This is a genomic window from Bradyrhizobium sp. T-12, assembly GCF_058314695.1.
In genome coordinates, this window is sequence record NZ_CM177756.1 from 3,726,763 (window position 1) to 3,782,883 (window position 56,121).

Below are 56,121 nucleotides of genomic sequence, written 5' to 3' on the forward strand. Positions count from 1 at the left end.
CTCTCGAAGCCGGCATGGTGATCTCAATCGAGACCACGATGAAGCATCCAAAGCGCGGCTTCATCAAGCTTGAGGATACGGTTGCTGTGACGGATAGCGGCCACCAGATTTTCGGCGAAGATGGACGCGGGTGGAATTTGGGCCGGAACGCCGCCGCCTAGACGGCGCAGCGAAACCCGCCGTAAGCGGCGGGCTGCCTTTAATTCATCGCGAGCGATCGCAGCCAGGCCAGTCGCGAGATCGCGCGTTCGGCGAGCTGCTGCAAACGTTCGAGATCGGCAGCGTCGTTCGACCGCTCGGCGCCTTCGAGATAACCATCGACGAGCGCCTCGGCGACCTCCAATGGGCCTTTGTTCCCCATCGACGCTGGAAAGCTCCCGAGGCCGGTGGCGGCGTCGGCCATCCCGATGGCCTGTTGGCGGATGTCCCGTATGCGGATTGCCTCTGGTCCGCTCAGGCTTTGTTCCATCTCGGCGAGCTGCGCGACCAGGCGCAGCTCGAGTTCTCGCGCATCAATTTGCCGCACCGGCGCTGACGATGCCTCGGCACCGCTGCGGTCGTGTTCGTGATGATAAGCGCGGCGTCTCTCCTTGCGGAGGGTGGCGACATGGCCCAGTTCCTCCCGGGCCATCGCCTCGGACGCCTTCTTGACCTCTGGATCATGCGAATAGGCTGCCAGATATGACCAGAAAGCGAAGGCCCGCTCCTCGTTGCGGACCGCCATGGCAAGTGCGCGGTACGGCGTCATCAGCCGCGATGTCTTCATCTCGGCTGCAGCTTCCGGGGCCAGCGCTTCCGGCGCCTCCCAGCGCACCAAGGCGGGATCCGGGCGCTTGCCTCGGCGCGATTGCGACCACTGCGTCACACTGTTCACGTGCTCGCGCTCGGCGGCGGCGAGCCGCGTGAACACTTCCGCCAGATCATCTTTGCCCTGCTCGCGCATCTCTTGGGCAAGGGAATCGTATTTTTTGGCCGCTTCCTGCTCCATTGCATGACCTAGCGCAAAGAGCTCGTCGATCGACTCCAATACACCCGCGGGCTCAGCACTGAGCAATGAAGTGCGCAGGAATGGCATGGCGAGGGTTTCCCGATGCAAATGTGTGACTTGGTTGTGCGAATGCGCAATCATTCTACTTTAGCTTGACAGATGCAGTCGCGCACGACGACTGTGGCACGTCAGCGGCGACAAATCATCGACGAAGAGTCTCAAGGCACGCGCGACCCGGTTGGTCGCGCAGATGGCATTTGACCGACATGTCGAAGCGACCGCATGAAGAGTCCACCTTCGCAAGGCGTGCAGCGCTGGCGCTCGCAGGCTTGCTGCTGGTGTGTCTGACTTATATTTCGCCCGCCTGCGCTGCGGCCGACTTACCGACATACCTGCCGAAGATCGCGCCTGCGGACTTTTTCCCCGGCGCGGATCGTTTCGGACCGCCCCAAGGTGATCCGCCGATCGTACCTGTCTACCGGGGCGATCAGCTGCAGGGATTTGTGTTCCTCAACTCCGATTTCGCGAATTCCGTCGGGTATTCCGGCAAGCCGATTCACCTGCTGGCCGGCATCGATCCCAAGGGTGTCATCACCGGCATCAAGCTGGTCGATCACAAGGAGCCGATCGTGCTGGTCGGCATTCCGGAAGCGCGGATCGTCGCGGCCGTGAATGGGCTGATCGGCAAGGACATGAAGCCTGTCGCAAGTGGCGCCGAGAAGCCGCCGCAGGTCGACATCGTGAGCGGCGCAACCGTCACCGTGCTGGTGATGGGCGACAGTATCGTTCGCGCGGCGTCCAAGCTCATCCGAAGCGGTCGCGTGGGCGGCGGCGACGGCGCGGCGGCTTCGGCAGCCCTGCCCCCCGTCATCAAGACGCTCGATCTCGAACGCAGTGAGGTGCGCGACTGGGAAAGCCTCGTCGGCGACGGCTCGATACGCCGGCTTCATCTTGGCATCGGCGACATCAACGATGCCTTTGCAAAATCCGGCAGCGCGGCGGCGAGCCAGTATCCCGAGCCAGGTGACGCCGGCGACACCTTCATCGACCTCTACGTCGCGCTCGTGAGCGCGCCCACGATCGGCCGCAGCCTGCTCGGCGATGACGGCTATCGGCGGCTGAAGGACGGCCTGAAGCCCGGACAGCAGGCGATTGTCGTCGCAGGCAACGGTCCCTACTCCTTCAAGGGCTCGGCCTACGTCCGCGGCGGCATCTTCGATCGCATCGAGATTCTGCAGGACGGCAACAGCACCCGCTTTCGCGACCGTAACCACACCCGTCTTGGCGCATTGGAGGCGGTCGGCACGCCCGAGTTCAAGGAAATCGGCCTGTTCGTCACCCCGCCCGAGTTCACCTTGGATCCCACCCAGCCGTGGCAGCTTCAGCTGCTCGTGCAGCGGAGCCTCGGCGGCCGCGACAAGGCATTCCTGACCTTCGACCTCGGCTACGCCCTACCCGATAGCTACATTCGCCGCGAGCAACGCACGGTGACGGTGCCGGAGAGCGCGGCGCCTCCGGTCTCGCAGGCAAAAGCTGCGGCCACACCGCCGGCGGAGGAAGACGAGCCCCTCTGGATGCGGATCTGGCGGTCGAGCACCGTGTCGATCGGCATCACCGCATTCATGCTGGCCGCCCTCACCGGCATCTTCTTCTTTCAGAACCTGCTCGTGCGTCGGCCGGTATTCTACACCTGGGTGCGACGAGGCTATCTCGCTTTCGTCCTGGTCTGGCTTGGCTGGTACGCCAACGCGCAGCTGTCCGTCGTCAACGTCGTCACCTTCAGCAATGCGCTGGTGACGGGCTTCCGCTGGGAATTCTTCCTCGCCGCTCCCCTGATCTTCATCCTGTGGGCCGCGACGGCCGGCGGGCTTCTGTTCTGGGGCCGCGGCCCGTTCTGCGGCTGGCTTTGTCCCTTCGGCGCGCTCCAGGAGCTCACCAACACGGCCGCGAAATGGCTGAAGGTGCCGCAAATCACCGTGCCGTGGGGACTCCACGAGCGGCTGTGGCCGATCAAGTACATCATCTTCCTCGGACTGTTCGGCCTGTCGCTCTATTCGGTCGACATGGCCGAACGGTTCGCCGAGGTCGAACCGTTCAAGACCGCGATCATCCTGAAGTTTTCGCGGAGCTGGCCGTTCGTCGCCTATGCCGTCGCCCTGCTCGTCATCGGCCTCTTCATCGAGCGCTTCTTCTGCCGCTACCTCTGCCCGCTCGGCGCTGCGCTTGCCATTCCCGGCCGCATCCGGACCTTCGAATGGCTGCGCCGCTGGGAAGAGTGCGGCTCGCCCTGTCAGCGCTGCGCCAAGGAATGCCCGGTGCAATCGATCCATCCCGAGGGTCACATCAACGTCAATGAGTGCATCTACTGCATGCACTGTCAGGAACTCTATTACGACGACCACCGCTGCCCGCACATGATCCAGGTGCGGCTCAAGCGCGAGAAGTTCGCGGCGATGTCCTCGCCCACGATGCGCTCTGGCGGCAAGGGTCCCGCGACCGTCATCACCGCCGGCGGCAAGACTGTCGGCGCGTCACCCGCCATCTCTCCACCACCGAACTGAACCGAAAGCCGAGGAGGCAATCATGAGCGAGAACGATAAGGCAAAGGGCGTCAGCCGACGAACAGTGCTGGGAACGACGGCGGCCGCAGCGGGCGTGGGCCTTGCCGGCGGAGTAGCGCTGACGGACGGCGGCTTCGTCTCCTCCGCGGACGCGCAGACCAAGAATGCCGCGACGAAAGCGCCGGCGGCGAGGCCGGCCGTGCAGAAGACCGAGGTCGCGCCCGGCGAGCTCGACGAATATTATGTGTTCTTCTCGAGCGGACAGTCCGGCGAGATGCGCATCATCGGCCTTCCGTCGATGCGCGAGCTGATGCGCGTTCCGGTCTTCAACCGTTGCAGCGCGACCGGCTGGGGCCAGACCAACGAGAGCATCAAGGTCCTGACCGAGGGGCTGCAGCCCGCGACCCGCGAATTCCTGAAGAATCGCGGCGGCACGTTCCTGAACGGCGATCTCCATCACCCCCACATTTCGTTCACGGACGGCACCTATGACGGCCGCTACGCCTTCATGAACGACAAGGCCAACAGCCGCGTCGCACGGGTGCGGCTCGACATCATGAAATGCGACAAGATCGTCGAGCTGCCGAACCAGCACACGGTCCACGGCCTGCGGGTGCAGAAATACCCGCGCACGGGGTATGTGTTTGCCAATGGCGAGGATGGCGTGCCTCTGCCCAATGACGGCAAGGTCCTCGACGATGCCAAGCAGTATCGCTCCATCTTCAGCGCGATTGACGGCGACACGATGAAGGTGGCCTGGCAGGTGATCGTCAGCGGCAACCTCGACAACGTCGATGCCGACTATCAGGGCAAATACTGCTTCGCGACCTGCTACAACGGCGAGGAAGGCGTCACGCTCGCTGAGATGACTGCCAGCGAACAGGACTGGGTCGTCATCTTCAACATCAAGCGGATCGAGGAAGCCCTGAAGAAGGGCGACTTCAAGGAAATGAACGGCGTGCCCGTCATCGACGGCCGCAAGGGCTCGGCCTACACCCGCTACGTTCCGGTCTCGAACAATCCGCACGGCATGAACACGGCGCCGGACGGCATTCACATCGTGGCGGCCGGAAAGCTCTCGCCCACCGTGACCGTGATGGACGTCCGCAAATTCGACGATCTGTTCGACGACAAGATCAAGCCGCGCGACGTCGTGGTCGCGGAGCCCGAGCTCGGCCTCGGCCCGCTGCATACCGCCTACGACGGCAAGGGCAACGCCTACACGACGCTGTTCCTCGACAGCCAGGTCTGCAAGTGGAGCATCGATCTCGCCAAGCGGGCGTTCAAGGGCGAGAAGGTCAATCCCATCCTTCAGAAGATCGACGTGCACTATCAACCGGGTCACAACCATTCTTCGATGGGCCAGACCAAGGAGGCGGATGGAAAATGGCTCATCTCGCTGAACAAGTTCTCGAAGGACCGTTTCTTGAACGTCGGCCCGCTCAAGCCCGAGAACGATCAGCTGATCGACATCTCCGGCGATCAGATGAAGCTGGTGCATGACGGCCCGAGCTTCGCCGAGCCGCATGACGCGACCATCGTTCACCGCTCCAAGATCAACCCGATCTCGATCTACGACCGCGCGGATCCGATGTTTGCGGACGCGGTCAAGCAGGCCAAGGCCGACGGCATCAACCTCGAGGCGGATTCGAAGGTCATTCGCGACGGCAACAAGGTGCGCGTCTACATGACGTCCACCGCCCCAGCCTTTGGTCTCGAGCAGTTCCAGGTCAAGCAAGGTGACGAAGTGACGGTATTCGTCACCAATATCGATGCGGTGGAAGACCTGACGCACGGGTTCTGCATCGTGAACTACGGCATCCAGATGGAGATCGGGCCGATGGCGACGGCGTCCGTGAGTTTCACGGCCGACAGGCCGGGTGTCTACTGGTACTATTGCTCCTGGTTCTGCCACGCCATGCACATGGAGATGAAGGGCCGGATGTTCGTCGAGCCGAAATCGGTCTGATCGGAGCGACCTCGTGGGTCCATTGTTACGCATGTTTCCGGCGGCGCTTGTCGCCGCCGGATTGTCCGGCTTCGCCGGTGCGGAGACGTTGACGGCTGCGCCTGGCCAGTCGCTGCAAGCAGTGCTGGATGGTGCGCGCGCCGGCGACGTCGTCGCGCTTGCGGCCGGCGAATATCACGGCGCGATCCGCATCGACCGTCCTTTACAGCTGGTCGGCAACCGCGAGGCCGTGCTCGATGGCGACGGCGACGGCAACGTCATCACCGTCAGCGCACCCGACGTCACTGTCCGCGGCTTGACCATCCGGGGATCGGGCCGCGATCTTCAGGCGATGAATTCCGGGATCTTCCTGCAGAAGACGGCCGAGCGCGCGACGATCGAGGACAACCGGCTGGTGGGAAACCTGTTCGGCGTCTATGTGCATGGAGCCAGGGGCTCCCGCGTCGTCCGCAACGAGATCGAGGGACTGCGCGGAGGACGTCTCAGCGAGGCCGGCAACGGCGTTTCGCTTTGGAATGCGCCCGACGTCACCATCGCCAACAACAATTTCCGTTACGGCCGCGACGGCATCTTCTCGATCTCCAGCAACAAGGACCGTTTCCTCGACAATCGCTTCGAGCAGGTTCGCTTCGCCGTCCACTACATGTACACCAACGACAGCGAGATCAGCGGCAACGTTTCAGTTGGCAACCATGTCGGCTACGCCATCATGTATTCGAACCGTCTCGTGATCCGCGGCAATTCCTCCGATCGCGATCGCGACTATGGCATGCTCTTCAACTACGCGAACCATGCCCAGATCGAAGACAATCGGGTCATCGGTGGCCCGATCGGCTCGACTGTACAGAAAGCGGACGAAGGTCCCGACGACGAGCGAGGCATGCTGCCGCAAGCCAAACGGGAGAGCACGCTGCGGAGCGGCCCCGAGAAATGCGTGTTCATCTACAACACCAATCACAACAAATTCCGCAACAACTGGTTCGAGCGCTGCGCTATCGGCGTGCACTTCACGGCCGGCTCCGAAGGCAACGAGATCACCGGCAACGCCTTCGTCAGCAACGCCAACCAGGTGAAATATGTCGGCACACGGCATCTCGACTGGTCGACCGGGGGGCGCGGCAATTACTGGAGCGATAATCCGGCCTTCGACCTCAACGGCGACGGTATCGCCGACACGGCGTACCGGCCGAACGACCTCATCGATCGCGTGCTGTGGACGGCGCCCGCTGCGAAGGTCCTGATCAACAGCCCCGCCGTCCAGGTGATCCGCTGGGCGCAGGCGCAGTTTCCGGCGTTGCTGCCCGGCGGCGTGGTCGACAGCCATCCGCTGGTATCGCCGCCACGGGGCGCGGCGCGGAAGGAGACGCGATGACCAGCACGGTACGCGTCAGCGACGTCACCAAGACCTATGGCCGGGTCGAGGCCGTGCGCGGCGCCTCGTTCACGCTTGGCCAGGGCGAGCTGGTGGCCTTGATCGGCCACAACGGCGCCGGCAAGACCACGCTCATGAAGCTCATGCTGGGGCTGATCCGGCCGACCAGCGGCGCCATCGAGGTTCTCGGAGACAATCCTGCCGCCGGCGAATTCGCGGGCCGGCGCCAGCTCGGCTACCTCCCGGAAAACGTCTCCTTCGACCCTGCCCTCACCGGCCGCGAGACGCAGGCCTTCTATGCCAGGCTGAAGCGGGAGCCGGTGGCCAAGGCGCTCGATCTGCTCGAAGCCGTCGGGCTGGGCGCGGCGAGCCGCCGCCGGGTCAGCACCTATTCGAAAGGCATGCGCCAGCGGCTCGGGCTCGCGCAGGCGCTGCTCGGTCAGCCGCGCGTGCTGCTGCTCGACGAGCCGACCACCGGCCTCGATCCTGAGCTGCGGCAGACCTTCTACGACATCATCGCGCGGCTGGCGGCCAGCGGCGCGACCGTGCTGCTGTCGTCGCATGCGCTGACCGAACTCGAGGAACGTGCGGGCCGGGTCATCATCATGAACCGCGGCATCAAGGTCGCGGACGGATCGATCGACGAGCTGCGTCGTCTCGCCAGGCTGCCCACCAGGATCCGCCTCAAGGTGGCGGGCCTCGCTCCGAGCGAGATGCCGGGCTGGGCGCCGCAAGATGCGACCTGCCGCCGCCTGAACGGCCACATCGTCGAGATCGACGCCGCGCCGGAGCGCAAGATCGAGCTGCTGCATCGCGCCACGGCCGCCGGCAATGCCGTCGAGGATGTCGATGTGGTTCCGCCGACCCTCGACGAGCTCTATGCTCATTTCCTCCGGCAATCGGAGCAGGCGCCATGAACGTCATGATCATCGCCGCCAAGGAGATCCATCAGGCCATCCGCAATCGCTGGGTGCTTGCCGCAACGCTCCTCCTCGCCGGGCTTGCTTTGTCGCTGACCTTTCTCGGCAGCGCGCCGACCGGGAATGTGGGCGTTCGCACGCTGGACGTGGTCGTCGTCAGCCTGTCGAGCCTGACGATCTTTCTCGTTCCGCTCATCGCGCTTCTGATCTCTCATGACGCCATCGTCGGCGAGATGGAACGCGGCACGATGCTGTTGCTGCTGAGCTACCCGGTCGCGCGATGGCAGGTTCTGCTCGGCAAGTTTCTGGGCCATCTCGCCGTCCTCGCTTTTGCGACGTGCCTCGGCTACGGCGCGGCGGTTGGAGCGCTGGCGGCGACGGGCAGCCAGATCGACGGCGATAGTCTGCTGGCGTTCGGGGCCATGGTGGGCTCCTCGGTGCTGCTCGGCGCCGTTTTCGTCGCGATCGGATATCTGGTCAGCGCGCTCGTGCGGGACCGCGGAACGGCAGCCGGCATCTGCATCGGATTGTGGCTGCTGCTGGTGCTGATTTACGACATGGCGCTGCTCGGCGTGCTCGCGCTCGATCAGGGACGCAGCATCTCGGCCGCCGTGCTCAACGCCATGCTGCTGGCCAACCCGACCGACGCCTATCGTCTGATCAACCTCACCGGGTTTGCCAATGTCAGCACCTTCGCCGGCATGGCCGGCCTTGCCCAGACGACGTCCCTGACGATACCGGTCCTGCTGACCGCCCTGCTCGGCTGGACCTCGGTGCCGCTGGCGCTGGCCGCGCTCGCCTTCTCTCGGAGGGAGCTATGAGGCGCCGAACGATCCTGTTCGCCTTGCTCGTGCCGCTGACGCTCGCAGGCTGCAACGACAAGCAGGCGGCGAAGGTCCCGCCGCCGCATCGGATGACCGCAGAAGACATCGGGCATTACTGTGGCATGAACGTGCTCGAGCATCCGGGACCGAAGGGTCATATCTTTGCTGCGAGCCTCATTGAGCCCGTGTGGTTCTCGTCGGTGCGGGACACCATCGCCTTCACCATGCTGCCCGACGAGCCCAAGGACATTTTGGCGATCTACGTGTCCGACATGGGCAAGACCCCCGACTGGGACAAGCCGGGCGCCGACAATTGGATTGAGGCGCGCAAGGCGCTGTTCGTGATCGAGAGCCGGGTCAAGAGCGGCATGGGCGGCGACGAGGCCGTTCCGTTCTCGGACAAGGCGGCGGCGGAGAAGTTCGCCGGTGAAAACGGCGGCAGGATCGTCGGCTTCAACGATGTGCCGCGGGACTATGTCCTGGCGTCGGCGACTGTCCCCGGCACTGCGGCGGCCGACGAGGCAGCGGAAGGCCCGCCGGGCGAACGACCGAGGAGGACGCCATGACGCCAACCCTGACGCGGCGACGCTTCATCCGGATCAGCGCGGCGGCTGCTAGCCTCGGCGCGCTGTCTTCAGGTCATCCCGCTCGTGCAGAGGTCGCGCCGGTCACCTGGCGCGGCACGATGCTGGGCGCGGTTGCGACGTTGGAGATCCACGACGAGGATCGCAGCCGGGCGGAGCGGCTGATCGTACTGGCCTGCGCCGAGGCGCGGCGGCTCGAGCGACAGTTCAGTCTCTACCTCCCCGATTCCGCCCTGGTCGTCCTGAACCGGACGGGTGTCCTGATCGATCCCGCCGCCGAAATGGTCGAGCTGCTCTCGACCTCGCAGCATTATTCCATGGTCACGGGCGGTCTGTTCGATGTCACGGTGCAGCCGCTGTGGGAGCTCTATACCAGCCACTTCGCGCGCGACGATGTCGATCCGGCGGGTCCTGCGGCAACCGAAATCAAGGCGGTGCTGGCGCGCATCGGTAGCCACCGGCTGTCAGTCAGCCGCGCCCGGATCGTGATGCCCAAGGGCATGGCCGTCACCCTGAACGGGATCGCGCAAGGCTACGTCACCGACAAAGTGGTCGACTTGCTGCGGGCGCACGGCGTCTCTCACAGCCTGGTCGACATGGGCGAAGCCCGCGCGATCGGCGCGCGTCCGGACGGACATCCCTGGGAGGTCGGCATCGCCGATCCCGACATTGTCGGCCAGACGAAGACGGTCTTGCCGGTCGTCGATCGCGCCGTGTCCACCTCGGGCGGCTACGGCTGCCAGTTCGATTCCAGGGCGCGCTTCAACCATTTGTTCGATCCCCGATCGGGCGGCTGCGCCCTGCGCTATCGCAGCGTGACGACCGTTTCCCGCAGCGCGACTGCCGCTGACGCCCTGTCGACGGCTTTCAGCCTGATGCCGACGGAGCAGATCCGATCATTGCTGCCGCGCGTCGATATCGATCGCGTGCACCTGATCGATGAGGCCGGCAAGCCGGTCGAATTGTCCGCGTAGCAGAGCAGTCGGGACGGCTATCGCGACAGCAACAGATCCAACTGGCCCTGTGCCTTTTTGACGGCCGCTGCGTACCAGCTCTGGCTTGGTGCTTCCTTGGCGAAGCATTTGGTGTAGGCGTCCATCGCCTGGTCTTCTTTGGCCATGGCGTCTTGCGGCGTTTTCCGGGCCATCATCTGCTTCCAGACTTTCTCGCAGGCCGGAATCTCGGACGTCTTGACGGCGTCGCTGTCGGCGAGGAAGAAGACCTTGTCAACCTGGATCGCGACGACGTCGATCTCACGCGGCGGCGCTTTCAGATCGCCATTGCCGCGCACGCCCAGCACCGCGGCCGCGACGCTCGCAGACGCCGGCTTGATGATCGGCAGCTCCGCATATTTGGCGAAGGCCGAGTCCTGAATTGCTTGATAGTAGAAGCGGTCGGACTTGAAGGCCCCACCGATCTCTTGCGGCATGCCGTCCTCCCGGTGCTCACCCAGCCAGTGCTTGAGCAGCCCCGTTGTGGTCACCACAGCCTGTCTCTTGTCGCCTTCGGAGGCGAAACCGAGACCGTCGAGATGGCCGAAGCCCGAGTCACCTTTGAACAGCGTGTCGGCGTTCGATTTGCCGTCCGCGGGCAGCCCCTTGATCGCGACCGGTCCGATAAGGCCGCGCAGCACGCCCGCCAGCTCCTTCAGGGCGGCCTCGTGCTGCTTGTAGATCTCCTCACTCTCCTTGGCTTTGGAGAACTTTGCGATGTAGCGATCGCGCAGGTCGAGATAGCGTTGCTCGGGCGTCGCCGCATGAACGGGCGTCGCCAGGACGAGCAGGCAGAGCAAGGCAAGCGATTTCATTCGACGTCCGGGGGCTTGGGAGCGGTCCCCATTGGTGGCGGCGCCAAGCCGGAAGGTTCATCCTCGGTCGGCGGGCGCGCCCTACTCCGCCGGCGTGAGTTGCCGATCGAGCCGCACCGCCGCAGTCTCACGAACCCGGACGCGGGCGCGGCGCTTGCGCCACCAGATCACGACGCCGGTGACCGAGAGCGCGGCAACCACGAGCCCCATGATCGAGATCAGGATGCGGCCGAACAGTCCGACGATGCGGCCCGAATGCAGCGGGAACTGGGCCTGGACGAAGATGTCGGCGGCGGTGCCGACCCAGGGCAGCCGTTCGCCGATGGGGCGGCCATCCTCGCTGTCGTAATAGAGCTGCGCCGGGCCGACGCCGCCGGCGCCGTGATCGTCGCCGGGGTGGAAGAAGGCGGCGGCATAGACACCATGAGCCGGGCCGTAATTGACCGAGCCGACTGGGATCGTCCAGCCTCGCGCCTTGCCGTCGGCCGCCGCGCGCGCGGCGATCTCGGCGAAGGTAACCTTGGGCTCGATGGGATTGTCGAGATCGCGATACGGCCGCTGCTCATAGGGCGTCGGCGTGTAGTTCGACACCATCTTCATCATCGGAGAGAACACCTCGAAATAGAGGTTCAGCGAGAACGCCGTGAAGGCGATGATGAAGAGCACGCCCCAGGTCCACAGGCTGAAGGCGCGATGGATGTCGAAATTGATCCGGTAGGCGCTGCCCGAGGTCTTGATGGTCCAGGCCGGCGCCCAGCGTGCCCAGAAGCCGCGCTCGAGCTGGCGCGTGACTTCAGGTGCCCGCACCACCTTGGTCCGGCGCCGCGAAGGCAGCGTCAGATAGAAGCCAACGAAGCTGTCGATCGTCCAGATGATGGCGATCACGCCGAGCAGGCGCATGCCCCAGCGATCGCTGCCCCAGAACTCCGGGATGTGCATCGTGTAGTGCAGCTTGTAGAGGAAGGAGACGAAATTCTCCCGCGTCACCGGCCACACAGCACCCCAATAGCGCCGGCCGAGTTCGGCGCCGGTGTTGGGATCGAGGAAGATCTGATTGTAGTCGAGCGCGTACCGCTTGCCGGTCGCGGGATCGATCCTGGGCATGACGAAGAACCAGAGCGAGTGGCCCTCCTCCGGCGTCATGAAGAGATAGACGACGCGCGCGCGGGGATCGCGTTGCTCGATCATCCTGGCGAGCTCGATCGAGGGGATGGCGGGCCCCTTGCTGGTGACGTCGAATAAATGGCTGTTCAGGACGTCGTCGATCTCATGGTCCCAGGAGATGATCGCGCCCGTGATGCCGGAGAAGAACAGGAATCCGGCCGTGAGCAGTCCCGCCCAGCGATGCAGCTTGCCGAATATCGCTCTCATCGTCTTGCACTCTCATCCGGCAGGTCCGGCTCGCTTTGCCGGCCCCTCTTCGGTTCACCAGCGGTAAGTCAGCTTGCCGATGGCTTTCCGTCCCTCGGCATACATGCAGCCCGACAGGCCGTAACAGGCGGCGACATAGCGCGTATCCGCCAGATTGGTGACGTTCACCGACAGGCGCCAATTGTCCCTGGTGTAGGCGAGGAGCGCATCCAGCACGGTGGCCGATCCCACCTTGAACGTGTTGGCATCGTCACCCCAGGTCGCGCCGACATAGCGAACGCCGCCGCCGAACTGCAGGCCCGGCAGCAGTCCGTTCTGAAGCGTGTAGTCGCTCCACAACGAGGCGCGGTTGAGCGGCACGGTGACGGGGGCCTTGCCGACATTGACCGGATCCTGCGTGACCATGGCATCGACATAGGCATAGGCCGCCCGCAGGTTCCAGCCGTCGGCGAGCGACATCGAGCCTTCAAGCTCGATGCCGCGCGACTTCACCTGCCCGATCTGTTCGTAAAAGGTCGTCGCAGGCACGTACACAGCGACGTTGTCACGCGTCAGGTCGAAGGCAGCGAGGGTGAACAGCGCGTTCCAGCCGAGCGGCTGATACTTGACGCCCACCTCGTACTGCGCGCCGGTCTCGGGATTGAGCATCTGTCCGGACGGACTTGTCGCGAGCTGCGGCAGGAACGACTCGGAATAGCTGAAATAGGGGGCGATGCCGTTGTCGAAATTGTACATCATTGCGGCGCGGCCGGTGAAGGCCGAGGCGTCCTTCGTGACTGATGTATCGGCAGGAGGCAGATTGGTGTCCAGCTGCGTCGTCACGAAATCCTGACGGCCCGCGAGCTGGAACGACAGCCGGCCGAGCTTGATCTGGTCCTGCGCATAGAGGCCGAGCTGCGACTGCTTCACGCCCTTGTTGTCGTAGAGGCCGCCCATGGCCCAGTCGTTGCTGTAGACCGGATTGAAGACGTTGATCTCCGGCGACGACGTCGTGACGGCAAAGGCGGCGTCGCGGAACGTGGTGTTGCGATAGTCGAGCCCGACCAGCGTGGTGTGGCTGAGAATGCCGGTGCTGAACTTGCCCTGGAGCTGGTTGTCCACCGCGAAGGAATTGATGTACGAGTTGCTGTAGCTGCCGAAACGCCCCAGCTGCCCCGCCGCCTCGTCGGTGTATCCGGTACCGTAGAAGGTCTTTTCCTCGTTGTGCTGGTAGGCGTAGCGCAGGTTCTGCCGGAACGTGATGTTGTCGGTGAAATTGTGCGACAGCTGATACCCGGCGGTTGCGATCTCGGTGTTGAACGCGTTGAAACCAGGCACGCCCGCGAAGAACGAGACCGGAATGGTGCGGCCGTTGTTCGGCCATACCGTGCCCGAGGCCGGCAGGAATTGCAGGCCCCACCCTGCCCGATCGCGCTGGTAGTTGGCGAGCAGGGTGATGGTGGTGTCCTCGTTCGGCTTGAAGGTGACGGCCGGTGCGATGAAGACGCGATTGTCCTTGGTGAAGTCGACCTGGGTTTCGCCGTCGCGAACGACGCCAGTCAGGCGCCACAGCACCGTGCCTTCCTTGTTGGCGGGTCCGCCCATGTCGAACTGGCCCTGGTAGCGGTTGAAGCTGCCGCCGGAGATCGAGACCTCGCCGAACTGCTGCGCGGTCGGCAGCTTGGTCACGTAGTTGAGGATGCCGCCGGTGCCGCTGCCGCCATACATCGCCGAGGACGGTCCCTTCAGCACTTCCAGACGCTCGGCGCCGTAGGGATCGAGGCCGTTGAAATGCACGTAATTGCTCGAAGGGATTCGCAGGCCATCGATGTAGAGGCCCGACATGGTCGTGTCGAAGCCGCGGATTTGGAGTGCGCCGAAGCGGGTATCGGAACCGCCATTGACGTCGCCGCTGACGCCGGCGGTGTACCGCAGCGCCTCGCCGATCGAGACCGCGCCCTGATTGCGGACCTGATCGGTGGTGACGACGGACACCGACTGCGGGGTTTCGATCAGCGGCGTATCCGTCTTGCTGGCGGTACCGCTGCGCGTGGCGACGAAGCCGCGCACAGGACCGTTGGCGCGTTCGCCCGTCGCGTCGTTCGATGATGCCGATTGCGTTGGCGCGGACTGCTGCGCGGGAGAGCGGCGATTGGCGCGCGAGGTCCGTGTTGCCGCCCTCTTCGACGACGCGATCGCCGCAGGACGGGCGCGCTGGGCCGGCGCATCGACAGTGACGGCGGGAATCTGCGTCTGCGCTTCCACGGAACTGACGGGAATAACGACGGAGAAGGTACTGACCGCTCCAAGCAAGAGCATCTGAATTTGTCGACGACGCGTATCCTCACGCGAAGAAAAGTGGAAGTCGGTCACGTCTTTCGAAGCCCCACGCACTGCCGGCTTTGCCGGTATCGTTCTTGATGTCCCGCCCTAACTCAGGCGGTTTGCGAGTGCGATAGGAACAGCGTTAGAATCTCTCCAGAGATGTCCGTAGCATGTGCGACCAATGCGCTCACGCGCGCTGCGGCGTCGCTTCTTTAGAATTGGAATATTTCCAGACTGGCGGCGGCAATCTGCACGAGACGGGCCGCACGCATGGCTGCATCGCGGTCAGCGTTGCGGCCGAAGCCAATGGCGCGCGAGTTACTGAATGTTACCCCGGGTCCGCGTGGCAACAGTTTGCGGCGGCGCCCTTTGCGCCCGCCAGCACGCTGCGGCTATTGCGGTCCGGCGGGATGTCGGCCGCCGCATTCGCCGCGAAAAATCCGGTCGGCTTCAGCGTGAAGCCGGCATATTCGACCGGCATGATCGGAAAATCCTCGGGCTTGCAGACATGGGTGTGGCCGAACGAATGCCACACCACGATGTCGGCGTTCTCGATGTTGCGGTTCTGCGCCGCATAGCGCGGCAGGCCGTCGCCGCCGGCATGGACGTTGGGATAGTCGCCGCTGGCGTATTTCTCGTCCCTGTCGAACGCGGTAACCCAGACATGCTTGGTGGCAAAGCCGCCGCGCCGGCGCACGTAGCTGCCCTCCTGCGCCAGCATCAGCGGGCTCGGATTGACCACGAGCTTGTAGGCGGGAGCATTGCCGACCGAGTTGGTCTCATTGGGATTGCTGATCTTCCAGAACCGGCCGGTCTCGCCGTTGGCGATGGCCGCGGCGTCGCGCTCGCGCGAGAGCACGCGCGTCGTGACATCGAAGACATTGCCGTGTGGATTGTCGTGGCCCCAAGGCCGCGGCACGAATTCGTGCTCCGTCACCGTGTTGCCGCCGCCATCGAGATCCATGTGCAGCCGAACGTTGAAGAAGTGTTGGTGCGTCGGCCCGCCGAGATTGTCGTCGACCATGCCGCCCCATTTGTACGTCTCGCCCGACGGCACGGCGGCGGTCTGGATGATGCCGGTGAGCTTGGTCTCCAACTGGATGGTGCCGTCCTGGTAGAGGTACCAATAGAAGCCATAGTCGTAATTGCCGACGGTCGCGAAGAACGAGATCACGAGCCGTCGGGATCTGCGGACCTCGAACAGGCCATTGCGGAACTCATAGTGCTTCCAGGCAATTCCATAATCTTCTTCGTGCATGCAGATCGCGTTCTGCATGACGAAAGGCTCGCCCTTGCTGTCGGCAGCCGGCACGTCGAAATAGTGGATGTTGCCGAGGCAATCGCAGCCGAGCTCGAGCGCATTGGCGAGCATGCCGAGGCCGTATTCGCCGGCATCGAACGCCGACTTCCAGAAATGATTGGCAGTCGGGTCGGCATAGGGCACCACCATCTCGGTGACGCTGGCGCGATGAATCAAGGAGCGTTTGCGCTCACCGTCCTGGTAAGCGAGCTGATGCAGCACCAGCCCTTCGCGCGGAGTGAAACCGACGCGGAAACTCCATTTCTGCCAGTCGACCTTCCAGCCCTCGACCTCAAAGCTCGTGCCTTCCGGCTGTTCGATGTTGAGCGGCTTGATACCGGTGCGCGGCTTTTCGAGGTCATGCGCGCCGTAATTTCGCTTCTTGCGCGGGATCGGCACGATCGGATCGTCGTCGGTGAGATCAATGACCTTACCGCCGATCAGGTCGACCACGGCGACCACCCCTTCGATCGGATGCGCATAGCCGTTGTCCTGGAGATGCTCGCGGAAATAGCTGACGGCGCGCACGATGCGGGCGCCGCGCTCGAACTCCTTGTCGAAGAAACCCGACGAAAATGGATCGACCTGGACGAGCTCGATATCCTTGTCGGAGAGTCCGCGGCGGACCATCGCCGCGCGCCAGGCGGGATCGGCCTTCACCACGGCCTCGCATTTGAAGAACTCTTCCAGCATCACCGGCGGCTGTCCGTACGGCGCTGCTCGGTTGGGAACGATATTGCGGTCGACGATCGCGCTGCGGCCGAGATCGATGATGTGCTCGATCGCCTCGCCCGTGGTGATGTCCAGGGTCAGCACGAAGGCGCAGCGTCCAGCTCCCCCGGTAGCCAGCTCCTGCTTGGTCGGCTCTTCCAGCCGCACCATCGGGAAGCGGCAGTTCTCCGGCGAAACTGCGGCGGCGCGCGCGAGCGTGCAGGCCGCGGTGATCTCTTCGGCCGTCAGCGGATCCAGCGGATGTGGCGCGACAGCTTGGGCTGACGGTTTGGACGTGACGGTGCCGAGCATGAGGACGTCCATGATTCAGCGCGGGGCGAGATGCGCAGTGATGGCGTTGAAGGCGGCAAACCAGCGCTGGTCGATCGGAACGTCCATCGCTTTCGGCTGCGTGGCGAGCTTGGCGATGACGGTGTCCGAGTCCAGGTCGACATAGAGCAACTGGCCATGAATGCCGATCGCAGTGATCGCGTTGCGGGTCGGATCGATCGTGAACCATTTGCTACGGTAGCGCGCGCCCGGGAAGAATTCGGCGAGGTCGCCGTCGGCCCAGGCCTTGGGATCGCCGTTCTCTCTGATGTCGTCGATCCACCAGCCCGGCACCACCTGCCGTCCCCCCTCGACCACGCCGCGGCAGCGGATCATCTCGCCGAAGCGGATGAGATCGCGGGCCGTGACCGACAGGCCGCCCGCGATGCGGCCCATGCCGTGGCTGTCGAGAGTCAGCGAGCCGTCCTCCTCCGCGCCCAGGGGCTGCCAGAGATATTCGGAGAGGATGGACTGGTAGGGCACGCCGCAGGCACGTTCATAGACCCAGCCGAGCACTTCGGTATTGGGCGAGACATAGTGGAACACCTTGCCGTGCGGCTTGCCGGTGCCGCGCAAGGTCGTGAGATAGGCGCGCTGATGACCTGGCTCGACGCCCGGCGGCGGCACGTCCCAGCCGGAGGAGAATCGGTAGCGCGCGACGTCGCCGGCGGGATCCTCGTAATCCTCCTCGAACTTGATGGCGACGGCCATGTCGAGCAGGTTGCGGACAGTGCAGCCCGCATAGACCGAGGTCTCCAGCTCCGGCACATAGCGCACCACCCTCGCCTCGGGATCGAGCGATCCGCGCGCGGCCAAAATGCCGCCGAGGGTGCCGGCGACCGCCTTGCTGATCGAGCAGATCAGATGCGGTGTGGTCGCGCTCATGCCATCGCCATACCATTCGTGAACCAGCGTGCCCCGGTGCATCACGAGCAGCGTGTCGGCGAAAGTTTCGCGTAATGTCGCCGCGATCGTGGTCGGCGTGCCGTCGGGCGAGGTGAAGCCGATCATGCTCAGCTCGCGCGGCGCGCTGGTGATCGGGCTCGGGTGGGCCGAGCGGCGAACCTCGGCCGTCGGCAACACTTCGCGGGTGTGGGTGAAACCCCAGCGGATCGCCGGGAAGCTGCGCCAGTTGGCGCGCGTCACCTGGGCCTCTGGCGCTGGCGGGCTGCCACGCATGATCTCGGTCGGCCGCATGTCGATCCTCCGCGAAGCCTCGCCCCGCGATGGTGTTGGGACGGTGAGCGAGAAGACTGCACCGGGGCGGTATCGGACGTTATCGAGATCCGGCAATATTTTGCTGGACACGGGCGATGGTCATGCCAGTCTTGCCCTAGGTCCTTGCCGGACTTTGCCGCCAAATTTCGAAATCCTGTCATGACCTTGCGCGCAACTCTTCCGATTCAAGACTCGGCTGTCAGCCTGTTCCAGGCCAGCAGCACGGACGTCGATGAGCATTGCGCCAGCCTCGGCCGCTGGCGGTTGAGCTACGACCAGATCAGTGCCGGGGCGTTTCGCGGCAGCTTCACTCAACTCTCCCTGCCCCATGTCGAAGTATTCCGCGAAATCACCAGCCAGCAGGTCCGGCAGTACGGTCAGCTGGGCGCTGACAGCTTTGGTATCGGCCTGTCCTGGCACGGCGACGGCGAGGTCAATTGCAACGGCGCCAGCGTTGCAGGCGCCCAGGTCATCGCCTGCGTCGACGCCGAAGTCGATATGTGCACGCCGAAGGCGTTCGAGCTGCGTGGCATCGTTGCCAGCGCGGCGCTGATCTCGGAGCTTGCCGCCCGGCTCGAGATCGAGCTGCCGCGCACTGTCTGGCACCAATTGCAGATGGTCGAAATGGCGGAAGCTCCGGTCGTGCGGCTGCGCTCGCACCTCGCCGCCATTCAAGAGACGATCGCGACCGCTCCGGAAAGGTTCAGCGATCCGGCAGCCAGGCAGGCGCTTGAAGACGCCCTTCTCGTCGAGATCATGGACATGCTGCCAACGGCGCGAACCAGCGATCCCGGGCGCAGCGCTGCCGCGCGGCGGCGAACCGTCGATCGCGCCCGGGAGCTGATGCATGGCAGCGGTGCTCGTTCACTTTCGCTGCTGGAGGTCTGCAAGGCCGTCGGCGCCAGCCCGCGCAAACTCGGTTATTGCTTCCAAGAGGTGCTGGGCACGAGTCCGATGCATTACTGGCGCGCGATGCGGCTGAACCGCGTGCGGCGCGAGCTGAAGCGCGCCGGCGGCGCTGGGAGATCCATCTACGACGCTGCCGTGCAGCACGGATTCTGGCACTTCAGCCAGTTCTCGCTCGACTATAAGCGCCACTTCTCCGAGCTACCCTCGGAGACGCTACGTCGGACAAGACGAGCCGTGTGATCCGGCTCAGTGGTGCCGCAGCCGGCGGTTGACCCGGCGCGCCAGATAGTCGCCCGCGCTCTGCACGAGCTGCACCAATGCGATCAGCACGACGACGACGGCGAGCATCATTTCGGGCATGAAGCGCTGATAGCCGTAGCGGATGCCGAGATCCCCCAAGCCCCCGCCGCCGACCGCGCCCACCATGGCGGAATAGCCGAGCAGGCTGACCACTGCGAGCGTCAGCGCCAACAGAAGTCCCGGCAGCGCCTCGGGGATCAGCACCTTGAACACGATCTGCATCGGCGAGGCGCCGAACGAGGACGCGGTCTCGATCAGGCCGCCATCGACTTCGCGGATCGCAGCTTCCACGAGGCGCGCGATGAACGGCGCCGACGCGATGGTCAGCGGCACGATCGCCGCGGTCGATCCGATCGAGGTTCCGGCAACGAGGCGCGTGAACGGGATGATGGCGACGACCAGGATGATGAAAGGCGTCGACCGCGTCGCGTTGACGATGATGCCGAGCACGCGATTGACGATCGGAGCCGCGAACAGCTCCCCTTTCCGGCTGGTCGCGAGGAAGACGCCGAGCGGCAGGCCGAAGACGGTGCCGAGCAGTGCGGCGATGCCGACCATGTACAGGCTCTCGAAGGTCGCCTGGATGATCAGGTTGATGAGTTCAGGCGACATAGCCGAGATGCTCCGCCGGGAATTGATGTTGAGAGAGCCAGGCAAGAACTCGCGCCGGCACGTCGTCGCGGCCAGGACTACCGAGGGGTATGCCGAGAACGAGCGAGCCGACATGCTGGCCGCCGATCTCGTCGATGCGCGCCGACAGCAGCGACATGTCGAGGCCGAGCTCGCGGGCGAGCCGCGCCACCAGCGTGTCGCCGGCCCCTGCCCCGCGCACCTGGACGCGGATCACGGCCTGCCCGCCGGCAGGCGGCTCCGCCACGATCCGGCTCGCCAGCGAGACCGGCAGGCTGTCGCCGACCACCTCGGCCAGGAAGGACTGCGTGATCGGATGTTTCGGATGGGTGAAGATGTCGGCGACGTGACCGCTCTCGACGACATGGCCGGCGTCGAGCACCACGACGTCCCTGGCGAGCTGGCGCACCACGGACATTTCGTGGGTGATCAGCACGATGGTCACTCCGAGCTCGCGGTTGATGTTCGCGAGCAGGTCGAGGATCGCACGCGTCGTCTGCGGATCGAGCGCGGAGGTCGCCTCGTCCGACAAGAGCACGCTCGGCCGCGTCGCCAGCGCGCGGGCGATGCCGATGCGCTGCTTCTGGCCGCCGGAGAGTTCGGAAGGATAGCGGTCATGCTTGTCTGCGATGCCGACCAGCGCGAGCAGCTCGGTCACGCGCGCCTTGATGTCGGCCTTGGCCCAACCGGCGATCTCCAGCGGCAGCGCGATGTTGTCGGCGGCGGTGCGCGACGACAGCAGGTTGAAATGCTGGAAGATCATGCCGATCGAGCGCTGCGCCAGCCGCAGCTCGCGGCCCGTCAGCGCCGAGATATCGCGGCCATCCACGATCACGCGGCCCGCGGTCGGCTTCTCCAGCCCGTTGATGAGCCGCACCAGGCTCGACTTGCCGGCGCCGGAGCGGCCTATCACGCCGGTAATGGAACCGCGTGGAATGGCAAAATCGATGTTTTGTAGTGCGTTGACGCCAGACTTGCCGCGATAGGCCGGATAGGTCTTCGAGATGCCGGCGAAACGGACCATCGCGTCCGGCTCAGGCGCGGGATGCGATATCGCTTGAGCTGGCGCAATCGGCTGTCCGACGGCGAGCGATTGGTGAGCGTTCATGGAGACGGCCTTCATGCACAATAGTTCTTTCGCTCGCCGGAAAAGGCAAACGAAAGCCGGGTCGCATCAGCGACGAGGGGGAGGAACAGCAGCAAACGCCTCAAAGGGGCACGCGCTGCACCGCAGCACGTACCATCGCCTTTTCCAGTCTTTCTTGCAATGTCAGATATTTGCGAGGAGATGGACGAAGATTCCCCAATCCCTGTCTGGAGAAGAATATTCCTCCGCCCTGGGGGCTGCCTCCAGCCCGGCTCACCCCATCCGCAGCCAGGGCAACACGATCAGCAACAGCCCGGCGAAATAGAGCAGCCCGAAGATCAGGCCAAAGCCCCAGAACTGGCCCTTCCCGATATAGCCGCTGCCGAAATACATCGGCGCAGGTCCGGTCGCATAAGGCGAGATAACGCCCATAAGGCCGAGCGAGTACATGCAGAGCATCGCAAGTGTAGTGACTGGCAGGTCGGGAATGCCCGATCCGACCGCGAGCACCACGGGCAGCACGGCGGCGGCATGCGAGGTGATGCTCGAGAAGAAATAGTGGATCCAGAAGAACAGCGCGACCAGCAGCAGCATCGCGGTCGACGGCGATAGTCCGGCGAGCGGTTTTGCGTATTCGGTCGCGAACCATTTGATGAAGCCGATCTCGTTGAGGCCGGAGGCCAGCGTCAGCAGCGAGGTGAAATAGAAGAACACCTCCCAGGCGCTCTTCTCGCTGACGATGTCGGCAAATTCGATCACGCCGGTCACCAGCATCAGGGAGATCACGATGAACACGACAGTGGTGGCGTTGACGAAGTTCGAGCCGAGCACGGGCACGTGGATGTCCGGGCTCGATCCCGCGATCCACAGGAACATCGCGAGCACGATCAGGCCAAGCATGATCCACTCGTTGCGCGACATCGGGCCCATCGTCTGGAGCTCTTTCGCCGCCCATTCGGAAATCTCCGGGCTGCGCTTCACCTCGGGCCGGCAAACGAGATAGCTGAGCAGCGGCACGAGCACCATCAGGAGGATGCCGAGCGGCGCGAAGCCGAGGAACCACTGGCCCCAGCTGACCTCGACCCCGACCGTCTTCTTGGCAATCGCCAGCGCCGCCGCGTTCGGCGCGAGCGCAGTGAAGAACAGCGAGCTCGTGACTGCGGTCGCGGCAAAGGCCGTCCACATCACATAGGTGCCGATCCTGCCGGCGGTCGGCCCCGGTTCGGAGCCATAGATGCGCGGGATGTTGCTGATGATGGGATAGACGATGCCGCCGCTGCGCGCGGTGTTCGACGGCGTTGCCGGCGCCAGCAGGAAATCCGACATCGCCACGGCATAACCGAGGCCGAGCGTGTTGCGGCCGAGCTTTTGCACCAGCACCAATGCGATGCGTCGGCCGAGCTGGCTCTTGCGATAGCCGATCGAGAACACGAAGGCGCCGACGATCAACCAGACCGTGCTCTCGGCAAAGCCTGCCAGCATCCAGCGCAGCGATTTGCCGGGATCGGGATCGATATAGCCGGCGACGCCCGCGACCGTCAGGCCGATGAAGCCGACTGCGCCGACCGGCATCGATTCCAGGATGAGCCCGGTGATGACGGCCGCGAACACCGCGAAATAGTGCCACTGATTGACGTTGAGCCCGGTAGGCGCCGGCCACAGATAGATCACCAGCCACACCGCGAGCGGTGCGACCAGTTTCCAGCGAAATCCTGTTGCCTCAGGCGCCTGCGAATTGGCGGTCATGGGCCCTCCCCTCTGATGTCGTCACCCGTGCGGCTCGTTGGCCGAGCCTGCTCTTGTCCCAATGCGGCGTATACGGACTGTCGGGGATGCGATCAATGGCCTGGCAAAGATCTATCGCCCCTTGAAGCGCGGCTTGCGGCGGCCCAGGAACGCCTCGACGCCCTCCTTGTGATCCTCGCTGAGACTGGCGAGCGCGAACTGGTCGACGTCCATATGGCTGGCGAGATCGTCCAGCGCATGCGCGAGCCGGTTGACGGTGAGCTTCGTCATCGCGACCGAGAGCGGCGGCTGCGCGGCGACCTTGCGGGCGAGCTCCATGGCGGAATCGAAAGCATGGCCGGGATCGGTCACCTGTTCCACCAGGCCCCACTCATGGGCCTCGTCCGCCGAGATGCGCTGATCGGCAAGGATCACCGCCTGCTTGGTGCGGGCGGGCCCCATCAGATGCAGCATGCGCGGAATGCTCTGCCAGCTCATGTTCATGCCGAGCCCGATCTCAGGCACGCGCAAGTGCGCATCGCGTCCCATGATGCGGAAGTCGAGCGCCACGGCCAGCGCGACGCCGCCGCCGACACAAAAGCCCTCGATCGCCGCGATCGTGATCTGCTCCATCTCCTGCCAGGCATGGGTGAGGCGCGGCCCGAGCTTGAGATGCCGCCGCAGCGCGCCGAGATCCATGTCCTTGCGCGAGCGTCCCTCGGCATCCTTGAGGTCGAAGCCGGCGCTGAATGCGCCCGAGCTGCCGGTCAGGACCACGACGGAGGTTGTCGCGTCGTCTTCAAAACTGCTCGCGGCCGCCGTAAGCTGCCGCAGCGCTTCGGGCGACAGCGCGTTGATGCCGTCATGGCGGTCGAACCGCACGATGGCGATCCGCCCCTCCGGCCCATGCCCCTTCTCGATCGTCACATAATTGGTCAACGGAAGTTCCCCTTTTCTTGTTGCTCTTGATCACAGATGTCCGGTGCGCCGGTGCTCCGGCTCACTGCCCTCGACCGGAAACCGGATCGTCGTACCGATGGTGATCCAGTTGGCGTTCTCGCCGCTGATGTTGCGGCCGTAGATCACGTCGATGGAAAATATCTCGCCCGGCCGGTAGCGGACACCGGTTTGCAGCCGCGGTTGCACGACGCTCGCGACCTCGGACGCGCCGGCCTGGCCATACGCCTCGATCGTCCACTGCAACGTGTCGGTGAACTTCCAGTCGAAGCCGACGCCATAGGTGAAGTAATGGCGGTCCACGGTGCGATCCCAGAGCCAGCCGCCATTGACGTTGATGCGCATGGTCTCCGACAGGCGGAAGGTCGCGGGGATGACCGCAAAGGCGCTCAGCGTCTCGCCGGTCGCCGCGTCGAACGATCCTCCGCCATAGGCCGACAACCCCCACCGTCCGATGCCCGTGGGGATGAAATTCGTTTTGGCTTTGGGCGCTATGGTCGTGCTCCAGTCGCCGTCGCTGCGGGCGCGGATGGTCTGGAGGCTCAGCTCGATCGGCCTGAAGGGGTCGACCACACAGGAGGGATTGGCGACCGCCGAAAAATCGGTGTTCGTCGCGGCCGACATCCAGCTCTCGACCTTGCAGGAGCCGACCTCGGAGATGTCGGCGGCATCGACCGCATAAGCGCCATTCGCAGCACGCGCATCATGCGCCGCGCATGTCATGAGAGCCGCGATTGCGGCGGTTATTGCGGTTCGTACGGCCCAGCCCATGGGGCGATGTTAGCAGAGTCTCCGCCTCGACAAGGCCCGGATTCTGGGGCTATCTTTGCGCCATGAGCGAGCATCATCACGACCACGATCACGACCATTCCGAGCTGTCGGAGACCGAGCTGCGCGTCCGCGCGCTCGAGACGATTCTGACCGAAAAGGGGTATGTCGAGCCGGCCGCGCTCGACGCCATCATCCAGGCCTACGAGACCAAGATCGGCCCGCACAACGGCGCGCGCGTCGTCGCCAAGGCCTGGAGCGATCCGGCGTTCAAGAAGGCGCTGCTGGAGGACGGCTCGAAGGCGATCGGCACGCTCGGCCATGTCAGCCGCGTCGGCGATCATCTCGTCGTGGTCGAGAACACGCCTGGGCGACACAACATGGTCGTGTGCACGCTGTGCTCCTGCTATCCCTGGGAAATGCTGGGGCTGCCGCCGGTCTGGTACAAGGCCGCGCCCTACCGCTCGCGCGCCGTGAAGGACCCGCGCGGCGTGCTCGCCGATTTCGACGTCACCCTGCCCAAGGACATGGAGATCCAGGTCTGGGATTCCACCGCCGAGACGCGCTTCCTGGTGCTGCCGATGCGCCCCGAGGGCACCGAGGGCTGGAGCGAAGAACAACTCGCCGAGCTCGTCACGCGCGATTCCATGATCGGCACGGGCTTTCCCAGGACGCCGGGAGCGCGGTCGTGAACGGCGTGCACGACATGGGCGGCATGGACGGCTTCGGCAAGGTCGAGGCTGAGCCGAACGAGCCTGTCTTCCACGAGGAATGGGAGTCCCGCGTCCTCGCCATGGTACGCGCGATGGGCGCGGCCGGCGCCTTCAACATCGACACCTCGCGCTTCTACCGCGAGACGCTGCCGCCAGACGTGTATCTGTCGAGCTCCTATTACAAGAAATGGTTTCTCGGGCTCGAGGAGATGCTGATCGAGAAGGGCTACCTCACGAGGGAGGAGGTCGCCGCCGGCCATGCGATGCAGCCCGCAAAGGCGCTCAAGCACGGCAAGTTCGACCTCACGCAGGTCGAGCGCATCATGGTCCGCGGCAAGTTCGCCCGCCCTGCCCCAGCGCCCGCGAAATTCGAGATCGGCGATCGCGTACGCGCCAAGAACATCCATCCGACCACGCACACGCGGCTGCCCCGCTATGTGCGCGGCCATGTCGGAATCGTCGAGCTGAACCATGGCTGCCACGTGTTTCCGGATACGGCGGCGATGGAGCGCGGCGAGCATCCGCAATGGCTTTACACGGTCGTGTTCGAAGCCCGCGACCTCTGGGGCGATGACGGCGATCCCACGCTGAGGGTCTCGATCGACGCCTTCGAGCCCTATCTGGACCCGGCGTGATGAGCAGCACGGCAGCGGCGGCCGCAACGGCCGCCATTCCGAGCATTCCGCGCGATGACGACGGCCCGGTGTTCCGCGCTCCCTGGGAGGCGCATGCGTTCGCCATGGCGTTGACACTGCACGAGCGCGGCGTGTTCACCTGGCCGGAATGGGCAGCCGCCTTGGCTTCCGAGATCAAGCGCGCGCAGGCGGCCGGCGATCCCGATACGGGCGAGACCTACTATCTGCACTGGCTCGCCACGCTGGAGGGCCTCGTCTCAAGCAAAGGCGTCGCATCCGTGGAGACGCTGCACCGCTATCGCGATGCCTGGGACCACGCGGCGGACCGCACGCCGCACGGCAAGCCGATCGAGCTGAGGCCGGAGGATTTTACAGGGTAGTCGGTTCGGGCGTGGCGCGAGCGCTGCTTCCTCGACCACAGCTGTCATCACCCGCGAAGGCGGGTGATCCAGTATTCCAGAGACGCTTGTGGGATGCGGAGAGCCGCGGCGTACTGGATTCCCCGCCTTCGCGGAGAATGACAGTGAGGATCGGAGCGCCATCAGCGCCCCGCCGCAAACTCCCGCCACCCCTTCGCCCGCAGGCTGCACGCCGGGCATTCGCCGCAGCCATAGCCCCACTCGTGCCGCGCGCCGCGCGTCCCGAGATAGCAGGTGTGCGACTGCTCGCGGATCAGGTCGACCAGCCCGTCGCCGCCGAGATCCTGCGCCAGTTGCCACGTTGCGGCCTTGTCGATCCACATCAGCGGTGTATGCAGCTCGAACTTGCGCGCCATGCCGAGCGACAGCGCCGCCTGCATGGCGCGGATGGTCTCGTCGCGGCAATCGGGATAGCCGGAATAATCCGTCTCGCACATGCCGCCGACGATGTGGGTGATGCCCCGGCGATACGCCAGCGCCGCAGCAAACGTCAGAAACACCAGATTGCGGCCCGGCACGAAAGTGTTCGGCAACCCGTCGGCACCCATCGCGATGGCGACATCGCGCGTCAGCGCCGTCTCGGACACGGCCGCCAGCGTCGGGATCGACAGCGTATGGTTCTCGCCGAGCTTTGCGGCCCAGTCCGCGCGGAGCGCCTTCACGCCGTCGAATAGCCGTTCGCGGCAATCGAGCTCGACGGCGTGGCGCTGGCCGTAGTCGAACCCCAGCGTCTCCACCCGCGCAAAGCGACTCAGCGCCCAGGCGAGGCAGGTGGTGGAATCCTGGCCGCCGGAGAACAGCACCAAAGCGGTTTGTGATGAAAATGCGTCGCTCATGGCCCGCGCTTTAGCACTGTGGAACGTCTCAGCCAATCGGTGGAAATCGGCCTGTTCCGCCGCGCCCGGCTGGGAACGGCGCCCTGCTTTTGGCATAAGGTTTCGGAGCCAGGAGAGACGCCCCGCAATGACCCCTTCCCGCGACATTTCCCGCCTGATCGAGATCATGGCGGCGCTGCGCACGCCGGTGACCGGCTGCCCCTGGGACCTCGAGCAGAATTTTGCGACGATCGCGCCCTACACGATCGAGGAAGCCTATGAGGTGGTGGAGGCCATCACCCGCGGCGATCTCGACGATTTGCGCGAGGAGCTCGGCGATCTGCTGCTGCAGGTCGTGTTCCACGCCCAGATGGCGTCGGAGCAGAATGCGTTTGCTTTTGGAGACGTCGTCGAGGCCATCACGCGAAAAATGATCCGGCGTCACCCGCACGTCTTCGCCGACAAGGATGGCAATCTCGCCTCGCATCACGTCAAGGAAGTCTGGGATCGCATCAAGGCCGAAGAGAAAGCCGAGCGCGCCGCGCGCCGCCCGCCGGAGGACGTGCCGGCGCACAGATCGCTGCTGTCGGGCGTCAAGGCCGGCCAGCCGGCGCTGACCCGCGCCATGGAGCTGCAGCGCAAGGCCTCCACCGTCGGCTTCGACTGGAATGACCCGCGCGCGGTGCTGGCGAAGATCCGTGAGGAAGCGGACGAGATCGAGGCCGCGCTCGACCGTGGCGACAGGCAGGAGATCGCGGAGGAGACCGGCGATCTGATGTTCGCGCTGGTCAACCTCGCCCGCCATGTCGACGCGGACCCGGAAAGCGCCCTGCGCGCGACAAACGCCAAGTTCGAAAGGCGCTTTGCCTATATCGAGCGCGCGCTGGAGACGCAGGGACGCACCCTCGGGCAGGCATCGCTGACGGAGATGGATGCGCTATGGAATGAAGCGAAGACGGCGACGTGATGGAAGGCATGCCATGGAAATCAGGCAAGACGATCCGAAGGCGCGACATGTGGCCGATTTGTTGGCGCATCACCTGGAAGAGCTCCGCAGCGTCATGGGCGAGCATGCGCAGGCGCTCGATGCAAGCGGCTTGTCGGCTCCGACTGTGACGTTCTGGACGGCCTGGCAGAACGATGCGCTGGCTGGCTTCGGTGCGCTGAAGCAATTGGACGAGATGCACGGCGAAGTGAAGTCGATGCGGGCCGCGCCCACCACGCGCGGGACCGGGGTCGGTCGCGCAATCCTGCTCCACATCGTTGCAGAGGCCCGCAAGCGAGGCTATGCGCGTCTCAGCCTGGAAACCGGCACGGCGTCGCTTCATGCGCCGGCCGTTTCACTCTATCGTAGCGTCGGCTTCGCAAATTGCGGACCGTTTGCCGATTATCAGGCGAGCCCGCATAACCAGTTCATGAGCCTCGACCTCGCAAATTGATCGGATCGTAGCTCAGGCCGACAGGCGCGGCACGGCATCGAACCTCGACACCACGATGTCCCGCTTGGTCTCGTCCACGCGCACGGTCATGTCGAAGCGGCCGTCGTGCAGCTCTTTCGACAGCACCTCGGCATTGCGATGCAGCCAGCTGATGCCGGCGCCGTCGGCGGCGTCGATGGAGAGGTCGAGGGTGGTGCGCTTTGCGGCAAGGCGTTCCTCGATCGCGGCGAGCAATGCGTCGACGCCCTCGCCCGACACCGCCGAGACCAGCATGGCCGGATGATCCTCCGGCCGGCGTGCGGCGATGTTCAAGAGCTCTTCGCGCTGCTCGGCATCGTAACGGTCGATCTTGTTCCAGACCTCGATGATGCGGCCGGAGTCGTCTGGGTTGATGCCGAGTTGGCGCAGCACTGCGTCGACGTCGCTCTGCTGGGCCTCGGCATCTTCATGCGAGATGTCGCGCACGTGGAGAATGACGTCGGCTTCCAGCACCTCCTCCAGCGTGGCACGGAAGGCGGCAACGAGTTGCGTCGGCAGATTGGAGATGAAACCGACCGTATCCGACAGCATCGCCTTGCCGCCATGCGGCAGGTTGAGCGCGCGCAAGGTGGGATCGAGCGTCGCGAACAGCATGTCGGCCGCCTGCACGTCGGCGCGGGTCAGGCGGTTGAACAGCGTCGACTTGCCGGCATTGGTGTAGCCCACCAGCGCAACGACGCGGTACGGCACGCGCTGACGGCCCGCGCGATGCAGCCGCCGCGTCGCCTGCACCTTCTTCAGTTCGCTCTCGAGCTTGGAGATGCGCTCCTGGATCAGGCGGCGGTCTGCTTCGATCTGCGTCTCACCGGGGCCGCCCATGAAACCGAAGCCGCCGCGCTGGCGCTCCAGATGGGTCCATGAGCGCACCAGGCGCGAGCGCTGATAGTTGAGATGGGCGAGCTCGACCTGGAGCGAGCCCTCCTTGGTCTTGGCGCGGCGGCCGAAGATCTCCAGAATGAGCCCGGTGCGGTCCAGCACCTTGGCGTGCAGTTCTTTTTCGAGATTGCGCTGCTGGATCGGCGCCAGCGCGCAATCCATCACAACCAGCTCGACATCGAGGGTCTTGATCAGGCCGGCGATCTCCTCGACCTTGCCCTTGCCGATATAGGTGGCGGGGCGGATCTGGCTGACCGGCGCGATGATGGCGTCGGCAACGACGAGATCGATCGCACGCGCGAGGCCCGCGGCTTCATCGAGCCGGGCCTCGGCGTCGCGCTGAACATGACTCTCTGATTGCGCGTCGGCACCGCCCGCGCGCACACGCAAGTAGGGGCCGATGACAAGCACCCGCCCCGTTTGCTTAGCCCCTGCCGACCGCGGACGGTCGGCATCCCCGTCGAAATTCCGGGGTTCCAATCAGATCACTCTCAAGCCGGCTGATCCTCGCCGCCTTCGAACAGCTGGATCGGAGCACCCGGCATGATGGTCGAGATCGCATGCTTGTAGACGAGCTGCGAATGACCGTCGCGCCGAAGCAGCAAACAGAAATTGTCGAACCAGGTCACGATGCCCTGGAGCTTCACTCCGTTGACCAGAAAGATCGTCAGTGGCGTCTTGGTTTTGCGAACGTGATTAAGGAAGGTGTCCTGCAGGTTTTGTGCGCGGTCTGCCGCCATTGTTTTTTTCTCGCTTTGAGTTTCTTTTTATTGCGCCGGTTGCGACCCTCTTTGTGAGGTTCGGGGCCTCTCCCGGTTGCCGTTCCCTCATGAGATCCCCCTCGGAAGGAACAGCTGTGCGATTAGAGGACAGGTGGACCTATTAGGCAAGCCGCTTCACGCGGCAAGGCACGTCCTATTGCCCCGAAAAACTACGGAAATCGATGATTTTCCTGACCTATCCCAGAGCCGTAAACACAGCACTCGGCGTTAGCCGACACCGAGCGCCTTCAGCTTTCGATGCAGCGCCGACCGTTCCATGCCAACGAACTCGGCCGTGCGAGAAATATTTCCTGAAAAACGGCTGATCTGTGCAATCAAATAGTCGCGCTCGAACACTTCGCGTGCCTCACGCAGCGGCAGGCCCATGATGTGCTCGCCGTTGTTGCTGGTCGGCATCGCCGGCACCATGGAGCCGACGTCCTGCGGCAGCATGTCGGCCGTGATGATGACCTCGGGCCCGCCCGCCGCCAGAATCATGACTCTCTCAACGTTGTTGCGGAGCTGGCGCACATTGCCCGGCCAGACATGCGATTGCAGCACCGCCATCGCGTCCTGCCCGATCTGCCGCTTGGGCAGACCGCTGCCGGCCGAGATCTGCTCCATGAAATAGTCGATCAATTCCGGGATGTCCTCGCGCCGTTCCGAGAGCGCGGGCACGCGGATCGGCACCACCGAAAGCCGGTGATAGAGATCCTCGCGGAAGTGGCCGGCCGCGATCTCTTCTTCGAGATTGCGCGCGGTCGACGAGATGATGCGCACGTCGACCTGCACCTTGGCCGTGCCGCCGACGCGCTGGAATGACTGCTCCACCAGCACGCGCAGGATCTTGTTCTGGGTCTCGCGCGGCATGTCCGCGATCTCGTCGATGAACAGCGTGCCGCCATGGGCCTCTTCGAGCGCGCCCGGCTTGCGCGCGTGCTCGCCGTTGGACTGCTCGACGCCGAACAGCTCGTGCTCCATCCGCTCGGGCGTGATCGCAGCGGCGTTGATGACGACGAACGGGCCGTCGGCGCGGCCCGAGGCCGTGTGCAGCGTTCGTGCGGTCAGCTCCTTGCCGGCGCCGGCGGGGCCGACGATCAGGATGCGGCTGTTCGCCTTGGCCGCGCGCTCGATGGTCTGGCGCAGCTGGTTCATGCTGGGCGAGCGGCCGACGAGCTGGCTGGCGCTCGGCGCGAGCTGCTTGAGCTCCTTGACCTCACGCTTGAGCCGCGAGTTCTCGAGCGCTCTGGTCGCGACCAGGATCAAACGGTCGGCCTTGAACGGCTTCTCGATGAAGTCGTAGGCGCCGCGCTTGATCGCCGCGACCGCGGTCTCGATATTGCCGTGGCCCGAGATCATCACGACCGGCAAATCGGCATTGTCCTTCTTGACCTGCTCCAGCAGCTGCAAGCCATCGAGCTTGGAGCCCTGCAGCCAGATGTCGAGGAACACCAAATGCGGCCTGCGGTTGGCAATTTCAGCCAGCGCGGAGTCGCTGTCGCGCGCAGTTCGCGTGACGAAACCCTCGTCCTCGAGAATGCCCGCAACGAGATCCCGAATATCGGCCTCATCATCGACAATCAGAATTTCACTTGCCATGGGTCGCGCCTGTCTTGTCAGCTGCCTGTGGGGGCTTCGATTTTCGGTGAATCATTGGTCTTTTCAGCGGGCTCTTTGGTTTCGAGCGCCGGCTCTTTTGTTTCCGGCGCCGCGTCTTTCGCCGGCTCCGTCGCCGCTTTGGCGATTTCCGTGGCCGCGCGCGCCTGCTCGGCTCCGTCGGCCTTCGCCGGCTGCCCGGAGATCGCAAAGCGCATCCGCATCCAGGCACCGCGCTGGCCCTCGCGGAATTCGGAGGCATCTTTCAGCTCGATGCGTCCGCCATGGTCTTCCAGCACGCGGCCGACGATCGCAAGACCAAGGCCGGTGCCCTTGGCCCGGGTCGTGACGTAGGGTTCGAGCAGCCGCGAGCGCGCGACCTTGGGCAGGCCGATGCCGTTGTCGATCACGTCGATCAGCACGTCATCGCCCTCGCGGGAGACTACGACATCGATACGGCCTTTGCCGAGCTCTTCCGCCGGAACCTGCTCGATCGCCTCGGTGGCGTTCTTGACGATGTTGGTGACCGCCTGGGAGATCAGCCGCCGGTCGAACTGGGCCCGGAGCGGGTCCTGCTTGAAATCGGCCTCGATATCGATCTCGGGATGGGCGACCTTCATCAGGAACACCGCCTGCCGCACGGCGTCGGCGACGTCCTCGCCCTCCATCACCGGTTTCGGCATGCGGGCGAAGCGCGAGAACTCGTCGACCATGCGCCTGATGTCGTCGACCTGGCGCACGATGGTGTCGGTGCACTGTTCGAAGATCTGCTTGTCCTTGGCCTCGGTGATGTCCTTGCCGAACTTGCGGCGGATCCGCTCGGCCGAGAGCTGGATCGGCGTCAGGGGATTCTTGATCTCGTGGGCGATGCGCCGCGCCACGTCGCCCCAGGCCGAGGTGCGCTGCGCCGAAACCAGCTCGGTGATGTCGTCGAGCGTGATGATGTAGCTGTCGTGCGGCTGGTTCTTCTCGGCGCTGACCCGGACCGACAGATTGCGCTCCTGCCCGTCGCGGGTGATCGTGATCTGGCCCTGCACCAGGCGCTGGGTGCCTTCCCGCGCCGCCTTCATCATCTCGTCGAGCTCGGGCAGCACGTCGGAGAGCGGGTGGCCGAGCGTCTCGGATTCGGCGTGACCGATCAGCTTCTCGGCCGAGCGGTTCAATATGCCGACGCTGCCGGAGGCATCGACGCCGATGATGCCTGCGCTCGCCGAGGACAGCACGGCCTCGATGAAGCGGCGGCGGCTGTCGATGAGATCGCTGGCATTGACGAGCTCGTCGCGCTGGCTGCGCAATTCCTGCGTCATCTTGTTGAAGGTCTGGCCAAGCTGGGCGAGATCGCCTTCCGACTGGTGCACGGGCACCTGGACGTGGAGATCGCCGGTCGAGACCGTGTGGGCCGCGTTCATCAGCCGCCGGATCGGCGAGACCAGCGAGTTGGCGAAGTTGAGGCCGATCAGCACCGAGGCCATCAGGATGGTCAGCGCGATCACGGCAAACATCAGCGCGAAGGCGACCTGGATACCGAGCCGACGCGACTCGATCTGGGCATATTCGGCGACGCTGACCTCGGTCTGCTTGAGCTGATTGACGACATTCGGATCGAGGGGGCGGGCGACATAGAGGAAGGTGTCGTTGAACGCGCGCAACCGGATCACCGCAGCGACGAAGCTCGCGTCCGGCAGCACCGCGATCTCAGGCTCGTTCTCGTTGACGTTGCTGAGGAAGTCGGGCGCGGGCGGCGAATAAGCGAGCCGCATGCCGGTGTCGGCGGATTCCAGGATGTTGGTGTTCTTGTCGATGATCATCGCGCCCGGCAGATTGCGCGAGCCGGCGCTGGCGGTGAGCAGCTCACGAAACGAGCGGCGATCCTGGTCGTAGAGCGGCCTTGCATGCGCGATGTCGTTCGCCATGCCGAGAATGTCGCCACGGATCAGCTGGGCATGATCCTGCATATAGGCCCGCGCGATCGTCAGCGAGTTCTGGATCACCTCCCTGGTCGGCCCGGAGAAAAGCCGGTCGAGGCCGCGCTCGATGGTGACGTTGGCGACGACGGCGACCAGCACCGCCGGCAGCACCGCCACGATCGAGAACAGGCTGACGATCTGGACATGGAGGCGCGCCGCTGCCCTGCCCCGCCGCCGCGCCAGGATCAGCTGCCAGAGCTCGCGGATGATGATGCCCACCAGCAGCAGGATCGTGGCCGCGTTGGTCAGGTAGATCGAGCGGACCACCGCCGGCGTCGGCTCGATCGTGGTAAGGCCGGTCAGAACCAGGAAGGTCAGGAAAGCCGAGAGCAGCGCCAGCACCACGGCAAACGGCGCCAGCCAGCGCCGTGCCGACCAACGCCGGGGCTCATCCGCTGGGGCCGTGTCAAAGTGTGCGGCCGAGGTATCTGCGCTGGTCATTCCGGCAATGGTGGTGCTGAAAACGGGTCCGCGGGCGCGCGGATACTGATGTATTCGTACCACATTGTTGCCGAATTGCGACAATTGCGAGGCGTCTACAGCGGGGCGGAGCGCCACATCCACAGGTCAATGGCGGATTAGGGGGAACGGACTCCCGCCGTCCCGGCTTGACCCGGCATGGATAGATTTTTTCTCGCGATCATGGTCTCGGCCGTCCTGCTGCTGATCGTGGCCTCTGACCTGCTGGTCAATGGCCCCGACCTGCAGGAGCCGCCGGCGAATGTCGCCAGCCTGATGCCAGCATCGGGCCGCCTGGTCCGCTAGGTGCGACGCCGCGCCATGCGGCCCGTCGATCAATTGGATGGATCTGGCGGAACATTTGCGCCCCGTCCCGACTTCTGCTCACCGCGTCAGCCACAACGGCCAGCGCGATCCGGACAGGCTCAGCTCCGCTTTGGTAGGGGGAGCTGAGCCACCGCCGGCGTCCGCGAAGACTAGCCCCCGCTCCTGTAGACCTGGATGTCGAGATCCCGGATCTTCTTCCGCAACGTGTTGCGGTTGAGGCCGAGCAGGTCGGCGGCGCGGATCTGGTTGCCGCGGGTGGCCGCCAGCGCGGCCGTGAGCAGCGGCACCTCGATCTCCTTGAGGATGCGGTGATAGAGGCCCGGCGGCGGCACGCCGTTCGGGAAGCCCTGGAAGTGTGAGGACAGATACGCTTCCACCGCGCCGCCGAGATTGTCGACGCCCTGCTGGACCGCGGCGCCTGGGCTGACCGAGGGCGGCGCGAGCTCGCCGTCGATGACGGATGCCGTGATCACGTCCTGCGGATAGAGCGCGGCGAGACGCCGGGCGAGGTTTTCCAGCTCGCGCACGTTGCCGGGCCAGCGGTGCTGCTTCAGCCGCTCCAACGCCAGCGCGTCGAGCTTCTTCGGCGGCAGCCCGTCCTTCTCTGCCAGCGCAAAGAAGTGGCGGATCAGATCGGGAAGGTCCTCGATGCGTTCGCGGAGCGGCGGCAGCCGCAGCGGCACGACGTTGAGGCGGAAGAACAGGTCTTCCCGGAACAGGCCTTGCTGGATCAGGACGCGCAGATCCTTGTTGGAGGCCGCGACGATGCGCACGTCCGTCTTGATCGGGGTGCGGCCGCCGACGGTGGTGTACTCGCCCTGCTGCAGCACGCGCAGCAAGCGCGTCTGCGCCTCCATCGGCATGTCGCCGATCTCGTCCAGGAACAGCGTGCCGCCCTCGGCCTGCTCGAACCGGCCGGAGGCGCGGGTGTTGGCGCCGGTGAAGGCGCCGCGCTCATGACCGAACAATTCGGACTCGATGAGGTCACGCGGGATCGCGGCCATGTTGACGGCGACGAACGGGCCGTTGCGGCGCTTGCCGTAATCGTGCAGCGCGCGCGCCACCAGCTCCTTGCCGGTACCGGACTCGCCCGTGATCATCACGGTGAGATCGGTCTGCATCAGACGCGCCAGCACGCGGTAGATTTCCTGCATCGCCGGCGAGCGGCCGACCAGCGGGATCGCCTCCATCTCGGCGTCCTCGTCAGGCGTCGAGACGCGCTCCTTCGGCTCCGCGAGCGCGCGGCCGACGATGGCGATCAGCTCCTTCAGGTCGAACGGCTTTGGCAGATATTCATAGGCCCCGCGCTCGGAGGCGCGGATCGCCGTCATGAAGGTGTTCTGCGCGCTCATGACGATGACCGGCAGATTCGGCCGCATCTTCTTGATCCGCGGCAGCAGGTCGAACGCGTTCTCGTCGGGCATCACCACGTCGGTGATGACGAGATCGCCCTCCCCCTGGCTGACCCAGCGCCACAGCGTCGCGGCATTGCCGGTCAGCCGCACTTCGTAACCCGCGCGGGACAGTGCCTGATTGAGAACAGTGCGGATGGCGGTGTCGTCATCAGCTACGAGAATGCTACCTGCGGGCATCGTTAATCCTCATTTCGCCCCCTGTGACACAGGCGACGACTTCCCGGCAGAGTCGGCGCGACTGCTTTGATCGGCATGTTTCACCGATGTGGAATACATCGGCATCAGCACGCGGAAGGTGGTCTTGCGCGGCTGAGATTCGCATTCGATGATGCCCCCGTGATCGCCGACGATCTTGGCGACCAGCGCAAGACCCAGGCCCGAGCCGGTCTGCTTGGTGGTCACGAAGGGGTCGAACAGGTTGGGCAGAAGATCGTCCGGCACGCCTGGTCCGTTGTCCTTCACGCAGAATTCGAGAGGCAACGATACCCGGGATTTTTGACCGGGGACTGACAGGCGCACGCCGGGGCGGAACGCGGTGGTGAGCTGGATCTCCGCGTCGGGCACGTCGATCAGGGCTTCGGCGGCGTTCTTCACCAGATTGAGGAACACCTGGATCAACTGATCCTGGTTCGCCAGCACCGGCGGCAGCGAGGGATCGTAATCCTCGATGAAGCGGATGTTGCGGGCAAAGCCGGACTGCGCCAGCCGCTTCACGTGGTCGAGCACCGAATGGATGTTGACGGGACCACGCACCACGGGACGCTCGTCGCCGAACACCTCCATGCGGTCGACCAGCGTCACGATGCGGTCGGCCTCGTCGCAGATCAGGCGCGTCAGCATGCGGTCTTCCGACGAGGCCTGCTGCTCCAGCAGTTGCGCCGCGCCGCGGATGCCGGAGAGCGGGTTCTTGATCTCGTGCGCCAGCATCGCGGCGAGTGCGATCACCGAGCGCGCCGCGCTGCGATGGGTGAGCTGGCGGTCCATCTTGTCGGCGATGGAGCGCTCCTGCAGCATCACCACGATATGGCCGGGCCGCTCGGTCAGCGGGGCGACGTGCAGATCGACCTGGCGGTCGCCGCCCATGCGCGGCGTGCCGAGATCGACCTTGTATTCGTTGACCGGCGAGTTCGACGAGCGCACCTGGTCGATCAGCGCCAGCAAGGGGCTGCCGAACGGCACCAGCTCCTTCAGCGACTGCCGCTTCAGGAATTGCGTCGAGATCTCGAAGAAGGCCTCGGTGGCGATGTTGGCGGCGACGATCTTGCCGTCGGGCCCGATCATCAGCACGGGATTGGGAAGCGCATCCAGGATCGCGTCGCTGTCGGCGGGCTGGCGATGGTCAGCGGCTGAGCTCATGCAGCAGCGCTCCATGCGAAGTCGTCAAAGGCATCCTGCAGCGACTGGTGGACGAGGCGCGGATCCTCCGAGGTGAGGATATTCTGGCGCCAGGCCTTCAGCTTTTCGGCCGGCGCACGGCTGGCCTCTGCCGCAACATCGAGCGCCCAGCCGAGATGCTTGCGGGCATGCTTCAGTCCGACGCGGAGACCATAGAGCGCGCAGACGCCCTCATAGAGCGTGCGGACATAATGCAGCTGGGTTTCGAGCGAGGGCACAGCTTCCTCGGCCCCGCCCTTGAGGCGGCGGCCGATCTGGCCGGGCAGCCAGGGCTGGCCGTTCGCGCCGCGGCCGATCATCACGGCGTCGGCGCCGGAGGCCTCGAGTGCCGCGAGCGCCCGCTCGTAGGAGGTGATGTCGCCGTTGACGACGAGCGGAATGGCGATGGCCTCGCGCACGGCGCGGATCGCATCCCAATCGGCCTCGCCCTTGTAGAACTGGCTGCGCGTGCGGCCATGGACCGTGACGAGCTTGACGCCGGATGCCTCTGCGCGCCGCGCCAGTTCCGGCGCGTTGCGGCTGCGGTCGTCCCAGCCGAGCCGCATCTTCAGCGTCACCGGCACCTGCACCGCGGCGATGGTGGCATCGATCAGGCTGACGGCGTGGTCGAGGTCGCGCATCAGGGCCGAGCCGGACTGGCCGCCGGTGACGTGGCGGGCCGGACAGCCCATGTTGATGTCGATGATGTCAGCGCCTTCGGCCTCGGCGATCCTAGCGCCTTCGGCCATCCAATGCGCCTCACAGCCGGCGAGCTGGACCACGTGCGGGCCAATTCCAGTAGCTTCGCAGCGCAACCGGGACATCCGGTGGCCGTTGGCGAGCTCATCGCTGGCGGTCATTTCGGACACGACGAGACCCGCCCCGAGCTCTGCGGCCAGCTTGCGGACAGGCGAGTCAGTCACCCCCGACATCGGCGCCAGGAAGACCGGGTTGGCGACATCAATATCGCCTATTTTCAACGGCTTAGAGCCGGATACTGTCGAACCGGTCACAGGGGTCTCGTCGACTGGGCAGGGCCTCATCGCGCCTGACATGACCTATCTTGCGCACAATTCTTGTGCAGTCAAGCGTCATGCCTACAGTTTAGACAATTCTGCAAATCTTTCAAGTGCAGTGCAGCAAAATGCTGTTTCCAACAATCCGGGGAAACCCCCTTTTTTTGCGGGCCTGCCGTGCTAGAGGCATGCGGCAATCACCCCACTCCCCGACTCTCCATCACCAACTGAGTATTCGAGTCCTATGGCGAAATCACAGCGCACCGCAGTCGTTCTCGTCGCAGCCGGGCGTGGACTGCGTGCAGGCGCCGGGGGGCCGAAGCAATATCGCGTGATCGGCGGCGTGCCCGTGATCTATCGCGCCATGGAAGCCTTCAGCCGCCACGCGGATGTGTTCGCGGTGCAGCCGGTGGTGAACCCCGACGACAGCACCATGTTCACGGCCGCGGTCGCCGGATTGAAGCATGAGCCGCCGACCAGCGGCGGCGCCACCCGTCAGGCCTCCGTGCTCGCCGGCCTCGAAGCGCTCGCCAAACACAAGCCGGACATCGTGCTGATCCACGACGCGGCCCGGCCCTTCGTCTCGGCCGGCGTGATCTCGCGCGCGATCGAGGCGGCGAGCCGCACCGGCGCCGCGATCCCCGTCGTCCCCGTCACCGACACCATCAAGGTCACCGGCGCGAGCGGCAATGTCGAGGATACGCCGGACCGGGTGCGCTTGCGGATCGCGCAGACGCCGCAATCCTTTCGTTTCGACGTCATCCTCGAGGCGCATCGTCGCGCGGCGAAGGACGGGCGCTCAGATTTTACCGACGATGCCGCGATTGCCGAATGGGCGGGATTGACGGTCGCAACCTTTGAAGGCGATGTTGCCAACATGAAGCTCACCACTCCCGAGGATTTCGTGCGCGAGGAAGCACGCCTGGCTGCCCAGCTCGGCGATATCAGGACCGGCACCGGCTACGACGTGCACGCCTTCGGCGAAGGCGACCATCTCATGCTCTGCGGCGTGCGCGTGCCGCATACCAAGGGGTTTCTCGCCCATTCCGACGGGGATGTCGGCCTGCATGCGCTGGTCGACGCCATCCTCGGTGCGCTCGCCGACGGCGACATCGGATCGCACTTCCCGCCGAGCGATGCGAAGTGGAAGGGCGCCTCCTCCGACCAGTTCCTGAAATACGCCATCGAGCGCGTCACGGCGCGCGGCGGCCGCGTCGCCAATCTCGAGGTCACCATGATCTGCGAGCGGCCGAAGATCGGCCCGCTCCGCGACGTGATGCGCGCGCGCATCGCCGAGATCTCCGGCGTCGACATCTCCCGCGTCGCGGTCAAGGCGACCACCAGCGAGCGGCTCGGCTTCACCGGCCGCGAGGAAGGCATCGCGGCCACCGCGAGCGCCACCATCCGTCTTCCCTGGGGCGTCTAGGCCATGGGCGGCAGCGACGCACGCGCCCTCTCCCGCTCGCTGCTCGATCTGTGCCGGATGCGCAAGCTGACGATCGCAACCGCTGAGTCCTGCACCGGCGGCCTCGTCGCCGGCGCGCTGACCGACATCCCCGGCTCGTCCGACGTGATCGACCGCGGTTTCGTCACCTATTCCAACGATGCCAAGCGCGCGATGCTCGGCGTCGAAGCCGGCACGCTCGCCCATTTCGGCGCCGTCAGCAAGGAAACCGCAACCGCGATGGCGATCGGCGCACTGGAGCGCGCCGGCGTCGATCTCGCCGTCGCCATCACAGGCATTGCCGGCCCCGGCGGCGCGACGCCGGGCAAGCCGGTCGGTCTCGTCCACTTCGCCGCAGCGGCCCGCGACGGCCGGATCATCCACCGCGAGCACCGCTTCGGCGCGATCGGCCGCACCGCCGTGCGTCAGCGCTCCGTCGTCGAGGCGCTGCGCATGCTGATGGATCTCGCCCGCGGTCCGCAAGCCCAGACCAAGCCGCGTGCCGCCGCAACGCGCCTGCGCCCGCGCGCGACCCGCTCGCCGCGCCGGCATGTGGTGAAGCGCAGGCCGCCTCGGTCGCCGCGGGGCTGAAGCACCTCATGCGGCTGCGAGCAGCGCGCTTGCGTGATCGAGCACGCACTGCTTGACCGCGTCAGCTTGCCACGGCTTTGCTTTCGCACTGACCGTCAACTCCAGGATCGGCGCCGCAGGATTGGCGACATCGAGAACCTTGGTGACGGAAACGGCAGGTTGCGCGTGATCGTCGATGCGCGAGTCGTTGCGCAATTCCTTCAGGATGCGATCGGCCATCGCATTGGCCGCGCCCGCCGGGACCGGAAACGCCACCTTGATCTCGCCCGTGCCGGGGTAAGCACTGTGATTGACGATGGCCGCGCCCCACACCTGTCCGTTCGGCAACAGGATCTGCGTGTTGTCGGGCGCAACCAGCTCGGTCATGAACAGCGACAGCGACTTCACCTTCCCCGCCTTGCCGGCCACCTCGACGTCGTCGCCGACGTGAAAGGGCCGGAACAACAGCAGCATCACGCCGGCGGCGAGATTGGAGAGCGTTCCTTGCAAGGCGAGACCGATGGCGAGCGATGTCGCGCCCAGCACGGCGACGAGGCTCGCGGTCTGGATGCCGAACAGCTGAAGCACGGCGATGCCGACCACGGCCAGCACGCCGTAGCGCGCCAGACTGCCCACGAACAAGGTGACGAGCGGGTCGACGCGGTGCGTGACGCTCAACAGGCGCGTGACGAACCGTTGCATGGCGCCGGACAGATACCAGCCGATCGCGAGCAGCAGAATCGCGTAGATCCCGTTCAGGCCATACAGGACGAGCGAGGCTTTCAGCGTGTCGAAATTGACGGTCATAGCGGCTCCAACCCGGACAATCCGGAGAGAACTCGCTGCGACGCGAAATGATCCGAAGGGAACACCGCGCGTAGGGCGGATTAGCGAAGCGTAATCCGCCGCATCTCTCGCCGCGGCGACCAGGATGGCGGATTACGCCTTCGGCTAATCCGCCCTACGGCGCACAATCTCTTGCGTTACCCGGCGGGCAAAACACGCCAGCCGTAGGGCAAGGCAGACCGATAAAAATATTCGCCTTTACAGAATTTCTGATTTATCGCATCCTCCTCCCACCTCACCCCGGCCAGAGGGGCGTATCGCGATCGTCACGAAACGTGGGGTGAGCTGCGGTGGACACACGTCACATCGGCGCGAGAGGCATTGCAGGGCGGCAACCGTGAGCAAGGCGCCTTCGCGCACACGACCGATGTGACATGCGTACGGCAAAACCGTGTGGTCCTGACGCCCGGGGTCTGTGCGTCAAGTCTTGTGGTGATGTGGCGGCCCGACCGGGCACGCGCATCAGTCATCTGCAAGGCGACGGGGGCAATAGTGCATCGCTCCCCGGGGAGAGCTCGGCATAAGCCGTCAAACCACTGCGCAGGGAAGGCCGGCTGTTGGGCTTCACCTGTATGCCGCTGTGCAGTTTCTTGACACGCAGGTTTCGCACAGTGGACCGCGGGTGCCAGCCGGCATCCGGTCTTCCCTGCGCCCTCTGACAAAAGAGGGTGATTTGACGATGCAAGACTCGGACAGGAACTGTCGCGAGGCTACTGCGTTATGTGCAGTTTTCAAAAAACACGCAAATCTTGTCGAATCCGATCGGATGGCGATGCCGACGGCGCGACCAAACTTCATTGCGCACGTCCGAGCTTGCGCAACAATATACGGCCGCAATAAAGTCGCTCTACCTTGTGGTCCGGAATCAACCGGACCAGCCTTATGGAGGGCGACGAAAGTGTTCGCTCGCGCCGCGGCGTCAGTCGCTGTGATCATCACCTTGGCCGCCATTGATGGTGCGGCCGCGCAAACGGCCAATCAGCCGCCCGACACGATGGCGGCGCGGGTCGAAGCCTGCACGCCCTGTCACGGCAACAAGGGCGAAGGAACCAGTGACGTCTATTTCCCGCGCCTCGCCGGCAAACCGGCCGGCTATCTCTACAACCAGCTCCTCGCCTTTCGCAGCGGCCGGCGCAAATATCCGCCGATGAACTATTTGCTGGAGTTTCTGCCTGATCCCTATCTGGAGGCGATGGCGGAGTATTTCGCCGGCGAGCATCCGCCGCTGCCGCAGCCGGCGCCGAGCGACGTCAGCAAGGAGGTGCTTGCGCAGGGCGAGTTGCTCGCCACAAGGGGCGATGCCAGCCGCAACATTCCGGCCTGCGTCAGCTGTCACGGTCCGGCGCTGGCAGGCATGCAGCCCGGCATCCCCGGCCTGCTCGGCCTTCGCGCCAATTACATCAGCGCCCAGCTCGGCGCCTGGCGCTACGGCACGCGCACGGCGAAATCGCCCGATTGCATGCAGCTCATTGCCGGACACCTGACCGAGGCCGACGTCACCGCGGTCTCCGCCTGGCTCGCAACGCGGTCCGCGCCCACGAATCCGGCCCCCGTCCCGAAAGGCAGCTACGCACTGCCACTCGCGTGCGGCAGCCAGCCCAACTGACGAGGCGGATGATGGGCTCGAAACTGTCGATCACACTCCTGGCCCTGGTTGCGCTGACGACCGTCGCGCAGGCTCAGGACAAAAGCAGCGACATCATCGCGCGCGGCGAGTATCTCGCCCGTGCCGGCGACTGCACCGCCTGCCACACCGCGCCGGAGGGCCGCCTGTTCGCCGGCGGCCGCGCCATGCCGACGCCGTTCGGCACGCTCTACACCTCCAACATCACGCCCGATACGGAGACCGGGATCGGCAAATGGAGCGCGGACGATTTCTACAAGACGATGCACTCGGGCCGCTTCCCCGACGGCGGGCTGATCTATCCGGCGATGCCGTTCGCCTCCTACACCAAGGTCACGCGCGCCGACAGCGACGCGATCTACGCCTATTTGCGCTCGATTCCGCAGGTGAGCCAGAAGAACAAGCCGCATGAGCTGCGCTTTCCCTATGACAACCGCCAGCTCATCCTCGGCTGGCGCACGCTGTTCTTCAGCGAAGGCGAGTTCAAGCCCGACCCGAAGAAATCCGCCGAATGGAATCGCGGCGCGTATCTGGTCGAGGGCCTCGGCCATTGCGGCATGTGCCATTCGCCAATTAACGCGCTCGGTGGCACGTCGCAATCGGACGCCTTCAAGGGCGGCCTGATTCCGATGCAGAACTGGTACGCGCCGTCGCTGACGTCAAACCGCGAGGCCGGGCTTGGCGACTGGAGCATCAAGGACATCACCGATCTGCTGCAGACCGGCGTCTCCATGCGCGGCGTGGTCTACGGCCCGATGGCGGAAGTGGTTCACAACAGCCTGCAGTATCTGAGCGACGAGGACACGCGCGCCATGGCGGTGTATCTCAAGGGCATTGCGGAGCCCTCGCCTCCGCCGCCGGCGAGCTCGACGCTGCCGACCACGGAGAGCAGCCTGCTGATCAGCCTCGGCAAGACCGTCTACGATAAGCAGTGCGCGAGCTGTCACGGCACGCAAGGCGAAGGCAAGCCGCCGCACTGGCCACCGCTCGCCAACAACCAGTCGATCGAGATGCAGTCGGCGGTCAATCCGATCCGCATGGTGCTCAATGGCGGCTATCCGCCGGGGACCAAAGGCAATCCGATGCCCTACGGCATGCCGCCCTTCGCGGGTCTGCTGTCCGACAACGAGATCGCCGCCGTCGTCTCCTACATCCGCACGGCCTGGGGCAATCGCGGCACGCCGGTCTCGGCGCGCGAGGCCAACGAGCTGCGTTCCGCGCCGCTGAACTGAGACATCGCATGATCAATTCCGATCCCCCCACCAGCCCAGCCGCCGCCGACCAGGCCGTCGAGGAGGTCGTGGCGCAAGGCCCCTCCGGCGCGATCGTGCTCGCCGGCATCGCCACGGCCTGCGTCGTCGCGATGTGGTTCGCCTTCTATCTGTTTGTCTTCCTGCCGCGCGGACCGCTGCAATGACCGCACAGGACACCCACGGCAGCGCCAGCGCCGAGGTTGCGGCCCGCGTCGAGCGGCGCTGGGCCACGATCGCGGTGATCATCATCGTGGTGATGGCGGGGCTTGCGGCTTTCGCCGGCATCCATCGCGCGACCATGCCGCAACCGCGCGTCGAGATCACCGATCCCTCGCGGCTGCATCTGTCCGGAGAATTCGTCGAGAGCAATCTCGGCAGCGTGCTGGAGGCCAACGGCAATGTCACGGTGCACGCGATCGGCCAGCAATATTCCTTCACGCCGGCCTGCATCGTGGTGCCCGTGGACACGCCGATCACGCTGCGCGCCACGAGCGCCGACGTCGTGCACGGCATCCTGATCCAGAGCACCAACGTCAACACCATGCTGGTGCCCGGCTACATTTCCGAGCAGCTGATGCGCTTTTCGAAGACAGGCGACTATCTGATGCCCTGCCAGGAGTTCTGCTCCTTCGGTCACGAGGGTATGTGGGGCAAGGTCAAGGTGATCGACAAGACCGACTTTGCGAACCGCGCAAAGGGTGGCGGGAGGCTGAGCTGTGTTGGTCAATAGGAAGCTCATCCTCGCCCATTTCTGGCTGGCCTTTGTGGTGTTCGGCATCGCGCTGACGCTCGGCGCCTGGCAGATGTTCATCCGCAGTCCGATCGGCACCTGGCTGTCCAACCCTGAGCTCTATTACCGCTCGCTGACCGCACACGGCACGGTGATGGGCTACGTGTTCCCGACGCTGGTCGCGATGGGCTTCGGCTATGCCATCAGCGAGTCCGCCCTGCAGCAGCGCCTGGTCGGCGTGCGCTGGGCCTGGGCCGGCTTCTGGCTGATCGTGATCGGCAGTGTCATGGCGGTCATCCCGATCGCGCTGGGGCGCGCCTCGGTGCTCTACACCTTCTATCCGCCGCTGATCGGCAACGTCTTCTACTATCTCGGCGTGGTCCTGGTCGTGGTCGGTTCCTGGATCTGGGTCGCGCTGATGTCGATCAATCTGCGGGTCTGGCGCAAGGCCAATCCCGGCGCGCCGGTGCCGCTCGCGATGTTCGCCAATGTCGCGGGCTCTTACTTGTGGGCCTGGACCGCGGTCGGTGCCGCGCTCGAGCTGCTGCTGCAGATCATTCCCGCCGCGGCGGGGCTGAAGGCGACGATCGATGCCGGCTTGGCGCGCGTGTTCTTCTCCTGGACGCTGCACGCCATCGTCTATTTTTGGCTGATGCCGACCTACATCGCCTATTACACCATCGTGCCGCGCGCGATCGGCGGCCGAGTCTATTCCGACAGCATGGCGCGGATCTCCTTCATCCTGTTCCTGGTGGTGGCGATGCCGATCGGCATGCATCACACCTTCGCCGATCCGCAGGTCGGTGCCGGCTTCAAGTTCATCCATTCGGCCTTCACCGCGCTGGTGGCGTTGCCGACGCTGCTGACCGTGTTCACGATCTGCGCCTCGGTCGAGATCGCCGCGCGGCTACGCGGCGGCCGCGGGATGTTCGGCTGGATCAAGGCCCTGCCCTGGGACAATCCGATGATGCTGGCGCTGGCGTTCTCCTTCGTCATGCTGGGCTTCGGCGGTGCCGGCGGCCTCATCAACATGAGCTACCAGCTCGATGCTTCCATTCACAACACGCAGTGGATCACCGGCCATTTCCACCTGATCTTCGGCGGCGCCATCGTGATCATGTATTTCGCGATCGCTTACGATCTGTGGCCGCATTTGACCGGGCGCGAGCTGATCGACCTCCGCCTGATCCGCACCCAGCTCTGGTTGTGGTTCATCGGCATGATCGTCACCACGTTCCCGTGGCACTGGGTCGGCATCCTGGGCATGCCGCGCCGCATGGCCTATTTCGACTTCGGCGATCCCGCGATCGCGCCACAGGCGCTCTCGGTCACCTTCTCGGCGATCGGCGGCTTCATCCTGCTGGCCTCGGGCATCATGTTCATCGTCATCCTCGCGCGCGGCATGCGCGCGCTGCAGGTTGACGCCGGGCCCTATCGCTTTGCGCTCGCCGTGCACGAACCGAAGACGGTACCGGTCGCGCTCAATACCCATGCGCTATGGGTGGCGCTGATGATCGCCCTCACCCTCACCAATTACGGCTATCCGATCCTGAACCTGGCGCTGAGCTCGGGGACGTCGGTGCCGGCCGTCTATGTGGGAGCGCAGTGATGAGCACGCGCGACCTCTTCACCCTCCGCAACAGCCATTTCAGGCTCGGCGTCGGCGTCACCGCCGCGATCCTGATTGTGACTGCGATTGCCGGCTTCCTCGTGCTGCCCTACGCGCAGCCCTGGGTGCAGTTCGCGGGCGTCTGGGACGCGATCTGCAGCGCCGCCGGCGTGCCGCAGCGCGCGGCAACCGTCACCGCGCCTGAGCAGACCAAGCGCCTGTCCGAGGTCGTGCTCACCTCGCACACCCTGTCACGCCCGAGCCAGGAGGCGATCGGTCGCGGGGCGACGCTGGCGCAGCGCTGCGCGATCTGCCACGGCCCGACCGGCGTCAGCCGCGCGGATTCGCCCAATCTCGCCGGGCAATATGCCGCCGTGATCTACAAGCAGCTGCACGATTTCCGCTCGGCGGCGCGCACCAATGCCGTGATGTCGCCATTCGCGGTCAATTTGACCGACCAGGAGATCGCCGATCTCTCGAACTATTACGCCTATCTGCCGCGGCTTCCGGCCTATCATCCAACACCGCAACTGCCGAAGCCGAACATCGTGATCTACGGCGCGCCGATGCGCGGCATCGCGCCCTGCGGCTCCTGCCATGGTAGTCTCGACAACAAGACCGGCAGCCCATGGCTGGAGGGCCAATCGGAAGCGTACATGAAGGCGCAGCTCCAGGCCTTCGCCTCCGGAGAGCGCCGCAACGACATCAGCCAGCAGATGCGCAACATCGCGCGCGCGATGACACCGCAGGAGATCGAGCAGGCCGCGGCGTATTACGCCTCACAGCCGCCGGATGTCGTGAAGGCGGTGGATTGAGGGGGCGGCGCACCGGCCTCTCCGCCGTCATTGCGAGCGCAGCGAAGCAATCCAGAATCCTTCCGCGGAGGGATTTTGGATTGCTTCGTCGCAAGAGCTCCTCGCAATGACGGTGGAGAGAGTATCCTACGTCGACGCCAGCTTCGGCCGCCCGTAGATCGCATCCGCACGCTTTTCGAACGCGGCCGAGAACCGCGCGAAGGCGGCATCGAACATCGAGCCCATCAGGAGCGCCAGCATGCGGCTCTTGAATTCGTAGGACAGGAAGAAACCGACGTCGCAGACGCCCTCACCCTTGGGCTCGAACGTCCAGCGGTTTTCCAGATTACTGAAGGGACCTTGCAGATACTCGACGAGAATCTTCAAGTTCGCGCGGTCGAGCGTCACGCGGCTGGTGAAGGATTCCTTGACCAGCTTGAACGACACCGTCATGTCGGCCACCAGCACCTCGGTGCCGTCGGGCTTGGCCATCCGCTGGCGCACCTTCAGCGCGCTGCACAGCGGCACGAATTCCGGGTAGCGCTCGACGTCGGCGACCAGATCGAACATCTCGGATGCGCTGTGATTGACACGGCGCTTGCTCGAAAATTTGGGCATGGTGACTCAGATGGCGGTTCAGCGGGCGCTAGCTGCCCGCGCGGCCTTCAGTCTCGCAAAATCCTCGCCGGCATGATGCGACGACCGGGTCAGCGGGCTCGCGGACACCATCAGGAAACCCTTGGTGTAGGCGATCTTCTCATAGGACGAAAACTCGTCCGGCGGCACATAGCGCATCACCGCGTGGTGCTTGCGGGTCGGCTGCAGATACTGGCCGATGGTCAGGAAATCGACGTCGGCGGAGCGCAGATCGTCCATCACCTGCTGCACCTCGTGGCGCTCCTCGCCGAGGCCGACCATGATGCCGGATTTGGTGAAGATGGTGGGATCGAGCTCCTTGACCCGCTGCAGCAGCCGCATCGAATGGAAATAGCGCGCGCCCGGCCGCACCGTGAGATAGCGCGACGGCACGGTTTCGAGATTGTGGTTGAAGACGTCGGGCTTGGCGGCCGCGACGATTTCGAGCGCCCCCTCCTTGCGCAGGAAGTCCGGTGTCAGGATCTCGATCGTGGTCGAGGGACACGCGGCGCGGATCGCGCGGATGGTCTGAGCAAAATGCTCGGCGCCGCCATCAGCGAGGTCATCGCGATCGACCGAGGTGACGACGACATGGGCAAGGCCGAGCTTGGCCGTCGCCTCGGCCACATGCTGCGGCTCGGCCGCATCCAGCGCATTCGGCAGGCCGGTCTTGACGTTGCAGAAGGCGCAGGCCCGGGTGCAGGTGTCACCCATGATCATGAAGGTGGCGTGCTTCTTGTCCCAGCACTCGCCGATGTTCGGGCAGCCCGCTTCCTCGCACACCGTGTGCAAGCCGTTGGATTGCACGATGTTGCGGGTGTCGGCATAGCCGCGGGTGGTCGGCGCGCGCACGCGGATCCAGTCCGGCTTCGGCGGGGAAACGGAATCTGGCCGGTTCACCTTTTCGGGGTGGCGCGGGCGCAACGGGTTCGTGAGGGTATCGACAATAACGACCATGGGGTGTCCGGTCTGTTCAGGTCCTACCTAGTCGGTCTAGCCGTGCATCGCAACCCGGCTCGCCCCGCTTCAGGGAACATGGCAGATATGGGCAATATCCTGCTCTGTTCTCAAGCGATTCTCACCTCGAATGGCTCCAGTCTCGAAGACCTCACCCCCTCGGCTCGGCAAGGCCCTGAAGCGGGCCTTTTTCGACCGCGACGTCCGCGAGGTCGCGTACGACCTGATCGGTGCCACCATGCTGGTCGACGGCGTCGGCGGGACCATCGTCGAGGTCGAGGCCTATCATCATACCGAGCCCGCGGCGCACTCCTACAACGGCCCGACGCCGCGGAACCAGATCATGTTCGGCCCGCCCGGCTTTGCCTATGTCTACCGCTCATACGGCATCCATTGGTGCGTCAATTTCGTCTGCGAGGAGGAAGGCTCGGCCAGCGCCGTGCTGATCCGCGCGCTGGAGCCGACGCATGGCTTAGCGGCCATGCGCCGCCGTCGTCATCTCCAGGACCTGCACGCGCTGTGCTCGGGCCCGGGCAAGTTGACCGAGGCGCTCGGCATCACCATCGCCCACAACACTCTGCCGCTGGACCGCCCGCCGATCGCACTGCATGCGCGAACGGAGGATGTCGAGGTCGCCACCGGCATCCGCATCGGAATCACCAAGGCGGTCGAGCTGCCCTGGCGCTATGGCGTCAGGGGCTCGAAGTTTCTCAGCAAGCCGTTTCCGAAATAGGCTTACGTCGCCTGCTTCAACCGCTCCAGCGCCTCGAGCAGCTTGGTCTTGCGGGCCAGCGCGGCCTCGCGCTTCTCGCGCTCCTCCTCGACGACCTCCTCGGCCGCGTTGGCGACGAATTTCTCGTTCGCGAGCTTCGACTCGGCGCGCTTGATGTCGGCGTCGGCCTTGGCGATCTCCTTGTCGAGGCGCGTGCGCTCGGCGGCGACGTCGATCACGCCCTTGAGCGGCAGCGCGGCCACTTCGCCGCGCACCAGCAGTTGAACCGCGCCGTCAGGAGCACGGTCGGCGAAAGAAATCTCCGACAGCCGCGCCATGCGCTTGACCACGTCGGTCCAGCGCGGCGCGCGCTCCTTGGTTTCAGTCGAGGCGCCCACGAGCACCAACGCGGTCAGCGTCGCCGGCGGGATGTTCATCTCGGCGCGCACCGACCGGATCTGCGTGACGAGGTCGATCACCCAGCCGATCTCGGCCTCAGCCTTGGGATCGGTGAAGTCGGCATGGTCGAAGATCGGCAGCACCCAGGCCGGCGAGACGAGCGGATCGGTCGCCCCCGTCGTCGCAGCCAGCATCGCAAGCTGCTCGGGCGTCGGCTCGGCCTGCTTCAGCGGCCATTGCGCCAATGCGAGCAGGCCGTCACGCTTGGCCGTCACCTCCCAAAGCTCCTCGGTGATGAAGGGCATGAAGGGGTGCAGCAGCTTCAGGATCCCGTCGCGCGCCCAGGCGACCATGGCGCGGGTCTCGTCCTTGGCGGGACTGTCCGGGCCAAGCAGCACGGGCTTTGCGAGCTCGAGATACCAGTCGCAATAGACGTTCCAGACAAAGCGGTAGATCGCGCCGGCCGCATCGTTGAAGCGATAGGCTTCAATGGCCTCGGTCACCTCGCGCGTGGTGTGCGCGCTCTCATGTGCGATCCAGCGGTTCAGCGTCTCCTTCGCCTTCGCCGGCTCGAAACCGTCAGGCACGGCGCAGTGGTTCATTTCCGCGAAGCGGCAGGCGTTCCAGAGCTTGGTCGCGAAATTGCGGTAGCCCTCGACGCGGCTGGTGGCGAGCTTGATGTCGCGCCCCTGCGCCGCCATCGCGGCCAGCGTGAAGCGCAGCGCGTCCGCGCCGTATTCGTCGATCAGGTTGAGCGGATCGATGACGTTGCCCTTCGACTTCGACATCTTGGCGCCCTTCTCGTCGCGGACGAGGGCGTGGATGTAGATCGTCGAGAACGGCACCTCCTTCATGAAGTGCAGGCCCATCATCATCATGCGGGCGACCCAGAAGAAGATGATGTCGAAGCCGGTCACCAGCGCATTGGTCGGGTAGTAGCGCTGCACCTCGGGGGCGTCTTCGGGCCAGCCGAGCGTCGAGAACGGCCACAGCGCCGAGGAGAACCAGGTGTCGAGCACGTCCTCGTCGCGCGTGATGAAGCCTTCGCGCTTGTTGCGGTCGAGCGCCATCTCGCGGCCCTGCTCGGCCGTGATGACCTCCTGCTCGACGTAATAGCCGAGGGCGTGGCTGATCGCCTCCTCCTCGGTCTCGGCGACGAACACCTTGCCGTCAGGCCCGTACCAGGCCGGGATCTGGTGGCCCCACCAGAGCTGGCGCGAGATGCACCAGGGCTGGATGTTCTCCATCCAGTCGAAATAGGTCTTCTCCCAGTTTTTCGGTACGAACGAGGTTTCGCCCGAACGCACCGCCGCGATCGCCGGTTTCGCGAGCGTCTTGGCGTCGACATACCATTGGTCGGTCAGGTACGGCTCGATCACGCTGCCCGAGCGGTCGCCATGCGGCACCATGTGGGTGTGCGGCTCGATCCGCTCGACGAAGCCGAAGCTCTCCAGCCGCTCGACGATGCGCTTGCGCGCGGCGAAGCGGTCGACCCGGTGGAATTCCTCGGCGAATTGCGAGGCGCCTTCCGGCAGATCGCGCAGATAGTCCTCGTTGCCGACGAGATCGAGACAACCTTCCCGGTCGATTACGCTGATGCGGCGCAGGCCGTGGCGATTGCCGACATCGAAGTCGTTGAAGTCGTGCGCCGGCGTCACCTTGACCGCGCCCGAGCCCTTCTCCGGATCGGAATAATCGTCGGCGACGATCGCAATCTTGCGGCCGACCAGCGGCAGGATGACGTTTTTGCCGACCAGCTTCTGATAGCGCTCATCCTCGGGATGCACGGCCACGCCGGTATCGCCGAGCATGGTCTCGGGGCGCGTGGTGGCGACGACGATGAAGCTCGAGGGATCCTCGGGGTTGAAGGTCTTGGCTTCGATCGGGTAGCGCAGATACCAGAGGTGACCCTTCACCTCGGTCTGCTGCACTTCGAGATCGGAGATCGCGGTGAGCAGCTTGGTGTCCCAGTTCACCAGCCGCTTGTCCTTGTAGATCAGGCCGTCGCGGTGCAGCTCGACGAACACCTTGACGACGGCCTTCGAGAGCCCCTCGTCCATGGTGAAGCGTTCGCGCGACCAGTCGCAGGAAGCGCCGAGGCGCTTGAGCTGGTTGATGATGGTGTCGCCGCTCTCGGCCTTCCACTGCCAGACCCGCTCCAGGAATTTCTCGCGGCCCATCTCGCGGCGGCCGGGCTGCTGCCGTTCCATCAGCTGCCGCTCGACCACCATCTGGGTGGCGATGCCGGCATGATCGGTGCCGGGCTGCCACAGCACATCGCGGCCGCGCATGCGCTCGAACCGGCAGAGGATGTCCTGCAGCGTGTTGTTGAGGGCGTGGCCCATGTGCAGCGAGCCCGTCACGTTCGGCGGCGGGATCACGATGGTAAACGGCACGGCGTCACGGCGATCAGGGCGGCCGGCCTTGAAGGCAAGGCTGTCCTCCCACACCACGGACATGCGGGCTTCGATATCGGCGGGCTGGTAATTTTTCTCGATCATGGGGTTGTAGAAAGCCGCGTGTGCGGGTCAAGTCAACGGGAAGCTCAGCGGCTAAGGGCATTCGGCCCGGTCCGCAGGCCGAATATGCCCTGGGAGCAGGGCTTTATCGGGGCCGGACCGCCGGTCTCAGCGGCCGCCGCGCGAGACCCGCTCGATTTCGGCCTTCACGATGCGTTCCACGAGGCCGGGCAAGTTGTCGTCGAGCCAGGATTTCAGCATCGGACGCAGCATCTCCTTGACCAGATCTTCCAGCGTCCGTGCATTGCTGCTGAGCACCGTATGGGCCAGGGAATTGAACGCGGATTCGACCGCCGAGACCGTCGACTGCGCGAGCATGGGCTGCTGCGGCGGCAACGGCGGAGCATCGAAATCGACAGGCGCGTAGGACGGTGGCGGCGTTGGGCGCGGCGGCGGCGCTTCGGCGAATTCGAGATCGTCCCGCGGCTCGACCTTGCGGAAGCTCGGTGGCGGCGGAGCCGGTGTCGGGTCCATCGCCATCTCGTCGGTCAATTCGAGCACGTCGGGCTCAGGCTCGGGTTCAGGCTCCGGCTCCGGCGTGCGGACCTCGGGCGCAGGTGTGGCCGCATCGAGCCCCGCCAGCAGCGCGTCGATGTCGTCCTGGCTGTTTGGCGATGCATCCGCCGCAGGTGCGGGAGCTGGGGCTGGAGCCGGCTTTGCGGCCGGAGGTGGCGCGGGCTTCTCGGCGGCCGGTTTGGGCGGTGCGACCTTGGAGGGCGGAATGTCGTTCATCGCCTGCGGCTTCGGCGGGGCTGCGGGGGCCGCGGCTTTCTCGGGCTTGGCGGTCTCGGCCGGCGGTGGCTTGGCCTCGTCGTCGGCAATGATGCGCCGGATCGAGGCCAGAATCTCCTCCATCGAGGGTTCTGTAACCTTTGCAGGCTGCGTCATCTCCGACTCCACATCATCAACGCCCTCGCATGCGTTGTTTTACACCAAGCAGGACAGGATTGGCCGGTTCCGCACCAAGTGGCCCGACATTTTCGTCGCGGCAGCCCGACTTGTCCCCAGATCACGGCTCAACGTGCGGCGGTGCGCCCCTGCCCCCGGCACTCAAGCTTTACGCACACAGCATCAATGCGAGGCGAATCGACCCGCATTCTCTTGGCAAGGCTATGTCAGGGATTTTGACGATTGCAAGCAAAGCGCCGGTCGGCCTCGGCTATTCGCGTGGCCGACCGGACGATTACGGGGATCAGCGCCCGTCAGGCGTGCGCACACCGCCCCAGCTGTCGCGGACTTGATGGTAGTGAACGCTGGGATCGTAAACATTGGTCGCAAGACCCAGGACCTGCGGCGCCAGACGGCCGACGGCGGCGAGGACGTTGTACGATGCGACGACACGGTCATGCTGCGCGGTCACGAGCGCGACGCGCGCATTGACCAGCGCCTGCTGCGCGTTGAGCACGTCGAGCGTGGTGCGCTGCCCGGCCTTGGCTTCCTCGCGCACGCCGTTCAGCGCGATCTCGGACGCCGCCACCTGCGCCTGCGCCGACTGCACCTGCGCCTTGCCGGCCTGCAGCGAGCCCCACCATTGCACGACGGTCGCGCGGGTCTGATCGCGCGTGTTTTCGAGGTTGAGACGTTGCTGAGCCAGGTTTTCCTTGGATTGACGGATCAGCGAATATTCACTGCCACCCTGATAGATCGGCACGGAGATCTGCGCGAGCGCTGTGGCACTGAGCGAACGGTATTGAATCAAAGATTGTTCGTAGGCTTGGGTCACCCCCGCCTGCAGTGTGACTGTCGGCAGCAGAGCGCCCTCGGCGACCTTGACCTGCAGGTAATTGACGTCGATGCCGAACATCGCAGCCGTGACGTTCGGATGCTCGACGAGGCCGAGCTCGACCGCGGCAGCGAGCGTCGCGGGCAGGAAACGGTCCACGGGCGAGCCGGGCGCCAAGTTCGTCGGCTCGTTGCCGATGATGCGGCGGAAGTTCGCGCGCGTCGTGGTGAGATTCGCCTCGGCGGTCAGGGCCTGCGTCCTGCCGGCCGCCAGCTGTGCTTCCGATTGCGCAACGTCGGTGCGGGTCACTTCGCCGACATTGAAACGATCACGGGTCTGCTTGAGGGTCTGCTCGAGGACCCGCACGTTGCTGCGCTGAACTTCGAGCGTCGCCGCGTCGCGCAGATAGTCCATGTAGGTCGTAGCAGCCTGGAGCAGCACGGTTTGATCGAGGCTGCGCAGCGCTTCGCGAGAGCCGGAAACCTGGCTCTCTGCGGCGCGCGTCCTGTTAGCCGTCTGGTTGCCGTTGTAAAGCGTCTGCGAAGCCGTCAGTCCCACGCTCCGGGGATAGCCTTTGCCGTTGACCGGATCGCTGGTGGAGGAACTCTTGAAGTCCGAGTACTGAATGCCCCCGCTCGCCGTCAGATTGACCTTCGGGCGATAGCCGGACAAAGCCTGCGGCACGTTTTCGTCGGTCGAGCGCACCTGGGCACGCTGTGCGTTGAGCTGCGGATTGTTCTGATAGGCGCGCACCAGTGCGGCGTTGATCGTGTCCGCCAAGGCAGGCGTCGGCCCGGCAAGCGCCAGCAACAGGACCGAAACCGCAGCTCCGGTGGAGAGCTTCACCCCATGCATCCCAAAATTTCCGTTCATTCTAACGCCCGGCTCGTGCCCGCGAGCTGGGTTACCGTCTACCGAGTGGAGTCGTTGCCCCGCCGCAACATAGGCTGCGGATTGGCGCGACGGAACTACCTGAGGGTAGTTCCCGGTGGAAACTCTTCACGTGCAGCATCCCGGCCACACTTCTGATTCAGAACGGGATTTTAATGGGCTTTGCCGTCAGAAGACGAAGCCGGCCGCCCGCGCCAGCCCGGGAAGGACCGGGGCGGCGGCGTCGAACAGGGCCCGATGGCCGAATTCACCGTGGGTATGGGTCACGATCACGGCCCGCGGCGGCCTGGATTCGGCGGACACGCCCACCAGGCGCCCGCCCTCCTTCAGCTGCCCGAGCAGGGCTTCCGGCATCACCTCGGCAGCGCCATTGAGGATGATCACGTCATAGGGAGCGGCGGACGGATCGCCCTCGCCGCAGGCGGCGGCCTTGCAGGCGACATTGGCAAGCTTCAGGGCAGCGAAGGCATTCGTTGCCTTCGCGGCCAGCGCCGAATCGCATTCCGTCGCGGTGACCTGGCGCGCCAGCTTGGCGGCCAGCGCGGCGAGATATCCCGTCGCACAGCCGACCACCAGCACGTTGTCGCCCTCGCCGATCTCGGCGGCCTGCAGTAGCTTGCCCGTCAGCTGCGGCTTGATGAGGAAGCGCTTGGCTCCGCCCTCGCTGACGTCAAGATCGAGGTCGAGGTAAGCCAGTGCCTGCCTGTCGGCCGGCACGAAGGCCTCGCGCGGAACCGTGAGCATGGCATCGAGAACACGACGGTCGGTGACGTCATTGGTGCGCACCTGGCCATCGACCATTTTGAGGCGCCGCTTCTCGCTCTCCGCAGCCTGCTTCTTGCGTTCTGCACCCTGGTGGATCTCCAGGGCGTCCGTCCGGTACCCGGATTCGGTCTTGGGAAGCGTGTCATTCTGCGGCATGTCGGGT

General features: G+C 65.0%; 50 protein-coding genes (1 of these 50 only partly in view). 24 read left to right on the plus strand and 26 right to left on the minus strand.

Features of this window, described 5'->3' with window-relative positions:
• Window positions 1-161: the 3' end of a M24 family metallopeptidase gene (locus tag AC0WRY_RS17515; RefSeq protein WP_491120131.1), read on the plus strand. It extends 1,036 nt beyond the left edge of the window; 161 of the gene's 1,197 nt are visible here — the last part of the coding sequence; its start codon lies off the left edge, out of view; it ends in the stop codon at window positions 159-161.
• Window positions 162-199: 38 nt separating this feature from the next.
• On the opposite strand, the gene AC0WRY_RS17520 is transcribed toward AC0WRY_RS17515, so the two are convergent.
• Window positions 200-1,075: a ferritin-like domain-containing protein gene (locus AC0WRY_RS17520; RefSeq protein WP_491120133.1), complete on the minus strand. Its 876-nt coding sequence runs from the start codon at window positions 1,073-1,075 to the stop codon at window positions 200-202.
• A 179-nt stretch (window positions 1,076-1,254) separates the two neighbouring features.
• Between AC0WRY_RS17520 and AC0WRY_RS17525 the strand changes: the two genes are divergently transcribed.
• The 7 genes from AC0WRY_RS17525 to AC0WRY_RS17555 are packed head-to-tail and all read left to right on the plus strand — an operon-like array spanning window position 1,255 to window position 10,192.
• A complete protein-coding gene (locus AC0WRY_RS17525; RefSeq protein WP_491120135.1) occupies window positions 1,255-3,549 on the plus strand; it encodes a 4Fe-4S binding protein in 2,295 nt (764 codons plus the stop codon).
• Between the two features lie 22 nt (window positions 3,550-3,571).
• A complete protein-coding gene (gene nosZ, locus AC0WRY_RS17530; protein ID WP_491120137.1) occupies window positions 3,572-5,518 on the plus strand; it encodes a TAT-dependent nitrous-oxide reductase in 1,947 nt (648 codons plus the stop codon).
• Window positions 5,519-5,549: 31 nt separating this feature from the next.
• Window positions 5,550-6,890: a nitrous oxide reductase family maturation protein NosD gene (locus tag AC0WRY_RS17535; RefSeq protein ID WP_491123481.1), complete on the plus strand. Its 1,341-nt coding sequence runs from the start codon at window positions 5,550-5,552 to the stop codon at window positions 6,888-6,890.
• Window positions 6,887-7,807, plus strand: a complete 921-nt coding sequence (locus tag AC0WRY_RS17540; RefSeq protein WP_491120139.1) for an ABC transporter ATP-binding protein — start codon at window positions 6,887-6,889, stop codon at window positions 7,805-7,807. The genes AC0WRY_RS17535 and AC0WRY_RS17540 overlap by 4 nt, the downstream gene beginning before the upstream one ends.
• Window positions 7,804-8,631 (plus strand): ABC transporter permease, encoded by an 828-nt coding sequence (locus tag AC0WRY_RS17545; protein WP_194402087.1) that lies wholly within the window; start codon window positions 7,804-7,806, stop codon window positions 8,629-8,631. Before AC0WRY_RS17540 ends, AC0WRY_RS17545 begins: the two co-directional genes overlap by 4 nt.
• Window positions 8,628-9,200 (plus strand): nitrous oxide reductase accessory protein NosL, encoded by a 573-nt coding sequence (locus AC0WRY_RS17550; protein WP_491120141.1) that lies wholly within the window; start codon window positions 8,628-8,630, stop codon window positions 9,198-9,200. Before AC0WRY_RS17545 ends, AC0WRY_RS17550 begins: the two co-directional genes overlap by 4 nt.
• Window positions 9,197-10,192 (plus strand): FAD:protein FMN transferase, encoded by a 996-nt coding sequence (locus AC0WRY_RS17555; protein WP_491120143.1) that lies wholly within the window; start codon window positions 9,197-9,199, stop codon window positions 10,190-10,192. Before AC0WRY_RS17550 ends, AC0WRY_RS17555 begins: the two co-directional genes overlap by 4 nt.
• Before the next feature lie 17 nt (window positions 10,193-10,209).
• Here AC0WRY_RS17555 and AC0WRY_RS17560 read toward each other — a convergent pair whose 3' ends face one another.
• The 5 genes from AC0WRY_RS17560 to AC0WRY_RS17580 form a co-directional block, all read right to left on the minus strand.
• A complete protein-coding gene (locus AC0WRY_RS17560) occupies window positions 10,210-11,025 on the minus strand; it encodes a hypothetical protein (RefSeq protein ID WP_491120145.1) in 816 nt (271 codons plus the stop codon).
• A gap of 81 nt (window positions 11,026-11,106) precedes the next feature.
• Window positions 11,107-12,396 carry a siderophore utilization protein FsrB gene (gene fsrB / locus AC0WRY_RS17565; protein ID WP_491120147.1) on the minus strand — a complete coding sequence of 430 codons (1,290 nt, stop codon included), beginning with the start codon at window positions 12,394-12,396 and terminating at the stop codon, window positions 11,107-11,109.
• A 54-nt stretch (window positions 12,397-12,450) separates the two neighbouring features.
• Complete coding sequence (locus AC0WRY_RS17570) at window positions 12,451-14,694, minus strand: TonB-dependent siderophore receptor (protein WP_491120150.1); 2,244 nt, start codon at window positions 14,692-14,694, stop codon at window positions 12,451-12,453.
• Window positions 14,695-15,028: 334 nt separating this feature from the next.
• Window positions 15,029-17,023 (minus strand): primary-amine oxidase, encoded by a 1,995-nt coding sequence (locus AC0WRY_RS17575; RefSeq protein ID WP_491123482.1) that lies wholly within the window; start codon window positions 17,021-17,023, stop codon window positions 15,029-15,031.
• 15 nt (window positions 17,024-17,038) lie between these two features.
• Entirely contained in the window at window positions 17,039-18,238 is a 1,200-nt protein-coding gene (locus tag AC0WRY_RS17580; protein ID WP_491120152.1) for a serine hydrolase domain-containing protein, read from the minus strand.
• Between the two features lie 180 nt (window positions 18,239-18,418).
• Between AC0WRY_RS17580 and AC0WRY_RS17585 the strand changes: the two genes are divergently transcribed.
• Window positions 18,419-19,408, plus strand: a complete 990-nt coding sequence (locus tag AC0WRY_RS17585) for a helix-turn-helix domain-containing protein (RefSeq protein WP_491120154.1) — start codon at window positions 18,419-18,421, stop codon at window positions 19,406-19,408.
• Between the two features lie 6 nt (window positions 19,409-19,414).
• Here AC0WRY_RS17585 and AC0WRY_RS17590 read toward each other — a convergent pair whose 3' ends face one another.
• The 5 genes from AC0WRY_RS17590 to AC0WRY_RS17610 all read right to left on the minus strand — a co-directional run bounded on the left by AC0WRY_RS17590 (window position 19,415) and on the right by AC0WRY_RS17610 (window position 24,638).
• Entirely contained in the window at window positions 19,415-20,080 is a 666-nt protein-coding gene (locus AC0WRY_RS17590) for a methionine ABC transporter permease (RefSeq protein ID WP_194402094.1), read from the minus strand.
• The gene (locus tag AC0WRY_RS17595; RefSeq protein ID WP_491120156.1) at window positions 20,070-21,221 is read right to left on the minus strand and encodes a methionine ABC transporter ATP-binding protein; all 1,152 of its coding nucleotides are present in this window, start codon (window positions 21,219-21,221) and stop codon (window positions 20,070-20,072) included. Before AC0WRY_RS17595 ends, AC0WRY_RS17590 begins: the two co-directional genes overlap by 11 nt.
• 237 nt (window positions 21,222-21,458) lie before the next feature.
• Window positions 21,459-22,931, minus strand: coding sequence for a DASS family sodium-coupled anion symporter (locus AC0WRY_RS17600; protein ID WP_194402096.1), 1,473 nt, complete (start codon window positions 22,929-22,931; stop codon window positions 21,459-21,461).
• 111 nt (window positions 22,932-23,042) lie between these two features.
• Window positions 23,043-23,849, minus strand: a complete 807-nt coding sequence (locus tag AC0WRY_RS17605) for an enoyl-CoA hydratase/isomerase family protein (RefSeq protein WP_491120158.1) — start codon at window positions 23,847-23,849, stop codon at window positions 23,043-23,045.
• Window positions 23,850-23,879: 30 nt separating this feature from the next.
• Window positions 23,880-24,638, minus strand: coding sequence for a PA4824 family protein (locus AC0WRY_RS17610; protein WP_491120160.1), 759 nt, complete (start codon window positions 24,636-24,638; stop codon window positions 23,880-23,882).
• A 62-nt stretch (window positions 24,639-24,700) separates the two neighbouring features.
• Here AC0WRY_RS17610 and nthA point away from each other — a divergent pair, with 62 nt between their 5' ends.
• Genes nthA through AC0WRY_RS17625 form a run of 3 tightly spaced genes read left to right on the plus strand, consistent with a single transcriptional unit; the run spans window position 24,701 to window position 26,363 of the window.
• Complete coding sequence (nthA, locus tag AC0WRY_RS17615; protein WP_194402099.1) at window positions 24,701-25,327, plus strand: nitrile hydratase subunit alpha; 627 nt, start codon at window positions 24,701-24,703, stop codon at window positions 25,325-25,327.
• Window positions 25,324-25,983 carry a nitrile hydratase subunit beta gene (nthB, locus tag AC0WRY_RS17620; RefSeq protein ID WP_194402100.1) on the plus strand — a complete coding sequence of 220 codons (660 nt, stop codon included), beginning with the start codon at window positions 25,324-25,326 and terminating at the stop codon, window positions 25,981-25,983. The genes nthA and nthB overlap by 4 nt, the downstream gene beginning before the upstream one ends.
• Window positions 25,983-26,363, plus strand: a complete 381-nt coding sequence (locus AC0WRY_RS17625) for a nitrile hydratase accessory protein (RefSeq protein WP_194402101.1) — start codon at window positions 25,983-25,985, stop codon at window positions 26,361-26,363. The genes nthB and AC0WRY_RS17625 overlap by 1 nt, the downstream gene beginning before the upstream one ends.
• Before the next feature lie 161 nt (window positions 26,364-26,524).
• Here the strand turns inward: AC0WRY_RS17625 and queC are convergent, their stop codons facing one another.
• Window positions 26,525-27,238, minus strand: coding sequence for a 7-cyano-7-deazaguanine synthase QueC (gene queC / locus AC0WRY_RS17630; protein WP_194402102.1), 714 nt, complete (start codon window positions 27,236-27,238; stop codon window positions 26,525-26,527).
• 127 nt (window positions 27,239-27,365) lie between these two features.
• On the opposite strand from queC, the gene mazG reads away from it, so the two are divergent.
• Window positions 27,366-28,184: a nucleoside triphosphate pyrophosphohydrolase gene (mazG, locus tag AC0WRY_RS17635; RefSeq protein WP_194402103.1), complete on the plus strand. Its 819-nt coding sequence runs from the start codon at window positions 27,366-27,368 to the stop codon at window positions 28,182-28,184.
• Window positions 28,185-28,197: 13 nt separating this feature from the next.
• Window positions 28,198-28,656, plus strand: a complete 459-nt coding sequence (locus AC0WRY_RS17640; protein WP_194402104.1) for a GNAT family N-acetyltransferase — start codon at window positions 28,198-28,200, stop codon at window positions 28,654-28,656.
• 12 nt (window positions 28,657-28,668) lie between these two features.
• Here AC0WRY_RS17640 and hflX read toward each other — a convergent pair whose 3' ends face one another.
• The 4 genes from hflX to AC0WRY_RS17660 all read right to left on the minus strand — a co-directional run bounded on the left by hflX (window position 28,669) and on the right by AC0WRY_RS17660 (window position 34,336).
• A complete protein-coding gene (gene hflX / locus AC0WRY_RS17645) occupies window positions 28,669-30,051 on the minus strand; it encodes a GTPase HflX (RefSeq protein WP_194402105.1) in 1,383 nt (460 codons plus the stop codon).
• An 11-nt stretch (window positions 30,052-30,062) separates the two neighbouring features.
• On the minus strand, window positions 30,063-30,311 hold the full coding sequence (gene hfq, locus AC0WRY_RS17650) for an RNA chaperone Hfq (protein ID WP_007591126.1): 249 nt from the start codon (window positions 30,309-30,311) through the stop codon (window positions 30,063-30,065).
• A gap of 249 nt (window positions 30,312-30,560) precedes the next feature.
• Window positions 30,561-31,931 carry a nitrogen assimilation response regulator NtrX gene (gene ntrX / locus AC0WRY_RS17655; RefSeq protein ID WP_194402106.1) on the minus strand — a complete coding sequence of 457 codons (1,371 nt, stop codon included), beginning with the start codon at window positions 31,929-31,931 and terminating at the stop codon, window positions 30,561-30,563.
• Window positions 31,932-31,948: 17 nt separating this feature from the next.
• On the minus strand, window positions 31,949-34,336 hold the full coding sequence (locus tag AC0WRY_RS17660) for a sensor histidine kinase (protein WP_194402107.1): 2,388 nt from the start codon (window positions 34,334-34,336) through the stop codon (window positions 31,949-31,951).
• Between the two features lie 177 nt (window positions 34,337-34,513).
• On the opposite strand from AC0WRY_RS17660, the gene AC0WRY_RS17665 reads away from it, so the two are divergent.
• On the plus strand, window positions 34,514-34,660 hold the full coding sequence (locus AC0WRY_RS17665) for a hypothetical protein (protein ID WP_194408500.1): 147 nt from the start codon (window positions 34,514-34,516) through the stop codon (window positions 34,658-34,660).
• 170 nt (window positions 34,661-34,830) lie between these two features.
• Here AC0WRY_RS17665 and ntrC read toward each other — a convergent pair whose 3' ends face one another.
• Genes ntrC through dusB form a run of 3 tightly spaced genes read right to left on the minus strand, consistent with a single transcriptional unit; the run spans window position 34,831 to window position 38,450 of the window.
• Complete coding sequence (ntrC, locus tag AC0WRY_RS17670) at window positions 34,831-36,273, minus strand: nitrogen regulation protein NR(I) (RefSeq protein ID WP_097662565.1); 1,443 nt, start codon at window positions 36,271-36,273, stop codon at window positions 34,831-34,833.
• 9 nt (window positions 36,274-36,282) lie between these two features.
• A complete protein-coding gene (locus AC0WRY_RS17675; RefSeq protein WP_194402108.1) occupies window positions 36,283-37,452 on the minus strand; it encodes a two-component system sensor histidine kinase NtrB in 1,170 nt (389 codons plus the stop codon).
• The gene (gene dusB / locus AC0WRY_RS17680) at window positions 37,449-38,450 is read right to left on the minus strand and encodes a tRNA dihydrouridine synthase DusB (protein ID WP_194408305.1); all 1,002 of its coding nucleotides are present in this window, start codon (window positions 38,448-38,450) and stop codon (window positions 37,449-37,451) included. Before dusB ends, AC0WRY_RS17675 begins: the two co-directional genes overlap by 4 nt.
• A 280-nt stretch (window positions 38,451-38,730) precedes the next feature.
• Between dusB and AC0WRY_RS17685 the strand changes: the two genes are divergently transcribed.
• Together AC0WRY_RS17685 and AC0WRY_RS17690 are read left to right on the plus strand one after the other, a co-directional pair.
• Window positions 38,731-39,912: a bifunctional 2-C-methyl-D-erythritol 4-phosphate cytidylyltransferase/2-C-methyl-D-erythritol 2,4-cyclodiphosphate synthase gene (locus AC0WRY_RS17685; RefSeq protein WP_194402109.1), complete on the plus strand. Its 1,182-nt coding sequence runs from the start codon at window positions 38,731-38,733 to the stop codon at window positions 39,910-39,912.
• 3 nt (window positions 39,913-39,915) lie between these two features.
• Window positions 39,916-40,521: a CinA family protein gene (locus AC0WRY_RS17690; RefSeq protein WP_194402110.1), complete on the plus strand. Its 606-nt coding sequence runs from the start codon at window positions 39,916-39,918 to the stop codon at window positions 40,519-40,521.
• Window positions 40,522-40,527: 6 nt separating this feature from the next.
• On the opposite strand, the gene AC0WRY_RS17695 is transcribed toward AC0WRY_RS17690, so the two are convergent.
• Complete coding sequence (locus tag AC0WRY_RS17695) at window positions 40,528-41,307, minus strand: mechanosensitive ion channel family protein (RefSeq protein WP_194402111.1); 780 nt, start codon at window positions 41,305-41,307, stop codon at window positions 40,528-40,530.
• Window positions 41,308-42,244: 937 nt separating this feature from the next.
• On the opposite strand from AC0WRY_RS17695, the gene AC0WRY_RS17700 reads away from it, so the two are divergent.
• Genes AC0WRY_RS17700 through AC0WRY_RS17725 form a run of 6 tightly spaced genes read left to right on the plus strand, consistent with a single transcriptional unit; the run spans window position 42,245 to window position 47,377 of the window.
• Entirely contained in the window at window positions 42,245-42,952 is a 708-nt protein-coding gene (locus AC0WRY_RS17700; RefSeq protein ID WP_194402112.1) for a c-type cytochrome, read from the plus strand.
• An 11-nt stretch (window positions 42,953-42,963) separates the two neighbouring features.
• On the plus strand, window positions 42,964-44,202 hold the full coding sequence (locus AC0WRY_RS17705; RefSeq protein WP_194402113.1) for a cytochrome c: 1,239 nt from the start codon (window positions 42,964-42,966) through the stop codon (window positions 44,200-44,202).
• A gap of 8 nt (window positions 44,203-44,210) precedes the next feature.
• Window positions 44,211-44,387, plus strand: coding sequence for a hypothetical protein (locus AC0WRY_RS17710; protein WP_194402114.1), 177 nt, complete (start codon window positions 44,211-44,213; stop codon window positions 44,385-44,387).
• Window positions 44,384-44,953, plus strand: a complete 570-nt coding sequence (locus AC0WRY_RS17715; RefSeq protein WP_194402115.1) for a cupredoxin domain-containing protein — start codon at window positions 44,384-44,386, stop codon at window positions 44,951-44,953. The genes AC0WRY_RS17710 and AC0WRY_RS17715 overlap by 4 nt, the downstream gene beginning before the upstream one ends.
• Window positions 44,940-46,562: a b(o/a)3-type cytochrome-c oxidase subunit 1 gene (locus tag AC0WRY_RS17720; protein WP_194402116.1), complete on the plus strand. Its 1,623-nt coding sequence runs from the start codon at window positions 44,940-44,942 to the stop codon at window positions 46,560-46,562. The genes AC0WRY_RS17715 and AC0WRY_RS17720 overlap by 14 nt, the downstream gene beginning before the upstream one ends.
• On the plus strand, window positions 46,562-47,377 hold the full coding sequence (locus AC0WRY_RS17725) for a c-type cytochrome (RefSeq protein ID WP_194402117.1): 816 nt from the start codon (window positions 46,562-46,564) through the stop codon (window positions 47,375-47,377). Before AC0WRY_RS17720 ends, AC0WRY_RS17725 begins: the two co-directional genes overlap by 1 nt.
• 126 nt (window positions 47,378-47,503) lie before the next feature.
• On the opposite strand, the gene AC0WRY_RS17730 is transcribed toward AC0WRY_RS17725, so the two are convergent.
• Entirely contained in the window at window positions 47,504-47,974 is a 471-nt protein-coding gene (locus tag AC0WRY_RS17730) for a type II toxin-antitoxin system RatA family toxin (protein WP_491120180.1), read from the minus strand.
• Between the two features lie 18 nt (window positions 47,975-47,992).
• A complete protein-coding gene (gene lipA, locus AC0WRY_RS17735) occupies window positions 47,993-48,949 on the minus strand; it encodes a lipoyl synthase (protein WP_194402119.1) in 957 nt (318 codons plus the stop codon).
• Window positions 48,950-49,079: 130 nt separating this feature from the next.
• On the opposite strand from lipA, the gene AC0WRY_RS17740 reads away from it, so the two are divergent.
• A complete protein-coding gene (locus tag AC0WRY_RS17740) occupies window positions 49,080-49,682 on the plus strand; it encodes a DNA-3-methyladenine glycosylase (protein WP_194402120.1) in 603 nt (200 codons plus the stop codon).
• Window positions 49,683-49,684: 2 nt separating this feature from the next.
• On the opposite strand, the gene AC0WRY_RS17745 is transcribed toward AC0WRY_RS17740, so the two are convergent.
• From AC0WRY_RS17745 to AC0WRY_RS17760, 4 genes are all read right to left on the minus strand, one after another.
• A complete protein-coding gene (locus AC0WRY_RS17745) occupies window positions 49,685-52,561 on the minus strand; it encodes a valine--tRNA ligase (RefSeq protein WP_194402121.1) in 2,877 nt (958 codons plus the stop codon).
• Between the two features lie 126 nt (window positions 52,562-52,687).
• Window positions 52,688-53,467: a PopZ family protein gene (locus AC0WRY_RS17750; protein ID WP_194402122.1), complete on the minus strand. Its 780-nt coding sequence runs from the start codon at window positions 53,465-53,467 to the stop codon at window positions 52,688-52,690.
• 304 nt (window positions 53,468-53,771) lie between these two features.
• Window positions 53,772-55,157 carry a TolC family outer membrane protein gene (locus tag AC0WRY_RS17755; RefSeq protein ID WP_194402123.1) on the minus strand — a complete coding sequence of 462 codons (1,386 nt, stop codon included), beginning with the start codon at window positions 55,155-55,157 and terminating at the stop codon, window positions 53,772-53,774.
• 204 nt (window positions 55,158-55,361) lie between these two features.
• A complete protein-coding gene (locus AC0WRY_RS17760; RefSeq protein WP_194408306.1) occupies window positions 55,362-55,994 on the minus strand; it encodes a protein-L-isoaspartate O-methyltransferase family protein in 633 nt (210 codons plus the stop codon).
• Between the last annotated feature and the right edge of the window lie 127 nt (window positions 55,995-56,121).

What these genes read in the sequence shown, in the direction of transcription:
- AC0WRY_RS17520 (WP_491120133.1), bottom strand. Translation starts at nt 1,075, where the DNA reads ATGCCATTCCTGCGCACTTCATTGCTCAGTGCTGAGCCCGCGGGTGTA.
- AC0WRY_RS17525 (WP_491120135.1), top strand. Translation starts at nt 1,255, where the DNA reads ATGTCGAAGCGACCGCATGAAGAGTCCACCTTCGCAAGGCGTGCAGCG.
- nosZ (WP_491120137.1), top strand. Translation starts at nt 3,572, where the DNA reads ATGAGCGAGAACGATAAGGCAAAGGGCGTCAGCCGACGAACAGTGCTG.
- AC0WRY_RS17535 (WP_491123481.1), top strand. Translation starts at nt 5,550, where the DNA reads ATGTTTCCGGCGGCGCTTGTCGCCGCCGGATTGTCCGGCTTCGCCGGT.
- AC0WRY_RS17540 (WP_491120139.1), top strand. Translation starts at nt 6,887, where the DNA reads ATGACCAGCACGGTACGCGTCAGCGACGTCACCAAGACCTATGGCCGG.
- AC0WRY_RS17545 (WP_194402087.1), top strand. Translation starts at nt 7,804, where the DNA reads ATGAACGTCATGATCATCGCCGCCAAGGAGATCCATCAGGCCATCCGC.
- AC0WRY_RS17550 (WP_491120141.1), top strand. Translation starts at nt 8,628, where the DNA reads ATGAGGCGCCGAACGATCCTGTTCGCCTTGCTCGTGCCGCTGACGCTC.
- AC0WRY_RS17555 (WP_491120143.1), top strand. Translation starts at nt 9,197, where the DNA reads ATGACGCCAACCCTGACGCGGCGACGCTTCATCCGGATCAGCGCGGCG.
- AC0WRY_RS17560 (WP_491120145.1), bottom strand. Translation starts at nt 11,025, where the DNA reads ATGAAATCGCTTGCCTTGCTCTGCCTGCTCGTCCTGGCGACGCCCGTT.
- fsrB (WP_491120147.1), bottom strand. Translation starts at nt 12,396, where the DNA reads ATGAGAGCGATATTCGGCAAGCTGCATCGCTGGGCGGGACTGCTCACG.
- AC0WRY_RS17570 (WP_491120150.1), bottom strand. Translation starts at nt 14,694, where the DNA reads ATGCTCTTGCTTGGAGCGGTCAGTACCTTCTCCGTCGTTATTCCCGTC.
- AC0WRY_RS17575 (WP_491123482.1), bottom strand. Translation starts at nt 17,023, where the DNA reads ATGCTCGGCACCGTCACGTCCAAACCGTCAGCCCAAGCTGTCGCGCCA.
- AC0WRY_RS17580 (WP_491120152.1), bottom strand. Translation starts at nt 18,238, where the DNA reads ATGCGGCCGACCGAGATCATGCGTGGCAGCCCGCCAGCGCCAGAGGCC.
- AC0WRY_RS17585 (WP_491120154.1), top strand. Translation starts at nt 18,419, where the DNA reads ATGACCTTGCGCGCAACTCTTCCGATTCAAGACTCGGCTGTCAGCCTG.
- AC0WRY_RS17590 (WP_194402094.1), bottom strand. Translation starts at nt 20,080, where the DNA reads ATGTCGCCTGAACTCATCAACCTGATCATCCAGGCGACCTTCGAGAGC.
- AC0WRY_RS17595 (WP_491120156.1), bottom strand. Translation starts at nt 21,221, where the DNA reads ATGAAGGCCGTCTCCATGAACGCTCACCAATCGCTCGCCGTCGGACAG.
- AC0WRY_RS17600 (WP_194402096.1), bottom strand. Translation starts at nt 22,931, where the DNA reads ATGACCGCCAATTCGCAGGCGCCTGAGGCAACAGGATTTCGCTGGAAA.
- AC0WRY_RS17610 (WP_491120160.1), bottom strand. Translation starts at nt 24,638, where the DNA reads ATGGGCTGGGCCGTACGAACCGCAATAACCGCCGCAATCGCGGCTCTC.
- nthA (WP_194402099.1), top strand. Translation starts at nt 24,701, where the DNA reads ATGAGCGAGCATCATCACGACCACGATCACGACCATTCCGAGCTGTCG.
- AC0WRY_RS17625 (WP_194402101.1), top strand. Translation starts at nt 25,983, where the DNA reads ATGAGCAGCACGGCAGCGGCGGCCGCAACGGCCGCCATTCCGAGCATT.
- queC (WP_194402102.1), bottom strand. Translation starts at nt 27,238, where the DNA reads ATGAGCGACGCATTTTCATCACAAACCGCTTTGGTGCTGTTCTCCGGC.
- mazG (WP_194402103.1), top strand. Translation starts at nt 27,366, where the DNA reads ATGACCCCTTCCCGCGACATTTCCCGCCTGATCGAGATCATGGCGGCG.
- AC0WRY_RS17640 (WP_194402104.1), top strand. Translation starts at nt 28,198, where the DNA reads ATGGAAATCAGGCAAGACGATCCGAAGGCGCGACATGTGGCCGATTTG.
- hfq (WP_007591126.1), bottom strand. Translation starts at nt 30,311, where the DNA reads ATGGCGGCAGACCGCGCACAAAACCTGCAGGACACCTTCCTTAATCAC.
- ntrX (WP_194402106.1), bottom strand. Translation starts at nt 31,931, where the DNA reads ATGGCAAGTGAAATTCTGATTGTCGATGATGAGGCCGATATTCGGGAT.
- AC0WRY_RS17660 (WP_194402107.1), bottom strand. Translation starts at nt 34,336, where the DNA reads ATGACCAGCGCAGATACCTCGGCCGCACACTTTGACACGGCCCCAGCG.
- AC0WRY_RS17665 (WP_194408500.1), top strand. Translation starts at nt 34,514, where the DNA reads ATGGATAGATTTTTTCTCGCGATCATGGTCTCGGCCGTCCTGCTGCTG.
- ntrC (WP_097662565.1), bottom strand. Translation starts at nt 36,273, where the DNA reads ATGCCCGCAGGTAGCATTCTCGTAGCTGATGACGACACCGCCATCCGC.
- AC0WRY_RS17675 (WP_194402108.1), bottom strand. Translation starts at nt 37,452, where the DNA reads ATGAGCTCAGCCGCTGACCATCGCCAGCCCGCCGACAGCGACGCGATC.
- AC0WRY_RS17685 (WP_194402109.1), top strand. Translation starts at nt 38,731, where the DNA reads ATGGCGAAATCACAGCGCACCGCAGTCGTTCTCGTCGCAGCCGGGCGT.
- AC0WRY_RS17690 (WP_194402110.1), top strand. Translation starts at nt 39,916, where the DNA reads ATGGGCGGCAGCGACGCACGCGCCCTCTCCCGCTCGCTGCTCGATCTG.
- AC0WRY_RS17695 (WP_194402111.1), bottom strand. Translation starts at nt 41,307, where the DNA reads ATGACCGTCAATTTCGACACGCTGAAAGCCTCGCTCGTCCTGTATGGC.
- AC0WRY_RS17705 (WP_194402113.1), top strand. Translation starts at nt 42,964, where the DNA reads ATGGGCTCGAAACTGTCGATCACACTCCTGGCCCTGGTTGCGCTGACG.
- AC0WRY_RS17710 (WP_194402114.1), top strand. Translation starts at nt 44,211, where the DNA reads ATGATCAATTCCGATCCCCCCACCAGCCCAGCCGCCGCCGACCAGGCC.
- AC0WRY_RS17715 (WP_194402115.1), top strand. Translation starts at nt 44,384, where the DNA reads ATGACCGCACAGGACACCCACGGCAGCGCCAGCGCCGAGGTTGCGGCC.
- AC0WRY_RS17725 (WP_194402117.1), top strand. Translation starts at nt 46,562, where the DNA reads ATGAGCACGCGCGACCTCTTCACCCTCCGCAACAGCCATTTCAGGCTC.
- AC0WRY_RS17730 (WP_491120180.1), bottom strand. Translation starts at nt 47,974, where the DNA reads ATGCCCAAATTTTCGAGCAAGCGCCGTGTCAATCACAGCGCATCCGAG.
- lipA (WP_194402119.1), bottom strand. Translation starts at nt 48,949, where the DNA reads ATGGTCGTTATTGTCGATACCCTCACGAACCCGTTGCGCCCGCGCCAC.
- AC0WRY_RS17740 (WP_194402120.1), top strand. Translation starts at nt 49,080, where the DNA reads ATGGCTCCAGTCTCGAAGACCTCACCCCCTCGGCTCGGCAAGGCCCTG.
- AC0WRY_RS17745 (WP_194402121.1), bottom strand. Translation starts at nt 52,561, where the DNA reads ATGATCGAGAAAAATTACCAGCCCGCCGATATCGAAGCCCGCATGTCC.
- AC0WRY_RS17750 (WP_194402122.1), bottom strand. Translation starts at nt 53,467, where the DNA reads ATGACGCAGCCTGCAAAGGTTACAGAACCCTCGATGGAGGAGATTCTG.
- AC0WRY_RS17755 (WP_194402123.1), bottom strand. Translation starts at nt 55,157, where the DNA reads ATGCATGGGGTGAAGCTCTCCACCGGAGCTGCGGTTTCGGTCCTGTTG.
- AC0WRY_RS17760 (WP_194408306.1), bottom strand. Translation starts at nt 55,994, where the DNA reads ATGGTCGATGGCCAGGTGCGCACCAATGACGTCACCGACCGTCGTGTT.